Raw genomic sequence first — 56,108 nt, forward strand, 5'->3', positions numbered from 1 at the left:
ATCCTTCATGGCCCAAAGAACCTCTTGATCGACATCTTCAACTTCGACGGCAAAACCGGCACTTATCATCCGCTCGACCCATGCTGTGCAGCAGCCACAGGTTGGCGTCTTGGCGACCTGCATGACGGGTGCTGTCTGCGCGATTGCGGGACCCGCGATGAGCAGGCCTGCCGCGCTTGCAATGAAATGCCGTCTGTTCATGGTGTCATCCTCTGTTCATTTGGACATAGGTAGTTTTTGCAGCACAGGAAGTCGAGCGGCGAGCAACCAGCGATCTTGTTACATTTGGCTACAAACATGGGACGGGCATTTCTGTTCCAAAATGGTTATATGAAAGCCATGAGCAATATGCCCCACATCCTTGTGGTTGATGACCACTTAGAAATTCGAAAGTCTGTTTCCCGCTATCTTGAGCGCAACGGAATGCGCACCTCTGTGGCCGAAGATACAGCGAAGATGGATTTAAAGCTAGCCGAGTCGAAATTCGATCTCATCGTCTTGGATGTCATGATGCCTGGAGAGGACGGGTTAAGTGCCTGCAAGCGGCTTCACCAAACGTCGAAAACCCCTATCCTGATGCTGACGGCGATGGGGGATGATGATCATCGCATTGCTGGGCTGGATGGTGGCGCTGATGATTATCTGGCAAAACCCTTCAACCCCAAAGAATTGCTCGCCCGTATCAATGCCATATTGCGACGCACGCAACAGATCCCAGAAATAGAGACCTTTTCAGGAAAGATGCTTCGCTTTGCCCATCTGAAGTTAGACTATGATGGTCGCACCCTTTTTAATCAAGAAGGCAACAGGACCATGCTAACGGCGAGTGAGCTCAAATTGCTCACGATACTTTTGGAAAGACCGCGTGCCGTGTTCAGTCGCGACCAACTTCTTGAACTTAGCGCGGGCAGGGTGGCGGGCCCTCTGGATCGAACAATTGACAATCAGGTCAGTCGCTTGCGGCGGAAAATCGAACAGGATGTCTTGCGTCCCCGCGTCATCGCAACAGTCAGAAACCGCGGCTACAGCCTCACAGCTGATGTTGAGGTCATCGCGTGATGCGCCCGGCTTGGCGGCTACGCACACAAATTGCGTTGTTGGTCTTGGGTGTGCTGTTTGTTGCCCAAGCGCTCAGTCTTTGGTTCTTTGTGGATGAGCGATCACTGGCCGTGCAGGCCGCGATTGGTGCGGAGGCGGCCGGCCGCGCTGCCAATGTTGCGCAGCTGGTCGAAGGCGCACCTGATGATCTGCATGCGCAGATCATTCAGGCCGCGACATCACCATTAGTACGGTTTGATCTATCGGATGCACCCTCCGTCGCGCATGGCAATCACGACGACGGTGGCGCGGTTGAGGCTCGGGTACGCGCTCTCTTGGGAGACAGCTACAGCCGCGATATTCGGGTTGAGGTTCATGAAATTGAACAAGGATTGTTGCCGCTACCGAACCTGTCGCCAGAGATGGCGGAAATGCACGCAGAGATGATGCAGGGCAGTTTAGCTGCGATAGAAATGGAGCTATCCATCGCTCTGGCAGGTGGTGATTGGCTGAATGTCGGGACACGGTTTGAGCGACCGCCATTGCAGTGGTCAACGGCGTCCAATGTGTCATTTGTGTTGACAGCGACGCTTTTGCTGCTTGCCAGCTTCTGGTTCCTGCTCACGCGGTTGACCGGCCCGCTGAATACCTTGGCTGACGCCTCAGAGCGGTTGGGGCGTGGGGCCAGTGAAGGACCGCTGCCCGTCGTCGGCCCGAAAGAAGTCGAAGATCTGACCCGGGCTTTCAATACGATGCAGGATCGGCTGACCCGATTTGTGTCAGACCGCACGCAAATGCTGGCTGCACTCGCCCATGATCTGCGATCGCCGCTCACGGCCCTGAGAGTGCGCGCTGAGATGGTGGATGACGATGAAACGCGGGCGTCTCTTGTGGCATCCGGTGAAGAGATGCAGCAAATGGTGGATGCCACGTTGGATTTCGCAAAGGGCGTTGGACAGCATGAGGAGGTCTGCCCAACAGATATTCTCGAGTTGTTGTCTGGTTTGGAAACAGATGGCCTATCGCTCCTTTCCGGCCAGCCGTTGATCGTACCTGCCAAGCCAGGCACGATGCGCCGCGCCCTGCGGAACCTGATCGAGAATGCGATCCGGTATGGGAAGGAAGCACAGGTCTCATGGCAAGCCATCGATGGGCATGCCGAAATCCACATCGACGATCAAGGTCCAGGCATCCCGGAGCGCGACTTGGAAGCGGTGTTTGGTCCATATGTCAGGCTCGAGACATCGCGATCACGTGACACCGGCGGTCATGGGCTGGGATTGTCGATCGCAAGAAGCATCATCCTTGAACATGGGGGGGGTGTTAGGCTCTCGAACCTCCCCGAAGGTGGGCTCCGTGCCACGGTGCGACTTCCGTTTGAACGCAACGCAAAGCCTGCTGAGGCGTCAGATGACATTCTTGTTGAAACCAAGCCAAACAAGACCAAAAGGCGCCACTTTGGTATGCCTGCCCAGTAGCTCAAGAGCAAAGCTGTTGCCGATGTCCCGGGCAATCCCTGCGCCAATGTCCGACCGACGTTACATATCAATACAAAAAACCAACGCGCCGACTATTCATGAAACACGGCTGGGCCGTTAGAACTTGCGGAAAGCAATTAAATGAGAGGCAAGTTAGATGACCAAGAAAATGCAATTTCTATCGCGCCGGACCTTTGTTTCAGGTCTTGGCGTAACAGCCTTGGCGGCCCCTACGGTGTTGACTGCACAGGCGCTGGAAAGTGTCTCGCGCAATGTCGCAGCGTTTAAACCGCACGACTGGCAGGATCACTTTGACGCTATCGGTCAAGGCATCCTTCTGGCTGATACTGGGTCGCGCTTTTTGCAGCATTGGACGGCCGATGGCGAGATGCGAATCTATCCGACATCTGTCCCGCTCTCAGAGGATCTGACGCGTACAGGATATACGGAAGTTATTGATAAGAAAGTCGCGCCAGGTTGGGGGCCGACGCCAGCTATGCGCGAACGGAACCCAGAATGGCCCGCCTATATCCAGGGTGGTGATCCACGCAATCCATTGGGGTCACATGCCCTCTATCTGTCCTGGCAGTATTACCGAATTCATGGCACGCAGGATACGCGCAAGATCGGAAGAAGATCGTCGAACGGTTGCATCGGTCTCTACAATGAACAGATCGAAGAGGTGTTCGGTCGCACACCTATCGGAACACAGGTGAAGCTTCTTTAATGGATAAATCTGCTCTATTCATCGTTGGCTTCTTCGTGATCGGTGGTGCGGGATTTGTCTGGCAGCAGATGCAGCCAGCACAGCCCGTCAATGGCCATTCCATGACGCCAGCAAATCTGTCCGGCCTTGAGGTTGGTGATCCGATTGTTGAAGTGGTGGTGCCGTCTGAATTGTCAGCCAATGCGCAATTCGGCGAACAGGTGTTTAACGTTGCTTGCGCCGAATGCCACGGGACGAATGCGGCAGGTCAAAACGGGATCGCGCCACCATTGGTTCATATCACCTATGAACCGGGGCATCATGGTGATGGGGCTTTCCTGAGTGCAGCGCGGAACGGCGTGACGGCGCACCATTGGAGATTTGGCAATATGCCAGCCGTCGAAGGCTTGACAGACGGTGATGTGAAAATGGTTGTGGCCTACATTCGTGAGCTCCAGAGAGCCAACGGAATATTTTGAAAAGGGATCCAAAGATGCGGAAGAGACTGGTTATCTTAACGACAGCAGGCCTGATTGCCGGTGCTGCAGCCTTGGCACACTCCGGGGCCACTGGCGTCGTCAAAGAGCGCATGGACGGGATGGTTGCCTTAGGCAATGTCGTCAAGGAACTAACACCGATGATGCGGGGTCAGACGCCTTACGACGCTGACAGCGTACGTGCAGGTGCAGACGTGATGATTGAGCATGCCGGTGAACAAATGACCCGTCTTTTCCCCGAAGGATCAGATGGTATGCCATCACAGGCGCTCCCGACAGTCTGGGAAGATTGGGAAGAGTTTACTGCGCTCGCTGAGCAGTTGGCATTGCGCGCGGAGGGGCTGAAACTGAGTGCGGATGTAGGCCTTGCTGCCAGTCAGCAGAATGACGGCGCATCCATGATGGGCGGTGGTGGTATGATGGGTTCGACCGCAGCGCCGTCAATGGGTGGCGGTATGATGGAAACCAGTGACATCATGACAGTTGATATGTTCGCGACCATGCCAACGGATATGGCTTTTGCTGCCGTTGCGCAGTCATGTTCTGCTTGTCACCAAAAATTCCGCGCCGAGGACGAATAGGGCGTGGGTTTGTTTCGGTGGATTGTTGGAACGGGCTTAATGGCTGGCATAGGGACTGCGGCAGCGACATTTGTTTGGCCAATCGGCACAGAAGTTGAAGAGATAACTCTTGAAGGTGATGTTAACCGGGGGGCCTATCTGGCCCGCGCCAGCGGGTGCATCGCATGTCACACGAACGCTGAAGAGGGTAGTGCACCTTTGGCCGGAGGCGCGCCTCTCAAGACAGATTTTGGTACCTTCTACCCGCCTAATCTTACCACTGACCCAGAATATGGTATGGGCAGCTGGACGGTTGAAGACTTTGCCCGCGCAGTCCGTCAAGGGATTTCGCCAGATGGCAAACCTTACTATCCTACTTTCACCTATCCCTTCTATGCGAACTTCTCAGATCAGGACATCGCTGATCTTTGGGCGGCTTTTCAGACGGTGCCGCCAGTTGACGAAGCTGCCCCGGAGCACGATGTTTCGTTCCCGTTTGATCAGCGATGGGGTCTGAAGCTCTGGCGCGCTGCTTTTCTGAACATTCCGAACACCGACCCTGAACCGGGAAGGAACGATGCATGGAACCGTGGCAAAGAGCTTGTCAACGGGGCGACGCATTGCTCCGCCTGTCACACGCCAAGAAATGTCGTGGGCGCGCGGATCATCGCAGAGCGGTTTTCTGGCAATGCGGATTTGCCGGTTGGTGGCAAAGCGCCTTCGATCTTGTCAGCCGACCTTCTGGCAGAAGGGTGGACTGCCGATGATCTGGCCTATGCGCTGCGGTCGGGCATTACCCCGTCAGGAGATGTATTCGGCGGGTCAATGGCTGAAGTCGTTCAATTTGGAACGCGGTTTTTGACCGATGATGATTTAAACGCGATGGCGACCTACATCATGGATAGCGACACCTAGGAAGGTTTTTACCTATGCGCAGCCTTAACCGCCGCCAATTCATTGCGTCAGCAACTGCACTCGCAACCCTCCCCAGTTCACGTGTTTTTGCCGATGCAGACGCTGACCTCTTGTCTGCACAAGAGGTCAGCGTACAACTCCTGCCAGCCGACTATGGTCCCACAACGCTGTGGGGGTTTAACGGAAACGCCCCCGGCGCGGAAATAAGGGTGCCGCAAGGTGCCCGGATCAAACGCACCTTGCGCAATGCGCTGACACAGCCAACATCTGTCCACTGGCACGGTATTCGAGTCGACAATGCCATGGATGGCGTCTCTGGCCTGACCCAAAGTGCCGTTCAGCCCGGCGCGGAATTCGACTACGACTTTGTCGCGCCAGACGCTGGGACTTTTTGGTATCACGCCCATAACATGTCCACCCAACAGGTTGCTCGGGGTCTATATGGCCCGCTGATCGTTGAAGAGGCGGATAAGCCCGACATCGACCGCGAAGAGGTATTGGTTTTGGATGATTGGTTGGTCAACCCTGATACCGCGCAGCTAGACAATGATTTCGAGGCAGCGCACGCACTTAGCCACGCAGGACGGATTGGGAACTTCATCACAACCAACGCGGCTTACAACCTGTCGCTTAAGACGCGTAAGAATGAGCGTATGCGCTTGCGCTTGATCAATGCGTCGAACGCCCGGATTTTCCCGCTACAACTCCAAGGTCTCGATGGCTGGATAGTTGCCTTGGATGGTATGCCATTGGCAGTTCCACAAAAAGTGACGGAAGCGATTGTTCTAGGGCCTGCACAGCGTGTAGACCTAATCGTCGATGTAACAGCGGATGCGGGCGAAACTGCGCATCTTGTCCATCTCGGACAACAAGAGGCATTCAGTCAGGTTGCATTTCCAGTCGGCAGCGGCGGGGCAACCACCAGACGGGCTGACCCTGCGGCACTGCCGCCAAATCGCGCCACACCTGTGGACCTTGGGCAGGCAACCGCACTGACATTGAATATGGAAGGTGGTGCGATGGGAGGATTGCGGACTGCCTCCTTGGGCGGTGAAGAAAAAACCATGCGTGAGATCGTCGATGCCGGTCGGTTCTGGGCGTTCAATGGCGCCGCTGACGGTATGGATGGTCCGCCTCTCGCGCGGGTCGGTCTTGGCGAGCATGTGCGTGTGGCCATTCGCAATGACACTGCGTTTCCCCATGCAATGCACCTGCACGGGATGCATTTCCATGAAATCGCCGAAGACGGGTCACTTGGGCCCCTTCGCGATACGACGCTTCTTGAGAGAAATACATCTCGCGAGATTGGCTTTGTCGCGGATAATCCCGGAGAGTGGCTCTTGCATTGCCATATGCTGTCACATGCTGCGTCCGGGATGATGACGCGGATTGTCGTGGCATGACGCGTCGCATCCTGCTTTTGGGGCTTGGTCTTCTGACCATCGCAGCCGGAACGGCTGTCGTTCTGGCGCAGGCAGATGAAACAGGAGGCCCGACGACAACTGACTTTCCTGTCGATATCGTCGCCGGAGCAGAGCTTTACGGGCAATATTGCGCATCCTGCCATGGTGCAAATCTGGAAGGTCAGGAAAACTGGCGCAGTCCCGGTGCGGACGGTCGCTTGCCAGCGCCCCCGCATGATGAAACGGGTCACACTTGGCATCATGCCGATAGCCTTCTGTTTACCTATACAAAACTTGGCGGCCAAGCGACTTTGGCCGCACAAGGTATGGACTTTGACAGTGGAATGCCCGGGTTTGGCGAACAACTCAGCGACGCAGAGATCTGGAACACCCTTTCCTACATCAAATCCACATGGCCGGAGCGTATGCGCGAAACGCAGGCCGAGCGCACAGCTGCAGACCTAGCGGCACAAGGAGAATAGCAATGAAGAATATACTGATCAGTACAGCCATGTTGATCATACCATTCACGGCTGCGGCCGATGAATTGACCGAAGACAGGATCAAAGAGCTTGTTTTGGAAGCCATTCGCGAGAATCCTGGCATTGTCTTTGAGGCCGCGCAGCTCTTCGAAGAGCAGCAACAGGCCAACCAAGCACTGGCCGCCGCTCAGGTTCTGGCCTCTGAGAGAGATGCGCTGGAACGCGATCCAAATGCACCTGTTCTTGGGAACCCTGACGGTGATGTCACGGTTGTCGAGTTCTTTGACTACAATTGCCCATACTGTCGGCGGGTAAAGCCGCATATGGAAGCCTTACTTGCTGCAGATCCGAACGTGCGTGTGGTCTATCGTGAGTGGCCAATTTTGGGCGAGGGGTCGGTATTTGCGGCTCGGGCCGCTTTGGCATCGCGCAATCAGGGCAAATATGATGAATTTCACTGGGCGATGATGGGGTTGAATGGTCGCGCGGAAGAAGCAACTGTCATCAGCGCCGCTGAAAAAATTGGTCTCAATATTGCGCAGCTGCGCCGGGATATGAATGCGCCAGAGATAGACGAGCATATTCAGACATCAATGCGTTTGAGCCGTGCAATTGGATTTAGTGGAACACCCTCTTTCGTGATTGGCGATAGCTTGGCGCCGGGTCTCATTGATGCCGAACAGATGATCAGCCTTGTCAATCAGGCCCGCGCGAACAACTAAGCGGCAGAGGCTGCATAGCCAGTATCGGCAATGGCTTGTTGAATGTCGGTTTGCGCAAGGTCGCTTTGAACAGTGACCAGGCGCAGATCAAGGTCGGTGGTAACAATTGCCGATGGATCTTTGGCTTTGATGCCTTTCTCAATGGCAGAGGTGCAGTGGCTGCAGCTCATCGTTGGTACGCTGAATATCATGTCGCTCTCCGTTCATGTGTTTGGCCTAAGTTGCGGCTTCCAGCGGGTGGAGGGTCAACCCGAAAATTGCCAAATTATAAAAAGTTCAACTTAGGTCTTGAGCTTCCAGTTGCTGGAAGCCCTATCTCTATTCCAAGAGATCATTGGAGCTGCGTGATGACCGAACCAAAAACCGTCAATTTGTCTGTCGAAGGCATGAGTTGTGCATCCTGTGTCGGGAGGGTCGAGCAAGGTTTAAACGATGTGGATGGCGTGACCAACGCAACCGTCAATCTTGCGGCGGAGTCGGCGAGGTTCACAATCTCCGGGCCTGCTGGCCTGAAGGCGGCCGTCGATGTTCTGACCGATCTTGGATATCCTGCCCGGACGTCGCGCGTTACATTGAACATCGTGTCAATGACCTGTGCGTCTTGTGTCGGTCGTGTGGAGAAAGCGCTTCTTGGAACATCAGGCGTGGTTGAGGCCTCGGTCAATCTCGCTGCGGAAAATGCGACGATCGTCTACGTCACGGGAGCCACAACTGCCGAACAGCTTGTCGCTGTCAGCACAGGTGCGGGCTATCCAGCTGAAATCGCATTGGCGGACGCACAGGTTTCGCGTTCAGAACGCAAGGCCGATGAAGCTAAGGCACTGCTGAACCGCGTTGTCTTTGCAGCCGTTCTAACCGTGCCGGTATTCATTCTGGAAATGGGTGCGCATACAATCCCCGGTTTTCATGATCTTGTCGCACGCACGATCGGCATGCAGACGTCGTGGCTCATTCAATTTGTTCTTGCCACGATTGTTCTTTTTGGCCCGGGGTGGGGGTTCTTCGCCAAGGGTATTCCTGCCTTGTTGCGGCGTGCGCCTGATATGAACAGTCTGGTCGCCTTGGGAACAGGCGCGGCATGGACCTATTCGGTTGTCGCAACCTTTCTGCCCCAACTTGTGCCAGATGACGTACGGGCGGTCTATTTTGAAGCCGCAGCCGTAATTGTCGTGCTTATCCTGCTCGGGCGTTGGCTTGAGGCGCGCGCCAAGGGGAGAACTGGCGCCGCGATTCAAGCGCTATTGGGTTTGCAGCCTAAGACGGCACGCGTTTTGCGCGACGGCCAGACTGTTGAAGTTGACATCGACGCGCTTCGGACTGGCGATCTTGTTCTTGTGCGTCCAGGCGAACGGATCCCTGTTGATGGGGCCGTCACCGATGGCGCAAGTAACGTCGATGAAAGCATGATTACGGGTGAGCCGCTTCCCGTACCAAAAACCGCTGATGATCTTGTCACCGGCGGCACCGTGAATGGCACTGGCAGCCTGACCTTCGCGGCAACACGGGTTGGCGCAGACACGACGCTTGCGCAGATCATTCGCATGGTCGAAGAAGCGCAAGGGGCAAAGCTGCCAATTCAGGGTTTGGTTGATCGTGTCACCATGTGGTTTGTGCCTGCCGTACTGGCGCTTGCGATACTGACCGTTCTTGTCTGGCTTCTGGTTGGACCGGAACCCGCCTTGACCTTTGCCTTGGTTGCGGGCGTTTCAGTCCTGATTATCGCATGTCCTTGCGCCATGGGTTTGGCGACACCTACCTCAATCATGGTCGGCACTGGTCGCGCTGCCGAAATGGGTGTCCTATTCCGCAAAGGCGATGCACTGCAGCACCTGAACGAAGTTGAGGTCATCGCGCTCGACAAGACAGGAACGGTGACAGAGGGTCGGCCAACACTCACAGATCTGATCACGGCAGAAGGGTTTGAGCGCTCCAAAACGCTCGCTCTTATCGCCGCCGTTGAAGCACAGTCGGAACATCCGGTAGCAGAGGCGATTGTGCGCTCAGCCCTTGAGGAAGGCGTGAAATTGCTGGATGCGACTGAGTTCAGGTCTGTCACTGGCTACGGCGTGGAAGCCGTTGTTGCCGGTCAAAAGGTGCTTGTCGGTGCAGACCGTTTCATGACGCTGAACAACATCGACACCTCTGCACTCGAAGAGAAAGAACGCATATTGGCAGAGCAAGGCCGTACCGCGCTCTACGCGACCATTGATGGGGTGCTTGCTGCGGTGATTGCTGTCGCAGATCCAGTGAAGGCATCCAGTGCAAGTGTCATCGCGGCGCTCCATGACCGCGGGCTGAAGGTCGCCATGATCACTGGTGATAAGCAAGCGACGGCGGAAGCCATCGGGCGTGAAGTGGGCATAGATGAGGTGATTGCCGGCGTATTGCCTGATGGAAAGGTCGCAGCACTTGATGCGTTGCGGCACGGCGGACGTAAGGTCGCCTTTGTTGGTGATGGCATTAACGATGCACCGGCACTTGCACATGCCGACGTCGGGATTGCCATAGGCACTGGAACTGACGTCGCCATCGAAAGCGCTGACGTCGTGTTGATGTCTGGCGACCTGCGGGGTGTGATCAATGCAGCCGAGGTCTCTCAGGCAACAATGCGGAACATCTATCAGAACCTCGTTTGGGCATTTGGATATAATGTCGCCTTGATACCAGTCGCTGCGGGCGTGCTGTACCCGGCTTTTGGATTGCTCCTTTCGCCGGTCTTCGCTGCGGGCGCTATGGCACTTTCCTCTGTCTCGGTTTTGACCAACGCGCTTCGCTTGCGCCGCATCGAAGCCAAGATGCCCGAGGTAGGGCCACCTCCGGCGACCTCACACCAATTGATAACGCAACCTGCAGAATAGGAGTTCACAATGAACATCGGAGAAGTATCTGAACGCTCGGGATTGCCACCAAAGACAATCCGTTATTACGAGGATATCAAGCTTGTCCGCCCAATGCGGAGCGACAACGGATACCGCAGTTTCCGCGAAAGCGACATTCACAAACTCGCATTCCTGGGGCGCGCGCGGGCGTTGGGGTTTTCAATCGAAGACTGCCGTACGCTGATGGACCTTTACGAAGATGAGACCCGAGAGAGCGCTCAAGTGAAAGCTGTCGCCAAGGAGCATTTGTCTCAAATCGACAACAAAATTGCACAATTAAAATCAATGCGGGAGACCTTGTCGCATCTTGTCGAGGCCTGCCAAGGTGATCATCGCCCAGATTGCCCAATCTTAAGAGATCTGTCGAAAGGCATCTGACACTAGGTCGCTGTCTTATGCATTGCATCGCTCAAATTATTCTTTGGGAACCCTCCAGCGCGGGAAAGTTGTTTTGTGTCAAGTTACGCTTGATGGAGACAACACATGAACGACTTCTTGAACCAAGACTCATCCGCCACGTCTCAAGGTGGCACTCACGCCGGCAGACAACAGAACACCGATCATTCGGACACCCATTCAGGAACTTCCTATGGTCGGTTCTTTGCGATGGTTGGGACCTCGACTGCGTTGATGTTCGGCCTGATGTACATCAACTCGTACTCACTTGAGCATCTCTACTGGAGCGAAACGCGCTTCTATATGACCTTCATTATGGGTGCGACGATGGCCGTCGTCATGCTTCTGTTCATGCTGAACATGTACAAAAGCAAAACGGTGAATATCGCCATTGTTGGCGGCTCAGCACTTATTTTTGCAGGTGCTCTTTGGCTGGCACGGAGCCAAGAGACCATTCAAGATCGAAGCTGGATGAGTGCGATGATCCCTCATCACTCAATTGCCATCATGACAAGTGAAAGGGCCGAAACAACCGACCCCCGTGTGAGAAAACTGGCAACCGACATCGTGACGGCTCAGAACCGTGAAATATCTGAAATGCGTTATCTTATTGACGATATTGAACGCAATGGTGAAGCAGGACCCGAGTGGCCCTTGGGTGAGGCTGAGGGCCCAGCTCAGTTGGAAAACCTGCAAGACGCGATTGCAACTCCAGTCGTCGCAGGGATCCGTCCGGCTCCACTTGCGAACGATGAGATCAATACTGCGCTTGGAGCGGCCAGCGACTGCACGTTTATTCGCGCGGTGAATGCAAATCCGATCTTGGCGACAGACGGTGCGGGTAACGCCGTAGCGAAAATCTCGGGATCACTCGTCACCTTTGTTGCTACTAGCCCGGTTACGACCGGCGGCGTGCTCGCCACTGATGGGGGTCAAATGACCATCACACCTGGTAATGCGAACGGTGAGGATGCAACGCTGCTGTTTGAACTCACAGGTGAACAACCTCTGGCGGTTGGATTCACCGGCTACTGGAATTGCGGGAACTAAGAGGAGAGCGATATGCCTAAAGATGTAAACACAACAGGCAAACAGGCCGTACTTTACCGGATGGTGATGGAAGGTCATATTTGTCCTTATGGATTGAAATCCAAAGACCTTCTTGAGCGACGAGGGTTCCGCGTGGACGACCAGCATCTAACATCACGTGAGGAAACCGATGCGTTCAAGAAGGAACATGACGTTGAAACGACGCCTCAGACCTTTATCGATGGAAATCGCATTGGTGGATACGACGCCCTAAGAGAGCTTTTTGGCGACGATGTTCCCGATGAAGACGCGACCAGCTATCAGCCAGTCATTGCGATTTTTTCTGTGGCGTTTCTCATGGCGCTTGGCCTGAGCTGGAGCGCTTACGGCTCCGGCTTTACACTCAGAGCCTTTGAGTGGTTCATCGCGATATCTATGTGTTTTCTCGCTGTTCAGAAACTGCAGGACATCGAAAGTTTTTCGACCATGTTTCTCAACTATGACCTGCTCGCGCAGAAGTGGGTCAGATACGGCTATGTCTATCCATTCGGTGAAGCTACAGCGGGCATTTTAATGGTTGCCGGGGCGCTTGTCTGGATCAGCGCACCCATTGCGCTTGTGATCGGTACGATCGGAGCGCTTTCAGTCTTCAAAGCGGTCTACATCGACAGGCGCGAATTAAAGTGTGCGTGCGTGGGTGGCAGTTCGAACGTCCCGCTCGGGTTTGTATCATTAACCGAGAACTTAATGATGATCTTTATGGGGCTGTGGATGCCTGCGCGTGCCTTGGGGCTTTTTTAGCTCCAAAGTACATGTTGGATTGTCTCTAATTAGCGAAGGCCGGCTTCCTTCAGCGCAGTCATGACAGCGCCGGTTGATAACACCTCAGACAGAATGAGCCCGTCTGGCGCATTTGGTCCATACACAATGTTGAATGGGATCCCAAAGCGGTCGTAAGACTCCAGATAACGCGAAATGGCAGGGTCTGACCGTGTCCAATCAGCTTGCATGGGAGTGACATCGTCGCCTTGAAGCCGATCTGCAACCGGCGCGCGATCTAGAACCAATGCCTTGTTTGCTTTGCAGGTCAAACACCAGTCGGCTGTCACATCGACGAAAACCGTCTTCCCTTGAGACACGAGGCGAGGAATTTCGCCACGGTCAAAGACGACCCAATTCGGATCGACCTGTCTCGCCTCTGCCGGCGACGTGAAACTACCGGTCATGGCAATGCTGAAAATCGCGATGGCGGAGAGTGAGACTGTACGGGTCACGCTGCCAATCTTTGGAAAAGCTGCAACTACCGCAAAGAGGATCGCCATGACAAGCACAAAAGCTGCCACGGGCGCCCCTGCCACGCCGCTGAGAACCCACAATAGCCAAGCTGCCGTTCCCGCCAGAAGTGCGCCTAGAACCCACTTGATGACGATCATCCAGCCTCCCGGCTTTGGCATCATCCTGATCAAGCCGGGTTTCCATGCGAAAAGAAGGTAAGGCAGGGCAAGCCCAAGACCCAACGCAGTAAAGACGACCATCACGTCAACAGGACGTCCGGTCAGGGCAAAGGCGACAGCCGTGCCAAGGAACGGAGCAGAGCAGGGTGTGGCCAATACGGCGGCGAAAGCACCGGTTGCAAAATCGCCGCCATACCCTGCGCGCGCGCCAGATCGCGCTAATCGCGTTTGTAATCCCGATGGCAATGATATTTCGAACAAGCAGAACAGATTTGCCGCAAAAACCGCAAGGACCAGAAACATGACCGCCAGGAAGGCCGGGCTTTGGAACTGTACGCCCCACCCCACGGTAATCCCGACAGACTGTAGGATCAGAATGACGGCCGCTAACCCCCACATGAAAACCAGGACGCCGAGGGCTGACATCAGGAAGCTGTAGCGGAAGTGTTGGACGGGTCTGTCACCCTGGTTCAGGAGTGACGTCAGTTTGATCGAAAGGACAGGCAGCACACAGGGCATGACATTCAGGATCAATCCGCCGAGCAATGCAAAGATGGCGATTGCCATGATCTGAGAGAGGTCGGGCCGGCTTTTCACCAGCGTGAAAGGTGGTTGTGGTATCTCTTGCGACCAACTTGGGGTGGCGGTGACGGCCCGCGGACCGTCTGTGAGCGTTATCTGCACCTGGGGCACAACGTCATTGCGGGCGTAAAGGGGCAGCTTTGCCCATACCTGCGTTCCAGTACTGTTGGTCCTAATGTCTGGCTTGCCGAAGGTGAAGCTTGGCCCCATTTCAGGAAACACATCCGGCATGGCAAAGCTCTTATCAGAACTGGCAACGACATAGAGCGCATCATCGGTGAGGACGGCTGTATCGATCGCAATGCCGCTCGCTGCGGGATCTAGAGGAACTTTGTTTGCGAATTCAGTGATTAAATCTCCGGCGTTTAGGTCAATCCCGATGCCGGCAGGCAGGTCGAGGCTCAAGTCGAAATCATGTGGGACACAAATTTCTGAACATGTCAGCAGTGTCACCTGCGCCTCTAGCCGCGCCGGCCGGCCACCATCTTCCAAAAGGGCCTGAACGGGTAGGACAACGCGGTCGTGGTAACCGAAGTTTTCAATGCCGAACGCAGTGAACCGTTCGGGGGCGGGCCACAGAATTTCCGCACTGGCAAGGTTCTGCGATCCTTCCCAAGAGATTTGCGGTGGCAGTCCAACCTCGCCCGGTGAACGCCAATATGCCTTCCAACCGTCCTCCAGCTTGAGATCCAATCCAAGGGAAAGTGTGGTCGCGTTTGGTGGAACCGCGTTCTCTACCGAAATCAATCGGGCCGTTACGGCAGGGCTGGTGTAGGGTTCCGAGACCTCAGCCATCAGATTAGAAGCCCACAGAATACACAGAAGGAATAACAAGAATTGTCGGCCGGCAGACAGCATAAACGCGCTCGCTCAGGTCAGGGAGTTACACTGTGACATATACCTTTGGACCCTCGATGAAGAGTTCGGAAATGTATCAAAATGTCTGATCCGTTATGTCTTTTGAAATTGGTCTTCGTGTGTTCTCTATGCAGCAATTGAATCTTAAACCAGGTGACAGATGATCATGAATCGTCGGCAGATGCTGATTGGCTTGAGCGCAGCTGCGCTGCCCCAGCCAATACGGGCGGAAGGCAGCCGCGTTATCTTGCGTCCGACCAAAGTCGATATGGTCGTCGAAGGCCGTTTGATCGAGATGATTGGCTTCAATAACTCCGTCCCTGGTCCAGAAATCAGGGTTGGCCGGAATGAAACACTGTCAGCCCGACTTGAGAACACACTTGAGGAAGGTACCATGATCCATTGGCATGGCATCCGGCTGCCTAATGCAATGGATGGTGTGAACGTGCTCACGCAAGACGCGGTCATACCTGGCGGCAGTTTTGACTATCGTTTCGCTGTGCCAGATGCGGGAACATTCTGGTATCACTCGCACTATCTCTCCCTCGATCAAGTCAGCCGCGGTATGTTCGGTCCCTTGATCGTGGAGGAGCTTGACCCGCCCGAAGTCGATCAAGACATCACGATCCAGCTTTTTGATATTCTCACTGACGCAGAAGGCAATTTCGACCGTACCTTTCACACATCGCACTACACCACGGAAGGGCGGCTTGGAGATGTCATGATGGCCTTCTCATCGTCTTATCAGACGCGGGTTGGTGAACGATTGCGCCTGCGGGTCATCAATCCATCCGTTGATCGTGTGTTCAAGATCACACTCCAGGGGATGTCCGGTGTCGTCGTTGCGCTTGATGGGATGCCGCTGGTCGCACCGCAGCTATTGGGCGACATGGTTCTAGCACCTGGACAACGAGTCGACGTGATTGGAGATGTTGACGCGGACGTCCTTGTACTTGAGAGCTCATCAGTCGAACCCTTGCTGTTGGCCAAAATCAGCGCAACTGGCTCCCGCGATAAAAGAAACGCAGCGATCACGCCGTTGCCACCCAACGGGCTGCCGCAACCCGGCCGCATCACCCAAAGTGTTGGTCTCGTCATGCAGGGTGGGGCAGGTGGAAAACCGCATGGTGGCTTTGGCAGCTGGGCGTTCAACGATGTAAGTGGTCTACCTCGGGCACCGTTACTCTCGGCGCAGCGTGGTGAAACTATCCTCATGCAGCTCCGCAATGACACTGCTTTTCCGCATGGGATCCATCTACATGGGCACCATTTTTGGGAAACTGACGAACGCCGAGCGCCAACTGTCTTACGCGACACAACACTTGTTGAAGCAGGCGAAACCAAAGAGATACTCTGTGTCTTCGACAATCCCGGTGCATGGCTGATCCATTGTCATATGTTGAGCCATCAAGAGGACGGAATGGCCACTTGGCTACAGGTCGCTTAACCTTACGCTAAAGCGATTCTAGCCTTTCTCAGCAATTGACGTTTGCCTGATCTTGCTGATGAGTTGAGCAGACACTGGCAGTTCGAGCATCGCAGAAAACTCGTGGCCAGCTAGAGCATTAGCCTCAGACAACTGATCAAGTTCTGCCCGGAGTTGAGCGTCATTCAGCAAGGCCTTTCGCAGTTCTCTGCTTTCGGCATCCGTCAACTCACCGTCGAGGAAGGCGCTTAATTTCTTGCTGTTTCGCATCAATTCAATCCTCCCTAGCCTGGTGGTCCCATGTGAGAACTCGTCGGTGATCTTAAAGTCTGGTCATGCATAATTGCACTGCTCAGCCCAGCCCTCTTCACGCTCCAACTCAATGATCGACTTGATCGCTCCGTCGCTGACTTGACCCTGAACTACCGTGCGTCCGATCACGAGAGCCGGCGTTCCAACAAACGCCAGCACACGCGACAATGCGGCGCTGTCTTCCAACTCTTGCGAAACCTCGGCACTGTCGATGTCGATGAACAACTGTTCTTCATCGATCTCTAGCTCCTCAGACAAACGTACTAGGTACTCAGGGCTTGCGACAAATGGGGTTTTCATCAGCCTTTCATGAAACGCAACGTAAGCACCCTGTCGCTTTGCCGCCAATGCAGCCCTTGCTGCAAGGTTTGAGTCTTCGCCAAGCAACGGGAGTTCATGCCATGCGATTGAAAACTCATTCCCGTTGGACACTACGAGATCTGCTAGACGCTTTGTCTGGACCCTGCAGAATGGGCAATAGTAATCTGAAAATGAAGCAACGGGGACTTGCCTAGGTGTGAGGTTCAACTCACCATATAAAGCACGACAGACATTTTCACCAACCCGGGCGTCTGCCCGCAGCTTTGCTTCTTTGACGGAGTCAGAACCAGTATTACTCATCCCCGCAAAAGGGTCGAAGGAACCAGAACTCGTCTCACCAGCAACAAACTTTCGAAATCCATTCGGCCGATCCATATCAACGAACTGAATTTCTTGCGGTATCAGGTTGGGTCCGTACCTGAGCGCAGCATAACCCGCCACAACGGCTGCTATCGTGATCAGAGTGCTGCGTTTTTTCTCGTCCACAATGCCTCTTCCAACTGACCTAAGCGCTTATTTATAGGCATTGGGAGGTCATGTGATCAACTTTACATATCGATACAAAACAGTCGGCTCGGCTGGGTTACGCCGGTTTTCTTTGGCTTCTAGGATAGAGCCTCTAAGCAATCAAAACTCAAAGCGAGTGGCGCAACATGGATCATGATCATTCAAGCAGTCCAACAAATGCTGATCGCATAACCCTGAGTAGCGCGGTCGCGATGGGCACTGGCGTCATGATTGGGGCGGGCATCTTTGCACTGACGGGCCAAATCGCGCAACTTGCCGGGCCAATCTTCCCTTTGGCTTTCGTTGTCGGCGCGATTGTGACCAGTTTCAGTGCCTACAGCTACGTCAAGATGTCAAACGCGTGGCCTTCGTCTGGTGGCATCGCGATGATATTGCAAAAGGCCTATGGACCGGCAGCAATAGCCGCGGCTGCGGCACTGTTGATGGCGATATCCATGGTGATCGCGGAGAGCCTTGTTGCACGTACATTCGCAACTTACGTCTTACGGCCATTTGAAATCTCTGATGGACCTCTGATCCCGGTGCTCGCAGTCGGCGTCATCGCCTTTGCCTTCATTGTTAACAAGTTTGGAAGCCGGTCGGTTGGTGCGCTTTCACTGGTGATGGCATTTTTGAAGATTGGTGGTATCGCCTTGTTCGGCATTGCGGCGCTGTGGGCGGGCGGCTTCACTTTCACATCTGAAACCGAAACGTCATTCGATGGCGACGCAGTTGGATTTGTTGCGTCCGTGGCGCTCGCTATTCTAGCCTTCAAGGGTTTTACCACGATAACCAACAGTGGTGGGGAGATCGTGGACCCGCACCGCAATGTCGGCCGGACCATCATGATCTCCATTGCTATTTGCGTCGTCGTGTACTTGCTCGTCGCGTTTGCAGTCGGTTCGAGCCTGACCATTGACGAAATCATTGCTGCAAAGGACTACTCGCTTGCCGAGGCGGCGGCACCTGTTTTGGGACAGACAGGTTTCTATTTCACTGTGGTTTTGGCTGCGGTCGCAACTGCCTCTGGCGTCCTGGCGAGCGTTTTTGCCGTGTCTCGCATGCTTACCATGCTCACTGACATGGAAATGATCCCGCATCGCCATTTTGGAATGTCGGGCCCGGTCCAAAGCCATATGTTGGTGTATACCGTCGTCCTAGCATCTATCCTGGCGGTTTTCTTTGACTTGTCCCGCATCGCTTCGCTGGGCGCATTCTTCTATCTTGTAATGGACATGATCGTGCATTGGGGTGTTTGGCGGTTCATGCGCCACGAGATCAAGGCGAATGGATTGGTCGTTCTCACGGCATTGGTCCTGGATGCTGTTGTGCTCGCAGCGTTTACGACAATGAAGCTTAGGTCTGATCCAGCCATCGTGGCAATCGCTGTGATGTCAATCATCACGGTATTTGTACTTCAAAGGATTTACTTATCTCGCTGGACCGCACCAGCGCACGAAGATGCGCATGCATGATTACAAATCGTTACAAAACTCTTTGTGGTCAGGGGGTTCGAGGCATGGACGATGTCACCCTTGTAAGCCATTTTCCACGCTGATCGCATTCACTTGAGAAATTCTTCATGACAAACACACCGCACAACATTGCACTTCTGGCAGCGACAGGCTCGTTACTCTTGCTCTCAGGCGCATGGATCTTTCAGGCATTGGGCTATGCTCCTTGTGCGATGTGTATTTGGCAGCGTTATCCCCATGGGTTCGCCATTCTATTGGGATTGATTGTCCTGTTTGGCCTACGGCACATAGTTATCTATCTCATTGGCGCGGCTGCTGCGGCAACTACTGCCGGTTTGGGCCTTTACCACACGGGCGTTGAGCGCGACTGGTGGGAGGGCCCTAGCACCTGTACTGGGTCGGGTTCAGACATGTTAAATATGACCGGGAACCAACTGTTGTCGACGACTGAACCAGTGAACCTAGTGTTATGCGACGAAGTGGTCTGGGAGTTTCTTACCCTTTCAATGGCAAGTTGGAATGCGATCTTCAGTGTTCTGATCGCGGTCCTCTGGATTGCTGCAGCGTTGGCACACCGATCGCGAGCATTGGTCTGAGGAACAGTCCCGCGGTGCAGAGCCCACTCACAGACGGATACGACCTATGCAGCAAGTAGCTCTTCGAAACACATTCTGGTTGGGATTCTTTGCCATCGTACTGTGGGCATGGTGGGTCATGTTCAACATGACGATCGCTCCAATGTCGATGATGCCTAGCAAGTATCTTGGTCTATTTTCGATGTGGGCGATCATGATGGCGGCAATGATGGGCCCAACTTTTGTGCCCACCATGCGCGCATATGAAGACCTGATCACCTCGGCGGATGGGAGCAGATCAGGCTCCCTCGGGGTGGTCTTGGGTTTCTTTGTTGTATGGGTCGGTTTTGCCGGTTTGATTGCGTTCGCGCAGTATTGGTTGATCGAAGTTGGCGTACTGACCGCCATGGGACGGTCCGTCTCAAATTATTTCTCGGCGGCGCTTTTGCTTTCGGCCGGTGTTTATCAGTTCACCGCGCTCAAGAACCGATGCTTAGATCACTGCCGATCGCCAACATTTCAATTCCTCGCCCACTGGCGGACAGGATTTTCCGGTGGAGTCTATATGGGACTGCACCATGGCGCGTACTGCGTCGCTTGCTGCTGGGGCCTCATGGTCATTGGCTTTGTTGGTGGCGTCATGGATTTGCTTTGGATGGGTGGAGCGACGCTTCTGATGACTTTGGAGAAACTCCCACAGGTGGGACGGTACCTGACGCGGCCACTTGGCATCGGCCTTATCTTGTGGGGCGTCTTCACCCTCGTTCAATAAAGAGCGGCCACCGTCCGACAAGTGTTTTGGTACGCGCCGTATCCTTGAAAAAACGAAAGACCAATGATGATCGGTTATCTTCCTTTTCCCGATATCGGGACCGAAATATTTGCGATTGAGTTGGGTGGATTCCGACTTGCGCTGCGCTGGTATGCGCTTGCTTACATCGTTGGTCTCTTTGTTGGTTGGCGCATTTGTGCGAGATCTATCAGCCGCGCAGATTTCTGGTCAAAGATCGGACCGCCGTTCTCAAAGCGCCAATTGGAAGACTTGTTCACCTGGATCGTCGCAGGCGTAATTATCGGTGGGCGGCTAGGGTTTGTGCTGTTTTACCAGCCAGAGTATTACCTCCAAAATCCCTTGGAAATCCTCATGGTCTGGCAAGGAGGCATGTCATTTCACGGCGGTTTTCTTGGCGTCGCTGTCTCAACGCTCATTTTCTGCCACCGGCAAGGTGTTGCGGTCTTGCCAACAGCGGATCTTTTGGCAATCGCTACACCACCCGGTCTTTTCTTAGGCCGCGTGGCGAATTTCACCAACAACGAATTGTGGGGGCGCCCAACAGATGTGCCATGGGGGGTGGCATTCCCTGGTGAGTTGGCGCAAGCCTGTCCCGGTGTTGTTGGTGTTTGTGCGCGGCATCCGTCTCAGCTTTACGAAGCTATTCTAGAGGGTTTGATACTCGGGGCATTGCTGCTGTTTTTGGCTTGGCGGCGCGGTTGGTTGCGTTTTCCCGGTCGGCTCACTGGCGTGTTTTTGGTAGGCTACGGCAGCTCGCGCGTGTTCGTAGAGTTTTTTCGGCAACCCGACCTACAATTTGTCACGTCAGATAATCCAATCGGTCACGCGCTGCATTTTGGAAACTGGGGCATTACGATGGGACAAAACCTCTCCCTACCCATGATATTGGTCGGTCTAGTGTTGATCCTGTGGCCTGCGTCAAGACCAACGAAAGAAGCTTCACCGAAAAGGCCATGACTCACCTCGGTGCAATGTCTACAAAGGGCTTCTTTTTCGAAGCGTAAACTGTCAGGTCCGGTCACTTTGCCTACCCTCCGTCATGGTTCGGCCATGCACCCGTTTTTGTTGCTCCAAAATCTGCGGTCTTTGGCTCTCGGGATATGCTTCAAGCGGTGGCCGACCGCCGTATAGGGCTTGTAGCATAATATCCCGCGCGATTGGAGCGGCTGCACGTGATCCGCTCCCACCGTGTTCAACGACCACGGCGATACTGTACTTGGGGTTCTCGATAGGCGCGAAACCAACGAACAACGCATGATCTCGCCGCTCCCAGGGAAGGTCTTCATTCCGGATAATTCCAAGTGCCCGTTCCTCGGTCGTGATCCGACGGACTTGGCTCGTGCCAGTCTTTCCGGCCAAGTCGTAACCTGCTGACAGAACGCGTGAACGGTATGCCGTCCCTCGGTTATGATTGACGACATCCGCCATGGCAGCACGACAGCGCCTCAGGGCGTTTTCGTTGATACCCAATTCTGCCGTGACCGACCTTGCGTTAGTCCCGTGCCGCGGTTTTATCAATTGCGGTGTGACTTCCCGCCCCGACGCAAGACGTGCCGTCATCGTCGCAAGTTGCAACGGAGAGGTCAGAACATATCCTTGGCCAATTGCAGTATTTACCGTGTCACCTATCCGCCAGGCTTCATCGCGCACGCTCCGTTTCCATTCGCGCGTGGGGTTGAGGCCCTGTGCAACCGCCGACAGCGGTAAATCATATCGCTCGCCAAGGCCAAATCTGGCAGCCATCTGAGAAATCGCATCAATTCCTACACGCTGACTGACTTCATAGTAATAACTATCACAGGACTGTTTCAGGCTTTCATGCAGGTTCATGTTCCCATGTCCGCCACGCTTCCAGCAATGGAAACGGGTTTCACCAACATCCACAAACCCGGGGCAGTAAACCGTCTCCTCTGGCGCAATAACACCCGCCTCAAGTGCTGCAAGGGCAACGATCATCTTGTAAGTCGACCCGGGCGGGTAGGTGCCTTGAAAGGCCTTCGCGGCCAAGGGGCGGTACGGATCCTCGTTCAAAGAGGTCCAGTCTTGTACCGAAATTCCCCGCACAAACTTATTTGGGTCAAAGGTTGGAGCAGATGCAATGCAACGCAGTTCTCCGGTCTCAATATCCATGACGACGGCACTCGCGCTTTCGCCAGCAAGCCGCGCCTGCGCGTAGCCCTGAAGGGATATGTCGATCGTGAGTTGGACGTCTGTGCCAACTGCGCTGTCGACTTTGCCGAGCTCACGAATGATGCGTCCACTCGCATTGACCTCAACCTGCCGGGTTCCAGCAACGCCTCTCAGTGATCGCTCAAGCTTGTTCTCGACGCCGGTCTTGCCAATCTGATATCTTGGTATCCGCAATAGTGGATCAGGATCATTTATGCGGTCTAGATCGTAGTCACTCACCGGACCCACGTAACCAACGATATGTGCTAGATCAGCGCCAAACGGGTAGTACCGAGAGAGTCCCACCTCCGAACGTACGCCAGGCAATGCCGGCGCGTTGATGTTGATGAAAGAGACTTCATCCCATGACAAGCGTTCCTTGAGTGTGACCGGAATGAACGGCGCCTTCTGTTCCATTTCAGAAAGCGCGCGCGCGATGGCGTCCGGATCAAGTTCAATTGCATTCGCCAGCCTGGCTATAGCTTCGACCGGGTCACCGGTCTCTTCGCGTGTCATGACCAAACGATAGTTCTGTTCATTCTCGGCTAGCACGACGCCGTTGCGATCAAATATCAGGCCACGCGATGGCGGGATGAGCTGAATGTTGATACGGTTTTCCTCAGCCAGAAGCCGATATTGATCTGCATTCTCGATCTGGAGTGACCGCATCCGCCATCCGATCGCACCCAAAACGCCGATTTGACCGAGCCCGAGAATTAGAGCACGCCGCGAGACACCTCTGAATTGCCGAACTTGATCTTTATTGCTTCGGACCATGGAACCTTACCAAGCATGTGGCTGCTAGAGCTTAACCCGGCGCAAACGCAAAGCGTTCGCGATCACGGATACCGATGACAGGCTCATTGCTGCCGCCGCGATCATGGGAGACAACAGCAATCCAAAGAACGGGTAGAGAACACCCGCAGCAACAGGGACACCCGCGGTGTTATAGGCAAACGCAAAAAACAGGTTCTGTTTGATATTGCGCACGGTTGCTTTCGCGAGTTTTCGCGCACGCACAAGACCCACCAAATCGCCACCAAGAAGCGTAATGCCGGCACTTTCGACGGCAACATCCGCTCCTGTTCCCATGGCGATGCCAACATCGGCGGCGGCAAGGGCAGGGGCGTCGTTCACACCATCGCCGGCCATCGCAATTTTTGCACCACTTGCCCGTAATTGATCGACGAGAGCTTTTTTGTCTTCCGGTAAAACGCCAGCGTGAACTTCATCAATACCCAGTTTTTGCGCAACCGCTTCGGCTGTCTTTTGGTTATCCCCCGTGGCCATGATAACCCGGAGGCCAAGGCGATGTAGATCTTCAATCGCGCCAGCGGTGGTTTCCTTAATCGGATCGGCCACTGCGACGATCCCCGCGAATTTTGCATCGACCGCAACGAACATCGCCGTCTTGCCAGCCGCCCGGAGATCATCCGCAGTGTTCTCGGCAAGTGCATAATCCACACCGATTTCGCGCATCATCGCTGGGTTTCCCAACGCAACGTCATGACCTTGGACCTGACCTCGGACCCCTTTGCCGGTAATGGCTTCAAATCCATTCGCGTTCTCCAAAGACAGGCCGCGCGTCAGAGCCCCCTCGACAATAGCTTCAGCCAAGGGGTGTTCAGATCCTCTTTCAAGTGCCGCTGCAAGAGCGAGAACTTCGGTTTCTGATTGATCCCCGGTTACGACCACATCCGTAAGCTTCGGACGTCCCTGAGTCAGTGTGCCAGTCTTGTCGACGATGACGGTGTCAACCTTGGCCATCCGTTCTAGCGCCTCTGCGTCCTTGATAAGAACACCGGCTTGTGCCCCCCGCCCAGCCGCAGTGGTGATTGAGATCGGCGTGGCCAAACCCAAAGCGCAAGGACAAGCGATGATCAGTACAGAAACAGCCGCTGTCACGGCAAATGCCAGTGCCGGATCAGGCCCGAATGAGAGCCAGACAAAAAATGAAACAATGGCAATGAGTACGACGGTTGGAACGAAAACTGATGACACGCGGTCGGCAAGTCCCTGAATAGGTGCCCGTGATCGTTTGGCCCCCGCAACCATATCCACAATCTGCGAAAGAACCGTGTCTGCGCCAACTTGCGTCGCTCTTATTGCCAACGTGCCGTTCTTATTCAATGTCCCGCCTGTGACACGATCACCTTCACCTTTTTCAACCGGCAAAGGTTCGCCCGTAATCATGCTTTCGTCGATTGAAGAGCGCCCTTCGATCACTTCGGCGTCGACGGGAATGCTGTCACCGGGCCGAACGCGCAACATATCGCCCGCAATGATGTGCTCCAATGGTGCATCATACTCTGTGCCGTCAGGCAAGATACGACGCGCCGTCTTGGGAGCAAGGTCAAGTAAGGCGCGAATGGCATCACCGGTCCGTTCTCGCGCACGAAGTTCAAGCACTTGGCCCACAAAAATCAACGTAACGATAACGACAGCAGCCTCGTAATAGGTGCCCACATTATCACCTGAGCGATAAGCCTCTGGAAAAACTCCAGGCAGGAAAGTCGCAGCCAGCGAATAGATATATGCCGCACCAACGCCAAGCGCGATCAACGTCCACATGTTTGGTGATACGTTCTTGATAGACTCGACGCCCCGTTCAAAGAAGGGAAGGGCGGCCCAGAGTATGATCGGCGTTGCCAGCAGAAATTCGACGTAGATTGCCGTCTGATGGCCGATCCAATCGCGTACCGGAAGGCCGAAAAGTTCGCCCATCGTCATTATGACTAGCGGTACGGCCGCAATCGCGCTGATCCACATGCGTCTGGTAAAGTCTGTCAGCTCTTCGGATGGTTCGTCTGAAGGCACCGTTGGCTCTAGCGCCATACCACAAATGGGGCAGGAGCCTGGCGCATCCTTCAGGATTTCCGGGTGCATAGGACACGTCCATTGCGTGCCTGCCTGATCGACCATCTGTGTATTCTGGGCGTTTCCAGACGCATAGTAGTAGGGATCTGCTTCAAATTTGGTTTCGCAGTTTTCAGAACAGAAATGGAATCGCTTTCCGTCATATTGGGCATGACGGGTGCTTTCATTCACTTCAACGGTCATGCCGCAGACCGGATCGGTATCAGTATTCGCCCCTTGAGGCATTTGGGCATGGACATGTTCGTGCGGGTGGTCGTCGGCCATAGTCTTCGTTCCTCGCGTGCTTGACACTTACGAAGCTACTCATTCCAGCAACGGGAAGGTCAAGACGACCGCCCTTCCGCAATTGTATCATTTCGTAACGGCGAGACCGCCAATCGCGATCTTGCGAATGCCCAGGGTCAACCCAAAGTCAGAACCAGTCCATCTGAAACTGACATAACAGGGATATGCAGGTTCTCCGGTGCGGGTCCTTTTCGAATGCGCCCCGCAGTATCGTAATGTGAACCGTGGCAGGGGCAGAACCAGCCGCCAAAGTCTCCTGCCCCGTTGCCAAGCGGCACGCAGCCAAGATGCGTACACACCCCGATCATCACAAGAAACGCGTCATGTCCGGGCACAACTCTGTTTTCGTCGGCAGCAGTATCCTCCCCGACAAGATTGGGGTTTCTGGCGCTGGTATCGGGCAAGTCGCTCAATTCTTCGGACCGGGCCTGATTGATTTCCTCTTCGGTGCGATGACGAATGAATACAGGTTTTCCAGACAGCATGATTGTGAGTTGAGTGCCAGGTTCGACGCCGGAAACATCGACCCTGATGCTCGATAACGCCAGCACATCGGCCGACGGATTCATCTGATTAATGAGCGGCCAAATTGCGGCGCCTACGGCAACTGTTCCTGCACCTGCAGTTGCGTAATAAAGGAAGTCACGTCGGGCAGGGTTGATAGATACATCATTTTCCATGATTCGACGGTAAATGGTTCCCACACAGGAAGGTCAATGCTGGTACTGGCAATGGGTTTGACAATACGGCCGACGATATATCAAGCGGGTCACAGCGCCTTTGCTCGACCACGACGGTGCCAAAGAGCACCCAGTATGAGCGGTGCAGCTGTCATGAGACCTAACCCCAGGACGATCCATTCAGACGTGCCAAATTCGCCCGTCATTGCTTCGGCGCCGAAGTGTGCGAGAAGAAAGCTGGCCGGCAGAATTCCCGCCAGTGTTGCCACGAGGAAACGCCATAGATGTAACCGACTGAGCCCGGCGGCATAGCTCATTGCGTCAAAAGATATGAACGGCAACAGGCGGGAGCCAAAGACCGTAAGCATCAACATATTTTGAGATCCAAGAAGGCCATAGGTCGCTTTGTCACCAAGCCAGCGCTCGACTTGATCGCGCGCAAAATAGCGTGCGATCAAGAATGCAATCAAAGCCCCCAGTTCTGACCCGATGGCAACATAGATGGCACCAGCAACGTGGCCATATGCTGCGCCGCTCACCAATGCGATTGGTGCGCTCGGGATTGGACTTGCGACAACAGCTGCCATCATCAAGACAATAATCAGCATTGGCCCCCAAGGCCCGGCGATAGCGATCCAGCTTTCAATGGTCTCGCGGTCAATTTGGGGCATGTATCCCATGATCCACGCGCCGATAGTGGCGACAACCGCCAAGACCAATAGCCAGAAACCCAGGCGGCGCAGTTTTTCAGGTTTAGAAGGCATAGAGCATCACCAGAAAGAGGGCCGCTGAGAGGTCGAAGACCACGCAGAGTGGAATGTACCAGTGCGGGACCCGCGCACCGACAATTGGGCGATGATGCAGCAAATCCCAAATGGCATGCGAAGCCAAACCAAGCGGGATTGCGATCCAATGCCACAACAGACCCGCCAGCGCAGCTGCGCCAAAAAGCACAGCCACTACAAGTTCCAGCGCCAACGTCTTGCCATCGTTTGCCTGCGCGCCAAAACCTATATAAGCGCCCCCAATCAAGCTCAGCGTGATTGCAGAAATGGCAATCGAGACGTTTTGCGCAACGACCAAGTGGAATGGCGCCGCGACAATGAACAGCAAACCGCCAAGAATAGTGGGGCGGCGAACGTGAAATCCAGATTCCATTGTAAACTTTCAGTAGACCCTGGCTTCTTCTTTGAGGGTTCCAGTAAGGGGAGGGTCAAGAACGAAATGCCTAGCTGACGCTAAATTGGCCCATCATGCCGCCGTCTTCATGCTCGAGAATGTGACAGTGGTACATATACGGCGCCGATCGTGAGGCTTGCTTTTCAAACCTGACAACCAATTCTGACTGACCATTAACCAATACGGTGTCTTTCCAGCCACGGTTCTCTGGCCGCGGCTGTTGTCCGTTTTCAGAAAGCACCTGAAAGCGAACGCCATGAATGTGGAATGGATGCATCATCAGGTCTCCTTGAACGACCCAGCGTTCAAGACTGTTGAGTGCTACAGAAAAGTTGAGTGCTGTTTCATCAAAAGCAACATCATTGATTGAAAACTGCCGATTGGCTCGCGCCATCATCATCCCCATACCCATCGACATATCGAGCGAAAAACGTCTGACGGGTGCGCCGGCAAAATCGAGGTTTGGCAAGACGCCATCAAGAATTTCAGGTAAGCCGCTTATCCGCGCGGGCAGGGTGCTATCGACTGCAAATGGCAGAACGATAAATTGACCGCCAGAACGACCACCCATCGCTGAATTTGCGATGTTGTCGGAGACAAGTGAGCAATCAATGCCATCAAGGAAGTCGATGAGGACTTCCGCGCGCTCGCCCGGCGCAAGAGTAAGGTCATTGAGTGCGACCGGACGATCAAGATAGCCACCATCCGTCGCGATCAGATGCATGGGCCGGTTGTCCGAAAGTGAAAGCCTATAAATCCGCGCGTTGGATCCATTGACAAGACGGCACCGGACAATCCCCTTTGGCACCACGGCAGTGGCACCTACTTGTCCATTCACCAGCATCGCATCGCCGAGAAAGCCATTGATGGCGTCATGCATGCCGCTGTTATATGTCATACGCCCGCGCCGGTTGAACTGGCGATCCTGCAAAACAAGGGTCAGATCGTCGATCCCGTAAGCAGATGGCAGTCCGCGTCTGTCGTCCTGTCCGTCGGTGACATGTAACACACCGGCAAGTCCGAACATCACCTGTTCCGCTGTCGTCCCATGGACGTGACTATGATACCATGCCGTGGCTGGTGGCTGATCCAAGGATAAGACAGGATGCCAACTCTGTCCGGGCGCGATCGCTTGATGTGGCCCGCCGTCAACGTCGCCCGGAACAAGCAAGCCATGCCAGTGAGCTGACACGGGTGTGCGCAGCTGATTTTCGACCTCGGCTTGCGTGTCTGCGCCAGTCATCAGCCGCAGAGTTGGCCCTAGATAATCTTGATTGTAACCAAGAGTGTCAGTGGTCACACCGCCGTTGAAACGTGTTTTTCCAGCTTGCGCCCGCAATCGAAACCGCTGTGATCTGGTCGCATCCAACAGTGGTGGATAAGTGAGGTGTTTAACCGTTTCAGCGAAAATCTGCGCCGGAAATGCCGCCACAGCACCGAAACTGGCGCTACAAAGCAAAGCTTGTCTTCGGTTCAGCATCACCTGTTCACACAAGGCCGGCTGGCAACGCTGCCAGTGCCGTTTCAACATCAACGATGGGAAGACCAGCCGCGATCCAACCTGGTCCCAATGATGACCCCAGCATGCCTTCGGAAACATCAATGAAGCCGGTATATCCGGCCTGTCTCAGACCGCGCATCACGCTGCCTGATCGCCCGCCAGTCGCGCAAGTCAGGGCAACGGGTCGCCCATCTGCCAGTTCTCGCGCGGCAAAGAGGCGTTCCGGAAACCGGTCTTCGTGCAAACTAATCGTCCATGCGCCTTCTGCCACACCAGTCTCGTCCCATTCCGCGCGCGAACGCACGTCAATCAATCGAATCTGGTCTGCAATCAAGGCCTCATACGCCTGTCCCACAGACCAAATATCAGATGATTGCGCTGACAGGATTGATGGCATGGCAGCAGTACCGACCAACGCCGTCACCACCTGGCGGCGCGTGAGAAAAAGTTCCATTGCAGGTCTCCTGTCTTAATTGTCATCACCATGATGATCTGTGACGCCGCCATCGGCCATGCTGTCCATGGCGCCGATCCGCGCACCAGCCGCTTGCATCTCTTCCTGCGTAACCTCACCGTTAGCGTCTGCATCAAGATGTTGAAAGCGATCAATCATGCGGTCGCGTACTGCATTGGTGTGCAGTGCTTCAAATTCCTGAAGCGTTAGGGCACCATCCGAGTCTGCGTCAAACTCCTGCATTTTGACGTCCATATGTGGGGCCATGTTCTCTGGGTCACCGCCGGGCATCATCATTCCCATCATGTCACGGTCCATCATTCCCATCCGTTCGCCACCATTCATCATGGCCATCTGTCCGTTGCCGCCCATCATAGTTTGGTGCATTTGCATCATCATCTTCATCATGGGCATCATGTCACCGGTCATCATTCCCATTTGTGACATGTCGCCACTAGTTTCCATGCTGCCACCGCTGTCTGCGTCAGACATCATATCCATCTGTGTTTCTGAACTCTCGCCCGGATCTTCATCCGCAAGAGCTGCCTGCGACATTCCACCTGTGAACAGCGCCGCAAGTACTATAACGCGTTTAATCGACATCTTCTTTCCTTTCTATTTGCTGAACAAATATCGGGACCATCAGCAGTTTAATAAAGGTCGGTAGCGCGAGTGTTTTGTAATGATATGTCTCAGATTTTGGTTACAAATGGTGACAAACCTACCCCTAACAGCCTGCAGCGTCACTTGATACCTTCCGCGTAACCTGCGTTCGCGCGGACATTTAGCCAAGGGCATTTTCACATGACACCAGAGATCGGTCATTTCGCATTGGCGCTCGCGCTTGCTATGGCGATTGTTCAGAGTGTGCTGCCAATACTGGGTGCGGCACGCGGTAATATTCTATGGATGCAGTCTGCAAAGTGGTCATCACTGGGCCAGGTTTTTTTCACATCTATCGCGTTCTTCGCCCTGCTTCAGGCATTCGTCACGAGCGACTTCACCGTCAAAAATGTCGTTGAAAACTCGCATTCGCTCAAACCTATGCTGTTCAAGATCGCAGGCACTTGGGGCAGTCACGAAGGGTCACTTTTGCTTTGGGTGTTGATCCTTACAGTTTTTGGTGCCGCTGTTTCGGTATTCGGCGCCAACATTCCTGATAGCTTGAAAGCGCGGACCCTCTCGGTGCAGGCGTGGATCAGCGTTGGTTTCATCACGTTTATGCTGTTCACGTCAAACCCTTTTGACCGCATCTTTCCGCCCCCGATAGATGGTCAAGATCTGAACCCATTGCTACAGGACGTCGGTTTGGCAATGCACCCGCCACTTCTTTACATTGGGTATGTTGGGTTTTCGATTGTATTTTCCTTTGCCGTCGCGGCCTTGATCGAAGGGCGTGTAGATGCGGCCTGGGCCAGATGGGTCCGCCCCTGGACACTCGCCGCTTGGCTAAGCCTGACCGCTGGCATCGCATTGGGCTCTTGGTGGGCATATTACGAACTGGGCTGGGGCGGCTGGTGGTTCTGGGACCCAGTCGAGAACGTCAGCTTCATGCCTTGGCTTATGGGCACAGCCCTTCTTCATTCTGCAATCGTTACAGAAAAACGGGATGCCTTCAAAAGCTGGACAATCCTCCTGGCGATCCTGACATTTTCGCTTTCGCTGTTGGGAACATTTATCGTCCGGTCGGGACTTTTGACCTCCGTTCATGCTTTCGCGGTCGATCCTGAGCGTGGCTTGTACATCCTGGGTCTCTTGGCGGTAGCGATCGGCGGCTCTTTGGCACTCTTTGCGTGGCGCGCACCGGTCATGGAGCCGGGCGGCATCTTCAAACCGATCAGCCGCGAGGCCGGCTTACTCATCAACAACCTGATACTTGCAACGGCCACGGGCATCGTTTTGTTAGGCACACTTTACCCGCTGTTCTACGAAGCATTGACCGGCGGCCAAAAACTTTCAGTCGGCCCGCCATTCTTTAACGCAGCCTTCATTCCGATTATGCTGCCACTCGTTTTCGTGATGGGCATAGGGCCGTTCTTGTCCTGGAAGCGTGCAGACCTGCCGGGCGCCCTTCAAAGGCTGCGGTTTGTTGCGGTGCTGTCCGTTCTAGCGACGCTTGCGATCTGGTACATTGTGCGCGGCGGCCCGGTCCTCGGTTACCTGTCCATCCTTCTTGCCATTTGGCTTTTCGTGGCGACCCTCAAGGAATGGACGGTGCGGATCAAACTGTTTGATGTGCCATTTGCTGAATCGCGCAGGCGTGCTGCAAACCTCCCCAGATCCACTTATGGGATGACCTTGGCGCATACCGGTCTTGCCGTCGCCATGTTTGGCTTTATTGGCTCAAGTGTTTGGAAGACCGAGGAGATCGTATTTGTAGAGCCGGGCCGCCAGATAGAGATCGCCGGATTTGATGTTACATTCGAAGGCCTCGAACGCGTTCGGGGACCGAATTACGTCGCCGATCGGGGCAGGCTGACTGTCATGCTGGATGGGGAGTTTATAACGGAGCTCTTTCCAGAAAGCCGTTATTACCCGGTGGCGGAAAGCAACACCACAGAAAGTGCCATTCGCTCGACGATGGCAGGTGATCTCTATGCCTCTATCGCCAGACCAGCATCAGAGGAAGCCGGGGCAGGGGGCGCATTGACGTTGCGCATTCTTTACGAGCCCTTAGTCAATTTCATCTGGATCGGGTCAGCCATGCTTGTTCTGGGCGGTGGTCTTTCGCTATCCGACCGGCGCTTGCGCGTTGGCGCACCACGTCGTGGTTCGGAGAAAAAAATATCAAATGCGTCCAAGGTCCCGGCGGAATAACGATGACGCGTGCGCTGGCTCTTATTCCGCTTTTGATCGCGCTCGTCTTTGGGGGTTTTTTCTTGTGGGGGCTGGATCCAGATCGGGACCCAAATGATATCCCTTCGGTCTTGATCTCCCAACCCGCGCCAGAATTCACTCTCTTGGATGTCGAGGGGCTGGCGACGCCCAGTTTCTCGCGGGATGATCTTGTGGGCAATCCTGGTCCTGTGATCTTGAATGTCTTTGCTTCGTGGTGTGTGCCATGCCGTGCCGAACATGCCGTGCTGACACAGCTCGTCGAAAGTGAAGGTCAGCGGCTTTTCGGGATCAACTACAAAGACAAGCCTGAGGATGCGGTCCGCTGGTTGGCCGAACTTGGGAACCCATACGAAATGATTGGCGCCGACAGCACGGGCAGAGCTGGGATTGAATGGGGCATTTCCGGTGTGCCTGAAACATTCATCGTCGGGTCAGACGGCACTGTTCTGTACCGTTATGTTGGCCCGGTCGTGGGCGATGACGCAGTGAAAAAGTTTAAAGAAGCGCTGGTTCAGGCCGGTGCGGTGGAAATCGAGGCAGGCGGATGAAGCATCTGGTACTACTAGTCTTAATCATTCTACCCATGGCCCTCCTTGCGGTTGAGCCTGATGAGATATTGCAGGATCCCGTACTGGAGGAGCGCGCACGAGAGATATCAAAGGAACTGCGCTGTGTTGTCTGTCAAAACCAAGACATCGACAGCTCAAATGCTGGCGTTGCGCGTGATCTGCGCATTCTGGTCAGAGAACGACTGGTCGCTGGAGACAGCGACGAGGAAGTGATCAACTATGTCCATGCACGCTATGGTGACTACGTTTTGATGCGGCCGCCGTTCAATCTTTCGACAGCAGCACTGTGGCTTGCGCCCTTTACTCTTGCGCTGGCCGCACTCCTGATTGGGTGGAGCGTGTTATCGGCGAGCCGACGACGAAAGACGGTGGCGGGCCTTTCTGCTGCAGAAGAAGATGAAGTCGCGCGCTTTATTGAGCAGAATAAAGCGAGCGAAGAAACATGATCTGGCTGTTTTTCGTACTTCTTTCCTTGCTGGCTTTGTCGCTCATGGTGCTGCCGCTTCGCACCAAATTGCCACCCTCCGCCGTTCCTGAAGACACGACGCCAGCAGTGCTTTTGGATCAGTTGAAGGAGGTGAAACGCGATCTGGAACGTAACATTATCTCTGAAGTAGAAGCGCAAGCCGCCGAACAGGAGATCAAACGCCGGATCTTGATGCAGGCACGTAAGGCAGGATCAGGCAACAAAACACTCAACACCGGCGGTCGTGTTGGTGTGATCTTGAGTGCTGTCTTTGTGCCTCTCTTTGCGGTTGGCTATTACATGACGATGGGATCGCCCGAAATCGAGGGTCTGGCATTTGCTGACCGGGTATCGGAACGGCAGGAGGCGGCCCAGGTCGCTGATTTATCCTCCCAACTCTATGACCGGCTTGTGAGTGATCCCGATGGTGGACCAAGTGAAGGCTGGATGCTCTTGGGGCAGACCTATTCAAGAATGGGCCGGTTTGAGGATGCCGCTGAAGCATTCAAAGTCGTATCCGAGCGGCCAGAAGCAGATTCCGCCGTGTTTTCAATGTTGGCAGAAGCGTTGATCTATGCACAGCAGGGGGTGGTGACACCACCTGCCGAAGCAGCAATTGATCGCGCAATATCAATGAACCCAGACAATCCCGCCAGCATTTACTACAAGGCTTTGGCACTGTCGCAAAAGGGGGAGTCATTGCGTGGGTATGAGTTGCTTATCGCACGCCTTGATGCAGCGGACGGATTTTATCCCTGGATGGAAAGCCTTGTTGCAGAAGCAAATCGTATCGGTGCCGAAATCGGAAAGCCACCCCTCTCACTGGCAGACTTCGCGCCAATGGTGAATCAACCCGGCCCCACCGCCGAAGACGTCGCGAATGCGCAAGAGATGTCCGATGATGACAGGCAGGCGTTTATTCTTTCGATGGTGGCGCGTCTGGCGAACCGTCTTGAACAGGAACCGGGTAATCTTGATGGTTGGATGCGATTGGGGAATGCCTATTCAGTTCTCGGGCAAACAGAGGCTGCAATTGCCGCGTATGAACGGGCGGAGGCGCTTACTTTGAATGCCAGGGCAGGTGATCCAAAAACACAAGCTATCGGCGACGCTCTTTCGAGGCTGCGACCGTGATGCAGACTGGGCAATACGATGAAACTGCCGAGGGCGTCAAATATTTGGTATCATGCGGATCGAAGTCCAGACTGTCTTTCCTAGCGATCCGCAAATGCGTCGGTGGCGTGTTTGGGTAGGCGGCCAGCGATGCTGCCTCTCCTTGTATTTGTTGATAGAGGTGTCAACTTTGTTCGAAAATGACCCAACTTTGACTACTGGAACGCCCGTTAAGCTCAAGGAAATGTGACGAGAAAACCAAGGTAGGGTATTGAACCTAAAGTTGCTTGAGGTTGTAAGGACTGGATTCATTTCATGCGGGCAAAAAACTAGCATGTTCAAAGTAATAGCCGGAGTACGATTCATGTTGACAAGACGTCATTTCATTTCAATGAGCGCAGCCATGTTTTCGGCTCCATTGGCCAGCCCTGCATTTGCAAAGAGCTGGCCCACTGCGGCGGAGAAAGCTTTATGGGATACGCAGGTGACCCCTGTGGGTTATGATCCAGATATATCCAATCCATGGGGGCTGGAATCCCGGTTTCTACCCCAACGCGTGGCGCGGAATGAAGGTTTGATACCTGGTGATATCCATGTCGATGCGGTTGCGCGTTATCTCTATCACATCGAAGAGGGCGGAACGGCGATGCGTTACGGCGTGGCGATCGGACGGGGCGATCTGTACGAGCCGGGCATCTACACAATAAAGCGAAAGGTCGAGTGGCCGCACTGGACCCCGACCCAAAACATGATTGAACGTGAGCCTGAAACCTATGCACAATTCGAGGGCGGTGTGGAGCCTGGGCCTCAAAACGCGCTGGGTTCAAGAGCGCTCTATCTTTACGTGGGTGAACGGGACACTTATCTGCGGATACACGGGACACCACAGCCCAGAAGTATCGGAAGCCGCGCCAGTTCCGGTTGTGTGCGTATGGTCATGCCCCATATAAATGATCTCTATTCGCTCGTTGAAATAGGATCGACCGCGCATCTTTATTCTGCAGAAGACAGCGTTGCAACCCCCAGTGTCGGAGAGCTCTGGTGAGGTCCAGGATCTTAGAGAAGCGTCCTAGGTTTGCGCGGGGAGACAGATGCGCCGACCATCTCGTGTCATAACGGGCAGAAGCGTGGTTTCGACCCGTCCGCGATGTTCATACCAGTAGCACCCGTCTTCCGGTAATATCCGTGCCGTTGAGATATCTTGGTTTTGCGCTGCCAAGTTTACCAGGTCGGGTGGGATGACTGCGTCGGTATTGGCACGAGTGTCCTCAACCGGAGTACCCGCGCAAGCGGATAGCGTAACGGCTCCAACGACGGCAAGTGTCATTATTTTTCTCATTCAGTTGCCACCTTGTAAATTCTCAGTTGCGCAGAATTTCATTTATCAACCGTGTCTGCTTTTTACTATTTCGTCAGCCGCAGATTTTCCAGCGAAAAAAACCTCTTGAACCTAAAGCTACTGTAGACATTACACATGATCTATACGATGATTCAGGAGAGATCGAATGGTGCGTTCCAATACGGCGCAAGACGAAGACCACAATGCCCACGACCATTCAGATCACCTATCTGTTGGATCTGCGTGCTGTGACGCAGAAAAGGTGCCCGGCATTCCGTCAGCCCCTCCTCCTGAACACGGGCGTAGCTTTCAGGTCAGCGGCTTAGACTGCGCTGAAGAGGTTTCAATCCTCTCCAAAGTCGTTGGCCCGAAACTCGGTGGGGCTGAACATCTTGCGTTTGATGTGATCAATGGGCGCATGACGGTCTTGGACAGCGCCGAACAGATTTCAGATAGTCAAATCACAGAATTGGTTGCCAGCACAGGCATGACGGCCCGTCCATGGAACGCTGACAACGCCAGCGCCGATCAGGCAGCGCATCTTGCCAAGCAAAAATGGTTTACTTTTCTGAGTGGTGGGTTTTGGGCCGTGGCTTTTGGATACCATATCGTGGAGACCGGACTGAGTGGCGCACTTGGTCTGTTCTCCGGGCATGGCGAGGCCGCGATGCCAATCCCAGAGGTCGCATTATTTGGTTTCGCAATCCTTTTTGGGGTATGGCTGGTCGCACCAAAGGCGTGGTCGTCTGCACGCCGCCTGTCTCCCGATATGAACCTTCTCATGGTCGTTGCTGTGGTGGGTGCAATTGGGCTTGGCGAATACTTCGAGGCGGCGACCGTTGCGTTCTTCTTCTCGCTGTCGCTCTATCTGGAAAGCTGGAGTGTGGGGCGCGCCCGGAACGCTGTTTCAGCGCTTCTTGATTTGGCACCGCCGACGGCGCGTGTTCTAAATGATGATGGATCAGACGCCGATATACCAGCAGCCGAAGTTGCGGTTGGGACACAGTTCATTGTCCGAGGCGGCGACCGGATCCCGCTTGACGGTGAGGTGACAGATGGAACTGGTGCCGTCGATCAGGCCCCCATCACGGGTGAAAGCGCGCTTGTCCCAAAGGAAAAGGGGGACGATGTTTACGCAGGGACCATCAACGGTGAGGGTACGCTTACGGTCCGCGCAACAAAAGCGGCCAGTGATACGGTTCTATCGAAAATCATCCGCATGGTTGGCGACGCGCATTCCAAACGCGCCGAGGTCGAGCAATGGGTCGCAAAATTCGCCCGGATTTATACGCCTATCGTTATGGCACTCGCGATTGCGATTGCAGTCTTACCGCCTCTCTTTTTGGGCGGAGAATGGAATTACTGGTTCTATAACGCGCTGGTCCTGCTTGTCATCGCTTGCCCCTGCGCGCTGGTTATTTCGACCCCGGTATCTATCGTTGCTGCCCTTGCGGCATCTGCCAGGGCCGGTGTGCTGATCAAAGGTGGTGCTTATGTCGAAGCCCCCGGTCGCACCACGGCTCTTGCCATGGACAAAACGGGCACAATCACCATGGGAGAACCGGAAGTGGCGGCTGTCTATCCTCTCGGTGACGCCTCCGAAGTTGACCTTTTGACCCTTGCGGGTGCTTTAGAGGCGCGGTCATCGCATCCGCTTGCGCGCGCCATTCTCGGTAAGGCCGAACGTGACGGGGTCGCCGTCAAAGCGGCTGATGATACCCGGACCGTGCCGGGGCGCGGGCTTGAAGGCCGCGTTGGCGGACGAACTGTCTGGCTGGGATCTGATCGTTTCGCGGAGGAAAAGGGGTTTGGCAGCACTCTCCCCTCGGATCTTCGAGACCGAATAGAAGAGGCAGGCAACACACTGGTCGCAGTTGGTGATGAAAATGGCGTGACCGGTCTTCTTGAACTGCGCGACCGTATTCGCCCCGACGCCAAAGGTGTTATCGCACAGTTGCACGCGCAGGGCGTCAAAAAGATCATTATGCTGACCGGTGACAACGAACGGACTGCCCTCGCTGTGGCGGCCGAAGTGGGCATTGACGAGGTTCGTGCCGAACTTTTACCCGAAGACAAGGTAGTGGCCATCGAAGAGTTGGTATCACAGTACGACATGGTCGCGATGATCGGTGATGGGGTAAATGATGCGCCTGCCATGGCGCGCGCACATTACGGCATTGCCATGGGGGCTGTTGGTTCAGATGCGGCCATTGAAACGGCAGATATTGCATTGATGACCGACGATATCAGTAAAGTGCCTTGGCTGATCGGTCACTCGCGCAGGACGATGTCGATCATCCGGCAGAACATCGGAATCTCGCTGGCCACCAAAGCCGTCTTCGTGGGCCTGACAGCCTTTGGAATGGCAACGATGTGGGGGGCGATTGCCGCCGATGTAGGTGTGTCACTGTTGGTTGTCGCCAATGCCCTGCGTCTTCTCCAAGCAAGAGATGCCCGGATCGATCTATCCGGCGGAGATGGTGTGGGTGAGCAGTTGGCAAAAGGCGCTTTGCTAAAGGGGCATTGATCGGGTCAGACCAAGTCGGTAGTCTGAAAAAAAGTGGCACTAAACAGGGTGCAAGAGCAGTGAAATCACTTTCGACTACGCGACGCAACGCAATGCTCGGTGGACTAAGTGCCGCCGTTCTGTCTGGGTGTGCGAACAAACCCCAAACTTACAACGGACCAGAAGCTACTCGTTTGCGCTTGTACAAATCGCAACGCATGCTGGTCCTTGATGGTGTGTCGGAACCCTTGCGCACTTATCCAGTTGGTCTTGGCTTTGCGCCAACTGGCCACAAACAATTTGAGGGCGACGGAAGAACGCCGGAGGGGTCATATCTGATAGATCGCCGAAACCCGGAAAGCCTCTTCCATCTCTCGATTGGGATCTCATATCCAAACGAAGCAGACAAGACCTTTGCGGCTGCTCAAGGGAAGTCGCCCGGTAGCGATATCTTCATTCACGGGGGTCCAAGACCGGGTATTGATCCGACGAATGTGCGGGACAGGACAGCTGGATGCATTGCAGTGACTGATAGCCAGATTGAAGAAATCTACGCTATGGTGCGGGACGGAACGCCCATCGACATCTATGCGTAGACTTTCCGGCCAAGGAGAGGGGCAGCAAGCAGCAAAGCGACCCCGCATACTACAAATACATCTGCCATATTGAATGCAGGCCAGTGCATGGACCCGATGTAGAAGTCTAGAAAGTCCGTAACTGCGCGAAACCGTAGCCGATCAATGACATTGCCCATCGCGCCGCCAATGATTGCCCCCAAAGCAAGCGCCTCAATGCGGCTGTGAGTGCGAATAAGTAGTATTGTCAACCAAGCGCAAATTGCAATTGCCAGTGCCGAAAGGCTCCACCAAGGTACACCTCCCAACAATCCGAACGACACGCCGTCGTTCCGGCCAAAGACGAGGTTAAATCCTGGGAAAACCGGAAGCCCGGAACTGAGCACGTCTGCATTTGCAACAACCCACGCCTTTGTAGATTGATCAACAAAGGATACGAGAACTATCGCAATTGAGCCGATGGTCAAAGGTCTTTTGGGTGATTTCATGCTCTCATCCTAGCCAGACGTCGAGAAACAGCATGATCACAAGGCCAATCGCCAGTCCCAGCGTTGCCTTGTTCTGGTGACCGCTGCGGTGCGTTTCGGGAATGATCTCGTGGCTAATGACGTAAAGCATCGCGCCAGCCGCAAAGGCCAAGCCCCAAGGCAAAAGCGGCTCAGACAGCGTAATGATACCAGCACCCAACAGACCCCCGACGGGTTCCACCAAACCGGTCAGGGCCGCGATGCCCCATGCGCGGAATTTCGAATACCCTTCACCAAGAAGTGCTACCGCAACGGCAAGCCCCTCAGGGGCATTCTGAAGTCCAATCCCAATGGCAAGCGGCATCCCACCCTCAACACCGCCAGATCCAAAGCCCACACCGACGGCCAAACCCTCGGGGAAATTATGGATTGTGATTGCGATGATGAAAAGCCAGACGCGGCGCAGTGATGCTGATTCAGGGCCTTCTCGTCCTGTCTTGAAGTGTTCATGTGGCAGCTTCTCGTTCATCAGCGCCACAGCACCCATTCCCAACAAGATAGCAACGCAGACAACAGCGGCGGGGGCCGCTTCGTTCGCGAACATTGGTTCGGCTGCATCGAGGGCGGGGATGATCAGCGAGAAGAACGACGCCGCAAGCATTACGCCAGCAGCGAACCCCAACGAAAGGTCGCGGGTCGCTTGCGACGGGACACGACCGAAAAGGATCGGAAAGGCACCAAAAGCGGTCATCAGGCCAGCGGCCAGGCTGCCAAAAAAACCAAGCGCGATGGGAGAAAGAGATTCCAAAATATGTCCTGTCTATTTTTTGGTATAGGACGAAAAGACCACGGTCGATCCATCATCATTGATCAGAAACACATCATATGCCTCGCGGTCGTCTTCCGGCCCCATGCCCGGCGAGCCATATGGCATTCCGGGCACCGCCAGACCAATTGCATCAGGGCGCTCATCAAGGAGACGGCGAATGTCAGCAGCCGGAACATGGCCTTCGATCACGTAGCCGTCGACGAAAGCAGTATGGCAGGAAGTCATGCGTTGCGGCACACCACTCTCTAGCTTGAGGCGGACAAGCCATCCTCCATTCAAGTCCTCACCGGTCGGGGCAAAGCCGTTCTCTTCCAGATGGTTCATCCAGCTAAGACAGCATCCACATCCACTAGTTTTCTTGACGTCGATTGCGGTCGCCTCAGCAAACGCCGGAGCTGCGGAAAGTGCGCTGAACAAAAATGTGATAGCGAAAAGGTGGGATTTCATGGATCAAAGCCTTTCGTTTTGGTCGGTTGCAAGCATTGTCGCCAAATGCGCTTCAAAGCGCATCCGGGCCTCTTCCAATCGGGCAGCCGCCAATGCCTCTTGTGAGTTATCGGCGGTCGCGGCAGCCAGCCGGTCATCAGAAAGAGGGTCGGTTGGACGACCATCAACGAGCACTTCATAATGTAGGTTAGGGCCGGTCGCGGTACCTGTTGCACCGACATTGCCGATGATGTCTCCAGCCATCACGCGTTGGCCCACAGACATCCCATCGGTGACTGCGCTCAGATGGGCGTATCGTGTTTTTGTGTCCGTGCCATGCGCAATCTCGACAACCCGTCCGTACCCGCCGCGCCAACCGACAAAGGTTATTCTGCCGGGGGCTGTTGCATTGACGGGCGTCCCCTTCGCCGCTGCGAAGTCCACGCCCGTATGCATTCTGACATTCCCATAAACCGGATGACGGCGTTGACCGAATACGGAACTGAGCCGTGCTCCATCGACGGGTTGTGCGAAGACACGTAGCACTTCACCATCAATGTAAATGGTTGCGCGACCCGTTCCATCTTCCGGCCAAACAACCTCGTAAAGCGCATCTCCGATATTGAGGGCTGCGAAAGTTATTTCGGGCTGTCCAATCCGTTCGTCACCAACGCGCGCTTCACGCCACAAGACCTGGAGCGTCTCGCCGCCTTTTAATTCCCTGCGAAAATCGACTGTCCCGCCCAGCATCTGCGCCAGATCGACAGCAAAGCGCGCCGGGATAGCAGCGTCATCCAAGGCGGTAAAGAGTGAGCTGTCTATGGCAGTTTCCCCCGCGAGCATAAGTGTCTCAGGATTGGGGTTAAGGGTGCGGGTCACCGTACGATCCCCAAAGATCGCTTCAACGGTCACACCGTTATCAACGCTAAGCACTACGCTTTGCAGTGTATCGCCCAGCGACTTCACAACGGTCAAATCATGACCCGGACGCAATCGCCGCAGGTCGTATTCGGCACCGAGAGCGAGAGCCACTTCTGCTCGGACAGACGCATCCAGCCCAGCCTCCCTGAGAAGAGTATCCAAGGTTTCACCGGATGCGATCTTGCGCGACCACGTCGTCATCGGCGGATCAACTTCTGGCGAAACGTCGTCTGCTGACGCCAGATCAAGGGCCAACGGTTGCAGAACGACTGGCGATGCCCAGCTGTGGGATGATGCCATAGTATGTAAACGCTCTACAGGTACCGCCGGTTCTTGCAGATCACGTGGTGCCCATTCGCCGACTTTCGCCAGCGCCTCCGGCACGGGGGTCACATCCCAAGCGTCTGATAATGCGACGGCCAGGCCCGAAACGCTGCTTGCCAAGACAAATCCCATTGCCCAGTTTCTTAATTTCATGTCTTTCCCTCAGCATCTTCCTGCAACGCGCGCCGGATTTTCGGCACCGCGAATTCTCTGGGTTCGTGATAGTCGATCATGGTGACGAACCGCCCAGAGGCTGCGAACAAGAAGACGCTCGCGGTGTGGTTCATCGTGTAATCGCCGTCATCGGTCGGCACTTTTGTGTAAGTGGCGCGAAATCTCTCTGCCGCGCGTGTAATCTCATCTTCGGTACCCGTCCACCCGCGCACGGCAGGGTGAAAATAGCTGACATAGTCTGCCATCGCCGCAACCGTGTCGCGCTCTGGATCAACGGTGATAAACACTACGTTCATATCAGCGGCTTCCTCGCCCATATCGTCGAGCCAACCCGAGATATCCGAAAGGGTCGTCAGGCAAACATCCGGGCAATATGTAAAACCGAAGAACACCATGCTGGGACGCCCAATGAGGGTCTCAGGACCCACTGCATCGCCCTTGTGGTTGGTCAGCTGAAATTCCATCTGCGAAAGCGGCAGAGGGCGTTGCCCCATGGCCTCGGTCGCACCTGGCCCGTCTACCTGCCACCAACCAGCAAACAGTGTGCCGGCAGCGAGCGCCACGCCCGCTGTACTTAAGCCTAGAAGTCTGCGCCGTTGCATCAGCTCTCGGGCCCACGCGCGGCAACACCGAGAATTGGCACGTCGACGGTGAATTCATCGCCATCGGCAAACGTGAGCGTCAGCGCGAACGCTTCCCCTTCCACCATTGGTCGCGATAGCCGCATCAGCATGGCATGCAGCCCGCCGGGCTCAAGTGCTGCTGCTTCGCCGGGAGCGATTTCGATATCACCGGCGGGTGTCATAGAACTCACACCCTGATCATTGGTGGATGCGAGGTGGATTTCTGGCATCTTCGCAAGGTCAGTGCGCAGACCAGTCAAGATTGCTGTATCTTCGCCAATATTGCGGACCGTCATATAGACTGCACCGGGCCGGTTCACGCCAACTGACGCACGGGACCAAGCATCTTCAACGACCACGGTTTGCTCCTCGGCCATGGCGGCCGCCACAAACCCTAGGATTGACAAGGCGGTCGCAGCCAGAATTTTCAATACTACATTCATAGCGTTTTGCTCTTTCTTTGTTAGCTTTGCGTGGCTGCAACCTCGGCAGCCACGAGGCGCCGCAACTCTGCTTCTCCGAATGGATCAATGGGTTTTCCGTTCACAAAGAACGTCGGCGTTTGGCGTACACCCATCGTTTCAACGTCTGCGCGGTCTTGATTGAGTATCCCGATGGTTTGCGGGGCCATCATCTGGATACGCGCGGCTTCTTCATCAAGTCCGGCACTGGCCGCAATCTCAAGGATCAGTTCGGGGCGCATACCGCCGTGAGATGCCCAACGCGGCTGCTCTTCTAAAATCGCTTCAAAAACTGGAAAATAAACATCTTGCATCCGAGCGGCTTCCAGCACCCTTATCGCCGTTTCTGACCCTTCCCCATGAAACGGCGTATACCGGATGATTACCCGGACTGCGTCGCCGTATTCGGCCATGATGTCTTTCACGATCGGGTGAAACGCGCGGCAGGCTTCGCAGGCCGGATCGAAAAACTCGACAATCGTTACGGGCGCATTCTCCGGTCCGAGGATCGGCGAGTGGGGCCGCATCAACGCGTCCGCCAATTCGGGTGCAACGGGTACGGACTCCGCGAGTGGGTCAGGGCGGGTTGCGTACCACGCCGCACCGCCAAACCCAGCAGTGCCAAGCGCGAGAACGGATAGGATCAGACCGCGTCTGTTCATTCTTGTGTCTCATTCAAGGAAAGGGCCGACAGCGCGGCGATAAGTGTGAAGGCGGCGAGCGCCAAAAGCGGGATCGGAATGCCGAAGATCAATTGATTGTCATCTGTGCAGGATGGGCCTGTCGCGGTGCAGGGTTGAATCCGCTCAGGGATTACGCCGACATAAAGACCCATGTGCCAGAGGGCGACCGCCGCGCCACCAAGGGCTAGGGCGATGCCGTAGCGACTAACTTTGCGGTCTTGCCACCACAGACCAAGGCCCAGTATTATTGCAAGAGGGAACATGAAAGCGCGCTGAAACCAGCAAAGCACACAGGGTGTCTGCCCCAACACCTCTCCGATAAACAAAACGCCGAGCGATGCGAAGAGCGCAATGAACCACGCCAGGCCAAGCGCCGTTTCTCCAGAAATTCGGGTCATCGTTGTCAGATCCTCGCTTTCAGATCGGCAAGGATTTCTTCTGCTGGAGTCCCATAAGGCCAAGAATCCGCAAAACCTGCTTCAGGGTCAAAAAGGAAAAGATGCGACGTGTGCCCCATCGTGTAGCCACCCGGCGCAGACGCTTCTTCGATACGTTCAAAGAAGATTGGGAAAGATTCGGATGTCTCCGCGATTTGTTGCGAAGTGCCGGTAAGGCCAATGATCCCCGCGTCGAAGAGTGGCACGTATTCTGCAAGGACGCTGGGCGTGTCGCGTTCGGGATCAATCGTAATGAAAATAGGTTGGACCTTACCCGCCTCGTTCCCGAGACCATCCATCACAGCCGCTACCTCAGACAGCGTAGTTGGGCAAATGTCAGGACAATTTGTGAAGCCGAAAAAGACAAGCATCCAGCGCCCCGAGAAATCATCTTCTGTTTGGATCATGCCTTGATGGTCTGTCAGTTCAAAAGTTGCTTGGAAAGCTGATGCATCATCACCAGATTGATCTGTCCTATAGTCTGACCAAAATAGCAGCCAAGCAAAAGCCAGCGTTGCAATGCCCGTCAGACCCCATAGTACTTTCTGAAATGCTGTCAGTTTCAATGCGATCTGCCCGCCCGTGATTCCTTCATTTCGTGTGCGTCTACATCCTCCAGCAACTAGAGGTTCAATCCTCTTTTTCCTTGTATGTCGCTGAATCACGCGCTTGTGAGTAAGGGCTGCTCCTTGCAAGTCCCACCCAGCAAACCTACAGTCGCTTCACATTCAAGAGGCTTGTATATGCTCACGATCGGAACACTCGGAAAAAAGACTGGTACAAAGGTGCAGACCATTCGTTATTACGAGGAAATTGGTCTGATGCCTGAGCCCGGAAGAACCGCTGGCGGCCAGCGACGTTATGACGAAGCACAACTCGACCGCTTATCATTTGTCCGGCATGCCCGCCAGCTTGGCTTCTCACTGGATGCCATTCGCGAGCTTTTGGATCTTTCCGATGATCCGAACCGGCCATGTCACGAGGCAGATGCCATCGCGCGTCGTCAACTCATTCAGGTTGAACAAAGGATGGCCCGACTAGAAGCGCTTCAAAAAGAACTCAAGCGGATGGTGCATGAGTGCAGCGGTGGAAAATCCTCCGATTGCCGTGTTTTGGAAGTTTTGCGAGACCATTCCGAATGCTTGACCGATCACGACGAGATCGGCGCATAAACCGAGTCTAGAAATGTAAAGAATTTAAAACAATGACTTGAAGCTACAGTGACTGTAGCAATTAGGTTTCTTCCAAGACGATTCGAGGAGCCATACCGTTGCAGAAAACTGACCCCCAACTTGAACCAACCAAGCTATTGGATTTTGATGCTGAGCCTATTGCGCGACTGATTGATAATCGCGGATGGCGCGACTTGTCCGAATTCGATCGGATCGGAGCCGTCTATGATTTCGTTCGAAATGAAATCGCGTTCGGATACAATCGTGCTGACGACATCCCCGCAACAGAGGTGCTTTCCGGCGGCTACGGGCAGTGCAATACCAAAGGCACGCTCTTGATGGCATTGCTACGTGGTGTTGGCATTCGCTGCCGGTTGCATGGTTTCACAATCCACAAAGGCTTGCAGCGCGGTGTTGTTCCAGAGCTGGTTTATCCAATTGCTCCACAGGAAATTCTACACTCATGGGTTGAGATCAAATTTCAAGGCGCTTGGATCAACCTCGAAGGCTTCATCCTGGATGACGCTTTCCTCAAAGTCCTGCAAAGATCGTTCTCGGACACCGACAGTCTCTGCGGTTATGGCGCGGGCACGGATTGCCTTAGCACGCCTCCCGTCGCGTGGAACGGAGAAGATACTTACATTCAGAAAACCGGCATCGTGCAGGACTTCGGCGTGTTTGATACGCCGGATGCCTTCTATTTGTCCCATGAGCAATCCTTTGGATGGCTGCGTGGTGCCCTGTACCGGCATTTCATACGCCACTGGATGAATGTGCGCGTACGTGGTTTTCGCAGCGGGCGCCTGAAGGCCAGTACTAACGCGACTCATAGGCATAAGGAGCCTGCCAATGCCGCATGATCACGGACACGCTCATATCGATCCGAATTCTGGCGATCGGCGGGTTGCGATCGCGATCTGGGCGAATGGGCTTCTTACCGTTGCGCAAATCGTCGGCGGCATATTGTCGGGCAGTCTGGCACTCATCGCCGATGCGCTGCACAATTTTTCCGATATGGCCTCGCTTGTCATTGCCTTCGCCGCGCGTAAAATCGCGCGCCGACCCGCCGACGAACGCATGACGTTCGGCTATGGCCGGGTCGAAATCGTGGCCGCCCTGATCAACTACACCACCCTGATCGTGATCGGCTTCTACCTGATCTACGAAGGTGGGATGCGCCTGATTGACCCACCTGAAGTCATGGGTTGGACCGTTGTCATTCTTGGTGGAATTGCGCTTGTGGTTGACACGCTGACCGCAATGCTGACTTATTCCATGCAGAAGGGGAGCGTGAACATTCGCGCCCTATTTCTCCATAATCTGTCGGATGCGCTTGCTTCAGTAGCCGTGATTGTCGCTGGAACGCTGATCATTCTTTACGACATGCGCTGGGTGGACCCAGCCATCACCATCGGGATCGCACTCTATATCCTGTATCTGTCTTTCACCGAGATCGGAGGTCCAATCCGAACCCTGATGCTTGGAAGCCCTCCCGACATTGATGGAACAGACGTGGTTGCTGCTATCCAGAACGTTGATGGCGTAGTTGACGTGCATCATGTCCACTTGTGGCAAATGCAGGAGCACGCTGCAGCATTGGACTGCCATATTGTTGTCGAACGCGAACAGATGGGTGAGGCCGACATAATCAAGGAAGAGATCAGAGCAGCGCTGCGCGAACGTTTCTCGATCGAGCATTCTACGCTTGAATTCGAAGCGAGCGATACAGCGCATCAGGGCGCGCAGCTGTTCGGTCACGGATCATGACAGCGGCTCAGGGCATTTTGCTTGTCGTTGGCTTGCTGTCCGGTATGACCTTGATTGGAGCGCTCGTTTGGTCGATCTTCCTCCCGTCCAGGCGGCTTTGGCCTCCGAACAACGAAACGTCCCCGATCCCAACCGTGGCATGGGGCCTGACACTGGCCGTGTTTGGGACGGCGATCGGTTTGGGCATCTTGGACTGGGGAACTGTTTCCACGCCCGACCCAGTGCGTTGGGCACTGGGGCCAGTCTTGATTGTGGCCGGCAATCTGATCGTCTGGTGGGGTGCGTTCAGTATCGGGCTGAAAGCTACTAGCGGCGGAAGGGACGAACTCATCACCACCGGTCTCTACCGTCACTCCCGCAATCCACAGTACCTCGCCGATATGGCTATCCTTATTGGTTTTGGTCTCTGGCTTTCGTCATTTTGGGTTTGGCCCATCTTGGCCGTCGGCGTTGTAGCATTGGCTATGGCCCCATTTGCCGAGGAGCCATGGCTGAGTGCGCAATATGGTGCCAAGTTTGACGACTATTGCGCTGTGACGGGCAGGTTTTTGTAGGATCACCGCTTCACGCAACTGTTACCAAATTTCTATTGAAGCTCTAGCAGCTAGAGGTCGTATCAACTCATAAAATCAAAAGAGGATGCATCGTTGACAGATACAAGAAAAACTCGACGCCAATTCATGTCGACAGCAGCAATTGGATTGCTCGCGACGCCTAGCTTGCTCAGCGCACAATAGCAGGACCTATCGCCCGTCAGTCGGAATATAGCTTCATTCAAGGCAGACCCATGGCAAGAGCATTTTGAAAACCTTCGGCACGGCGCTATTCTTTGCGACATCAATACACGGGCAGTGCAATACTGGTCGGAGGACGAGAGTATCTATAAACTCTACCCGTCCAGTGTCCCTCTATCAGAAGATCTGACTCGGCGCGGCTACACTGAGGTCGTAAGAAAGGTGGAGGGACCCAGTTGGAGCCCAACACCAGCTATGAAGCAACGCAACCCGGAATGGCCCGACTATTGGCCTCCTGGGCCCGACAATCCACTGGGAACTCATGCGCTTTATTTGTCCTGGCAGTACTACCGCGTTCACAGAACCGGCGATACGCGCAAGATCGGCAGACAATCTTCAAACGGTTGCATTGGCCTCTACAACGAGCACATCGCCGAACTTTTTGCGCTGGCAGAAGTGGGAACTCAGGTCAGGATATTCTGAGCGTTTAGGATTACCTAACGCCGGTGACGACCTTATTTGTTCTTCGCGCAAACGACCACTTCTGGTAGTCAAGTTGCACTGTCAATTGAACGGCTCTGCACATGCGAGATTATCGTGCGTGGGCAGTAGTTGCATCTGCACATGTCCGGTTTGTCCGCATCTTTCCAGTTCGTGCACGACGGAGCGAAGGATCGCTATCCCACAAACCTGAATGAGAAAATCCTTAGCGCCCTATTCTGCACTCAGCCGGAATCGACCCCCACTTGGCTCAAGACTTCGATCCGATTCAGCTCGCGCTCGCTCATGACCACCAGTCCCATGCCCGATCTCTCTGCCTGTTATCGTTACGGGCGAGAGTGACATTCCTGAATTGCAGATGGGTGACATTTTAGCTTTGCGGTTGTGAGCGCCGTTCTGGCAGAGGGTCTGAAACTCGGGTTGAGCAAAATGGCCGCGTCCAGCAGCACACATAGTTTTGCCCAATTGGCGCGACTTTCGAACTGGCATGTAGAAAGCGAGGCCATCAATCGGGCATTGGCCACCGTGCTCGAAGCGCAAGCACTGTTACCAATGGCAAAATACTGAGGTGCCGGTGAAACTGCTTCCAGTGACGGGCAATTCTTTCCGACCACGCGGCAGGGCGAGGCGATGAACCTGATCAATGCGAAATACGGCAATGAACCCGGCCTGAAAGCCTACACTCACGTGTCAGCCCTTCGCTACCCAGGTCATTCCCGCCACGGTGAATGAGGCCCCATATATACTGGATGGATTGCTAATGAACCCGACAGGAAAGTGAATCAAGGAACAGTATGCCGATACCGGGGGCTTCACTATAATCGGCCAAGGAACAGGTTGACCGATTTCTCGGTAAACCAAATTTTCCAGTATCTGCTTCGGCTATTTGAGATGCGGCCCCTCATCTCCACACAGGCATGAACCGCTGCGATAGTTGAGGTCTACGCGATTCATGCCTGTGCTGCCGTCGCATCAAGGAACCATATCGCCAGCGCAACCGACAAACGTCGACTGTCAAACAGCCAAAGTCCAAGTGTTTGTCATGATCAGTTCCTTGAACCTAAGTGATCACTCTTAGTGAACGGAAGCGCTCAACTTGTTGACCGTAGTCAGGGATTGACCTAGACCGCTCGACCATGGCTGATTGGGTTGGCCGCTCAACGGCGCTGCTGGAGCCGCTTGCCGATGAGATTGGACAGATCGCCCGGCGGGGCAAAGCGCTCTTTGCCGATGACACGCCGGTCAAGATGAAAACACCGGGACACAAGAAGACAAAAACGGCCCGCGTCTGGACATACGTGCGCGATGAGCGGCCATGGTCAGGGTCATCACTCCGGTAAACCCGGGGCGGTTCACCTTGTTCAAAGCAACGCCCTCTAGAGGCGGTAAAGAATTCGAATTATGAATATTGCCGAAAAAATGCGCAAACATCCTGAATTACTTTCTGACTGATGTTTGGTCGATCATACAGGAGATCGTGTTTAGCATCACCAACGATGGTGAACGCACCATCTCGCCAGCTAGACATTCGATCTTCTATTGCTTTTCGACCAACGGTTACATCATCTTTGCCGGCAAAAGCCGAGCAGGGAACTTCAGGAGACCGGAGATTAGAAAGTCTGTCACACTCAGTTAACCCTTCATAAAGCCACCTCATGCTTGGCGCCCCTATATGAGCCTCGGGGAACAGGGTCGCCTGCCTGATAAAATATTCGTACATAGGTCGATCATTCGTGATTGAGTTGCTCTCAAATGACCTATGGAGGGCGTAGCTGTGTCCTTTTTGAGCCTTAGTATACATTTCACCTAGCCCGACCATGACGGCCAAACGTGACAACGGCTTGGCTACGGGCTCCAAAAAGGAAGGAACAGCAATACTCCACATTGGAGCGGTGAACGCACTTGCAACGACTGGAACACCGTCAATCAATGAACGCAAACCGATGTTGCCACCCATCGAATGTCCAAACAAATACCACGGTTTGGGGAGACTCAGTGATCTCGCCGCTTCTATCATTGCGACAACATCTTTCTGATAATCCAAAAAGTGATGAACATGACCGAGATGAGCGTCCGAAGCAACTCTGTCAGACAGTCCCTGGCCTCGCCAATCTATCGAAAATATGGCAAATCCTTGTTCCAGAAAACCAGGTACGATTCGTCCATATTTCTCGATAAACTCAGCGCGTCCAGTAAACAACAGGATCGTTCCGTTAACCGCCCGTTCGTCACACCACACACCGACGCGAAGGCGAACCTTGTCTTCAGTTTTGATCCAATAGGCAGCCCCAACCTCGTCGGACTCCGCCACTTCATTGTTTAGCGGGGCGATTTCCATGATGCCTCTGATCTATGTCGAAGTTTCTACCGCGATGGGTCAACACGCAGTAAGCCGTCACAACTATCGAAAGCAACAGCAACAGTGAAAAACCCCTCACTTGACCAACGCTCAAATAGTTAACTAGCAGGAGAACCACAACAATCAGCCACTTGCTCCATGGGGCATATGTCTTGGGGTAACGTTCAGAAAAGCCGTCTCCATCGTGCAGAAGTGCTTTGGCGCTAAAATAGATATACAAAAAAACACCAACGATTACCGAGGTGAATATGATGGTTGAAAACTGGCTCAACGAATACCCCACGATGATATTTTTGTGCTGTTCAGAATTCTCAAATACCTGAATAAGATCAGTGTAAAGCCACGTTAGAATATCCTTGCTGCTTACAGAAAGGTACATCGCATAGAGTTTTATGCTTGTGCTAATCCAAAGGGCAAGAATCGTTCCTAAGAATATGTTCTCGACCAGCCTGACCCCTACAAATCGCATCTTCGCAGCGTCATCTGCCCTGATCATGCTGCTGTTCCTCTTGAAAAGATCAGAAAAATCCGACCAAACGGCATACAGAAACACAAATCCGGCGTTCAGAAAAAAGAACACGAGCGCAGCAAAAAGAATGTAAGTTCCTGATAAGGCCAATGCGGCTCCCACAGACATAATTTCCGGCCGCGCCAAGATGATTATGGGCCAGCTTACCGCTGTGTTCCCTAGTTCATTGCGCAAAATTGGTATCAGGTAGCCACCCACCCATTGTAGAAGGAAAACAAAGAATACGCTGATAGCTATGGCAAGCCAAAGAAGTATCGACAGCGAACTAACCTTCTCTAACCAGCCCTCATGAGGGCTTCGTCGCCCGTCGTTCAAAAATGCCTTGCGGGCATCAGTCTTCCAGAAGTTAATTGTCCGTGACACGGTCATTAAAAAAAAGGGCAGTAGAACTAAATCATGGATTACCCAGCTTGGACTCCAAATGTATCCGACCTGCTTATTTGTCCCATCCGGGGTCATGTAAGTTACACTTAGAACACCTAATACAGATGCAAGAAAAAGGATACCCGTCAGCCAAAACCAAACCACCGCCGATGGGGTCACTGGGTCAGCGAAAAGTGCCTCTAGGTGTGCTGATATTTGCAGTTTTCGACGTAACTTCGGTGGCTGGATGCTGGTATCGCGTACTTCGTCACGTTCATTGCGAACATGAGCGGATTGATAGCCGCCAAGTCCGTTGCTGTCCGAGTGCAGAACATCGGATTTTTCTGAGAAACCCCGAACCGGGGTTTCTGTCCTAGACCTAATTTCTTTGGTTGCGTCTGCTGTTTCGACTCGCGGTCTTTGCTTTCCCTCAAAGAATGTACGTCCATCTTCACGGTTACGTTCCAACTCTACTTCCACACCATTGGCGCTGCCCGGCAGAGAGGTTTGCCTGCGCTTCTTCTCACGCCTTTCTTTCGCTAGTCTCTCTTTCGCAGCTTTAAGTTCAGCCTGCCATGCGCTCGCAGCTTCAGGATCGCTGCAACCGAATACCCGAGCAAGCCAGCGGATATTTGCATCACTGATTCCATTGTCGTTGTCCTGAAACCAAACTTGAACGGACCGCAATTCGACGCCTTCGCGATTACCATCAATGGCGGAAATTGCTTCGGCCAAAGACTCAGGTGTCCACGGCCCGTCAGCGTAGCCCTCGCTATCTACTGGGCGACCAACGCCTGCTGCCGCTAAACGAGCAAAAAGTTGCTTAAAGTTCTCGTCCGTTTTCTGCGGCGCGGTAAAAAATCTACCATTTTTAATCAATGACTTGCGCGCCTTTTTCGCGTTCTTTTACGCCCCTTCGCGTAGTTTATCGTGCATTGCAAGGCTTTGTAAGCACAACTGAGGGGCGAAGCGGTTCACTGCTGATACCCGCCGACATACTAAAGATAATCTTTTGGGCAGAACCCATAATCCTGGGGGCAACACTATGGCTATAGACTTGCAAGAAACCACACGATGCGTCGGCGCGACGGTAATTCTCAGAGTTCCTAGTGGGGTACGGGAGGCTCGGCCTGTCAGTAATCAGCCCAAAAGACTTCATGCACACGCAGTTAAGCGAATCCTCGACCGGCAGTCGGGCGAGCTGGTCGGATGGCTCTATGAATGGAACACTGGAGAACTCGTTCCGCGTTGGAAAACGAAAATACAGAAAGATGTCGTTTACGATTGATCTGCTATAGAATTTTGGCGATTTTAGGTCAGTATTACTGATTGATTTAACATAACCATGATTATGCGGCAAGAATTCTGCCGCATCATTCCGCCGATATCTGAAGAAACCTCCCATATTCTTCACTAACCTCGTGCGCCTCTTCGAAGGCGCGCGCTCGTTCTGCTTCAAGGCATCTAAAGTAGCTCTGGATGTCAGCGATGTATGTTTCAAAGTCGCGACCAATAAGATCGCGGTACTCCTGAACATCATCTGGATCAGTCGGAACAAAGGGTCGCTGTGGCGCATAACACGTTTGAGCTGCTGCAGTTCCGGAAAGACAGATCAACAAAAATACAGAAGTATGAAAAGCGGCTGACTTACATGCCTTCATGGCTTTGTGCCTTCAATGCTTGAGAAATTCGCGCTTGCGTGCGAATTAATGTCGTCGGGTTTTAGGGTATATGCAAGACAAAACCGTATCTTGCACACAAAACCGTATTATTGTAACTAAGGCTCATCGAAGCGAATGCCTCGGTGCGCCCAACTAATGGAAGAGCGCGCTATGGCGATGGATTTAGCAAAAGAAGCGCCGAATGTGGTTACAGAAGCAGGATTCAAAGACCTTATTGAATCCGGATATCACGTCGAAGTTGTATGCAAGGTGGATGCCTACCGGAAAAATTCGGTGTGGCATGGCGTCTGGGTTCTTCGTGCTGTCAACGACGAGGGTGTCGAAAAACAACTCGTCACCGCTCGCGCCAGAACCGCCGGGGATCATATCCAAATCAGGACCTTCAAGACAGTCACCGGTTTGGTCTCGTTCCTTATCGACCTTGGCTTCTCTGTCGTCGCATTCCCGGTCTACGAAGGTCAGCGCTGGACTTTCACACTGTCTCAGTCGGAAGACATCTCTACGGAAGACTAGCCTCTTAGCCTTCCTTTTCGCAGCCAATGCTGCATCCGCACAAATGGTCTTCACGATGGAAAGCGATGGCTCGCTCTCAGCCTCGCAATCCCAAGAGAGATTTGCGCGAAATTACAACGACGGTATCGGCCAAGGAAATTCGGACGCCCCAGTTGCCATTTTTGGGTCCGATGCCACATCCGGCACCAACGCAACTGAAGAACCAAGCGACAGGTCATTCCGGGTCACTGCTGTTGCGCCACGCGTTGCCGTTCCCCGCCCTGACATTCTTGCCGGGATAGATGAAACCGCCTTGCGATATGCGAGCCACCAAGGTTTGCGCGCAGCCGGTCTCACGGTAACAGAATGGCGGCTGCTGTTCCGTTCCAACATTGAAATCGAAAGTGCCTACAACCCGAATGCACGCTCGCATGTTGGTGCGATTGGCCTTGGTCAACTCATGCCGGGAACTGCCGATGACCTTGGCGTCGACCCTTATGATTGGCGGGCAAATCTTGACGGCTCTGCACGTTATCTGGCCGCTCAATTGGCGACCTTTGGCGACGCGCGATTTGCATTGGCTGCTTACAACGCTGGCCCCGATGCCGTCAGGCAGTACGGGGGCATCCCGCCCTACCGTGAAACGCAAAACCACGTCCAGCGAGTGCTGGCCGTGTTCAACAGGCTCGAAGGAGAAAACTCATGAGGCCAATTCAACTATTCATTTCTGTACTGACGGTCTTCGTCGTTTTAGCCGAGCCAGCAATGGCTCAGTCGGTAGACCTCTCACCCTTTGTGAGCTTCTTTCAAGGGATCGTAGATGCGATGACCGGCCCATTGGGGGTTGTCCTTGGAACACTCGCTTTGATGGGGGTGTTCGCAAGCTGGTGGTTCAACATCATTGATCTTCGGCAAGCTATCTGGGTGTTGGCCGGACTAATGGGCATTGCCGCAGCACCCACAATCGTTGCGACGGTTTTCGGGGCATAAGGGCGCAGACGTGGCTGAGAAATCAACTCTGTTCCAAGGTCTAGTTCGACCATCAACGCTGTTTGGGCTGCCAATCATGTACGCGGTAGTCTGGATGTTCGGCACGGCCCTATTGTTTATCTGGGTACAGAGCTTTGCGGTGCTTGGCATCGGCGCAGCTCTGTATCCGGTTCTGTGGAAAGCAGCCGACTGGGATCCCCGTTTCATAGATGTCCTAATGACGGTCCTGCAAGAAACACCTGGCACGCGAAACAGAAAAATCCATGGCGGAGACAGTTATGCCCCGTGATGATTTGGATGAGCGGACACTGATGCCAAAGTGGTTCCAGCACGAAAAGCAACTGGCTCACATGTTGCCGTACGTGAGCTTGGTTGACGACCATACGGTGCGCACGCGTGTCAACGAGCTGTTCCAATGCATCCGCATTACAGGCGTGAACAGCTACACAACCGACGACGACTATCTCGACAACACACGCGCCCTTTTTGCACGCCTGATTGCACAGCTAGGCCAAGAGTTCAGCTACTACGTTCACAAGGTTTCCAAGGCGATCAAGGTGGACCTTGAACCCATCGAAGGACACACATTTGCATCGCAGGTTGACGCCCTCTGGCAGACTAAGATGGAAAACAGCGGGTTGCGTGACAAGACTCTTACGCTGACAGTAATCCACCGCCCTCCGCCAAAGACGTTTATGCGGTACATGCGAAAGCCGTCCCCTGAAACGTTGCGCGAGGAGACTGCAAAGCGGGTCAGCCGCCTCAACCAAGCGGTCGGGATCTTTATGTCCGGGCTAGCAGAACTGAAACCAACACTGCTTTCCGCTGAAAAGGGTGAGTTGGTGGGGTTTCTCGGTGCACTGAACACCGGACAAGAACTGCCACTCTACCACACGTCAAAATTCGGTTTCATGTCGTCTTCTGTTGCAAATACGCGGGCAACCTTCTTCGGCGACTACTTTGAACTTTCTGAGGGCGTTGCTGGCAAACGCTACGGCAAAAGCTACAGTGTTAAAGACTATCCACAGAACACCTCCTGCACGATGTTCGATGGCTTGAACCTGCCCGTCGATATGATTGTCACGCACTCATTCACGCCAGTGAACACAAACCTGACGATTGCGAGGATCAAACGCGAGGCAAAGCGACGACAGGCCACTGATGACGCAGAAATCTCAGCGCGAGAACAACTACCGTTTCTTGCCGATGATTTGG

At 54.2% G+C, this 56,108-nt stretch carries 60 protein-coding genes and 2 pseudogenes (1 of these 62 running past the window's edge); 37 read left to right on the forward strand and 25 right to left on the reverse strand.

Translation table 11 applies throughout. The annotated features are described in order from the left end of the window. Positions 1-201: DUF411 domain-containing protein (locus ACJ5NV_RS14640; protein WP_459167125.1), on the reverse strand; the 201-nt coding region annotated here is incomplete at its 3' end. Positions 202-339: 138 nt separating this feature from the next. Between ACJ5NV_RS14640 and ACJ5NV_RS14645 the strand changes: the two genes are divergently transcribed. The 9 genes from ACJ5NV_RS14645 to ACJ5NV_RS14685 all read left to right on the forward strand — a co-directional run bounded on the left by ACJ5NV_RS14645 (position 340) and on the right by ACJ5NV_RS14685 (position 7,801). Then, positions 340-1,059 (forward strand): response regulator, encoded by a 720-nt coding sequence (locus ACJ5NV_RS14645; protein WP_411645040.1) that lies wholly within the window; start codon positions 340-342, stop codon positions 1,057-1,059. Continuing rightward, a complete protein-coding gene (locus tag ACJ5NV_RS14650) occupies positions 1,059-2,516 on the forward strand; it encodes an ATP-binding protein (protein WP_411644868.1) in 1,458 nt (485 codons plus the stop codon). Before ACJ5NV_RS14645 ends, ACJ5NV_RS14650 begins: the two co-directional genes overlap by 1 nt. A gap of 157 nt (positions 2,517-2,673) precedes the next feature. Next, positions 2,674-3,243 (forward strand): L,D-transpeptidase, encoded by a 570-nt coding sequence (locus ACJ5NV_RS14655; RefSeq protein WP_411644870.1) that lies wholly within the window; start codon positions 2,674-2,676, stop codon positions 3,241-3,243. Next, entirely contained in the window at positions 3,243-3,701 is a 459-nt protein-coding gene (locus ACJ5NV_RS14660; protein WP_411644872.1) for a c-type cytochrome, read from the forward strand. Before ACJ5NV_RS14655 ends, ACJ5NV_RS14660 begins: the two co-directional genes overlap by 1 nt. A gap of 14 nt (positions 3,702-3,715) precedes the next feature. Beyond that, positions 3,716-4,300, forward strand: a complete 585-nt coding sequence (locus ACJ5NV_RS14665) for a c-type cytochrome (protein WP_411644876.1) — start codon at positions 3,716-3,718, stop codon at positions 4,298-4,300. Between the two features lie 39 nt (positions 4,301-4,339). Further along, the gene (locus tag ACJ5NV_RS14670) at positions 4,340-5,194 is read left to right on the forward strand and encodes a c-type cytochrome (RefSeq protein ID WP_459167126.1); all 855 of its coding nucleotides are present in this window, start codon (positions 4,340-4,342) and stop codon (positions 5,192-5,194) included. 14 nt (positions 5,195-5,208) lie between these two features. Further along, positions 5,209-6,597, forward strand: coding sequence for a multicopper oxidase family protein (locus tag ACJ5NV_RS14675; RefSeq protein WP_411644880.1), 1,389 nt, complete (start codon positions 5,209-5,211; stop codon positions 6,595-6,597). Then, positions 6,594-7,079 (forward strand): c-type cytochrome, encoded by a 486-nt coding sequence (locus ACJ5NV_RS14680; protein WP_411644882.1) that lies wholly within the window; start codon positions 6,594-6,596, stop codon positions 7,077-7,079. The genes ACJ5NV_RS14675 and ACJ5NV_RS14680 overlap by 4 nt, the downstream gene beginning before the upstream one ends. Before the next feature lie 2 nt (positions 7,080-7,081). Next, positions 7,082-7,801, forward strand: a complete 720-nt coding sequence (locus ACJ5NV_RS14685; RefSeq protein WP_411644884.1) for a DsbA family protein — start codon at positions 7,082-7,084, stop codon at positions 7,799-7,801. On the opposite strand, the gene ACJ5NV_RS14690 is transcribed toward ACJ5NV_RS14685, so the two are convergent. Further along, entirely contained in the window at positions 7,798-7,992 is a 195-nt protein-coding gene (locus ACJ5NV_RS14690; protein WP_411644885.1) for a heavy-metal-associated domain-containing protein, read from the reverse strand. The two genes, ACJ5NV_RS14685 and ACJ5NV_RS14690, sit on opposite strands and share 4 nt — an antisense overlap. Positions 7,993-8,148: 156 nt before the next feature. On the opposite strand from ACJ5NV_RS14690, the gene ACJ5NV_RS14695 reads away from it, so the two are divergent. The 4 genes from ACJ5NV_RS14695 (at position 8,149) to ACJ5NV_RS14710 (ending at position 12,906) form a co-directional block, all read left to right on the forward strand. Next, positions 8,149-10,659 carry a heavy metal translocating P-type ATPase gene (locus ACJ5NV_RS14695; protein WP_411644887.1) on the forward strand — a complete coding sequence of 837 codons (2,511 nt, stop codon included), beginning with the start codon at positions 8,149-8,151 and terminating at the stop codon, positions 10,657-10,659. A gap of 9 nt (positions 10,660-10,668) precedes the next feature. Beyond that, complete coding sequence (gene cueR / locus ACJ5NV_RS14700) at positions 10,669-11,058, forward strand: Cu(I)-responsive transcriptional regulator (RefSeq protein ID WP_411644888.1); 390 nt, start codon at positions 10,669-10,671, stop codon at positions 11,056-11,058. A 105-nt stretch (positions 11,059-11,163) separates the two neighbouring features. Beyond that, complete coding sequence (locus tag ACJ5NV_RS14705; protein WP_411644890.1) at positions 11,164-12,126, forward strand: DUF305 domain-containing protein; 963 nt, start codon at positions 11,164-11,166, stop codon at positions 12,124-12,126. Between the two features lie 12 nt (positions 12,127-12,138). Beyond that, entirely contained in the window at positions 12,139-12,906 is a 768-nt protein-coding gene (locus ACJ5NV_RS14710) for a MauE/DoxX family redox-associated membrane protein (RefSeq protein WP_411644892.1), read from the forward strand. A 29-nt stretch (positions 12,907-12,935) separates the two neighbouring features. Here ACJ5NV_RS14710 and ACJ5NV_RS14715 read toward each other — a convergent pair whose 3' ends face one another. After that, positions 12,936-14,936: a protein-disulfide reductase DsbD family protein gene (locus tag ACJ5NV_RS14715; RefSeq protein WP_411644894.1), complete on the reverse strand. Its 2,001-nt coding sequence runs from the start codon at positions 14,934-14,936 to the stop codon at positions 12,936-12,938. A 223-nt stretch (positions 14,937-15,159) separates the two neighbouring features. Between ACJ5NV_RS14715 and ACJ5NV_RS14720 the strand changes: the two genes are divergently transcribed. Next, positions 15,160-16,446 (forward strand): multicopper oxidase family protein, encoded by a 1,287-nt coding sequence (locus ACJ5NV_RS14720; RefSeq protein WP_411644895.1) that lies wholly within the window; start codon positions 15,160-15,162, stop codon positions 16,444-16,446. Positions 16,447-16,464: 18 nt separating this feature from the next. Here ACJ5NV_RS14720 and ACJ5NV_RS14725 read toward each other — a convergent pair whose 3' ends face one another. After that, complete coding sequence (locus tag ACJ5NV_RS14725) at positions 16,465-16,695, reverse strand: anti-sigma factor family protein (RefSeq protein ID WP_411644897.1); 231 nt, start codon at positions 16,693-16,695, stop codon at positions 16,465-16,467. A gap of 63 nt (positions 16,696-16,758) precedes the next feature. Further along, entirely contained in the window at positions 16,759-17,544 is a 786-nt protein-coding gene (locus tag ACJ5NV_RS14730) for a DsbA family protein (protein WP_411644898.1), read from the reverse strand. A gap of 167 nt (positions 17,545-17,711) precedes the next feature. Here ACJ5NV_RS14730 and ACJ5NV_RS14735 point away from each other — a divergent pair, with 167 nt between their 5' ends. The 4 genes from ACJ5NV_RS14735 to lgt all read left to right on the forward strand — a co-directional run bounded on the left by ACJ5NV_RS14735 (position 17,712) and on the right by lgt (position 21,365). Next, positions 17,712-19,040, forward strand: a complete 1,329-nt coding sequence (locus ACJ5NV_RS14735) for an APC family permease (protein WP_411644899.1) — start codon at positions 17,712-17,714, stop codon at positions 19,038-19,040. A gap of 107 nt (positions 19,041-19,147) precedes the next feature. Continuing rightward, positions 19,148-19,636, forward strand: a complete 489-nt coding sequence (locus ACJ5NV_RS14740) for a disulfide bond formation protein B (protein ID WP_411644901.1) — start codon at positions 19,148-19,150, stop codon at positions 19,634-19,636. A gap of 46 nt (positions 19,637-19,682) precedes the next feature. Next, positions 19,683-20,387, forward strand: coding sequence for a DUF2182 domain-containing protein (locus ACJ5NV_RS14745; RefSeq protein WP_411644902.1), 705 nt, complete (start codon positions 19,683-19,685; stop codon positions 20,385-20,387). A 63-nt stretch (positions 20,388-20,450) separates the two neighbouring features. Next, positions 20,451-21,365 carry a prolipoprotein diacylglyceryl transferase gene (gene lgt, locus ACJ5NV_RS14750; protein WP_411644904.1) on the forward strand — a complete coding sequence of 305 codons (915 nt, stop codon included), beginning with the start codon at positions 20,451-20,453 and terminating at the stop codon, positions 21,363-21,365. A 51-nt stretch (positions 21,366-21,416) separates the two neighbouring features. Here the strand turns inward: lgt and mrdA are convergent, their stop codons facing one another. The 8 genes from mrdA to ACJ5NV_RS14790 form a co-directional block, all read right to left on the reverse strand. Further along, on the reverse strand, positions 21,417-23,354 hold the full coding sequence (mrdA, locus tag ACJ5NV_RS14755) for a penicillin-binding protein 2 (RefSeq protein ID WP_411644906.1): 1,938 nt from the start codon (positions 23,352-23,354) through the stop codon (positions 21,417-21,419). A gap of 24 nt (positions 23,355-23,378) precedes the next feature. Continuing rightward, entirely contained in the window at positions 23,379-25,718 is a 2,340-nt protein-coding gene (locus ACJ5NV_RS14760; RefSeq protein ID WP_411644907.1) for a heavy metal translocating P-type ATPase, read from the reverse strand. Between the two features lie 137 nt (positions 25,719-25,855). Next, the gene (petA, locus tag ACJ5NV_RS14765) at positions 25,856-26,419 is read right to left on the reverse strand and encodes a ubiquinol-cytochrome c reductase iron-sulfur subunit (protein ID WP_411644908.1); all 564 of its coding nucleotides are present in this window, start codon (positions 26,417-26,419) and stop codon (positions 25,856-25,858) included. Between the two features lie 89 nt (positions 26,420-26,508). Continuing rightward, complete coding sequence (locus ACJ5NV_RS14770; protein ID WP_411644909.1) at positions 26,509-27,183, reverse strand: TVP38/TMEM64 family protein; 675 nt, start codon at positions 27,181-27,183, stop codon at positions 26,509-26,511. Further along, on the reverse strand, positions 27,173-27,577 hold the full coding sequence (locus tag ACJ5NV_RS14775; RefSeq protein WP_411644910.1) for a DUF6010 family protein: 405 nt from the start codon (positions 27,575-27,577) through the stop codon (positions 27,173-27,175). Before ACJ5NV_RS14775 ends, ACJ5NV_RS14770 begins: the two co-directional genes overlap by 11 nt. 70 nt (positions 27,578-27,647) lie before the next feature. Continuing rightward, on the reverse strand, positions 27,648-29,078 hold the full coding sequence (locus ACJ5NV_RS14780) for a multicopper oxidase domain-containing protein (RefSeq protein ID WP_411644911.1): 1,431 nt from the start codon (positions 29,076-29,078) through the stop codon (positions 27,648-27,650). Between the two features lie 7 nt (positions 29,079-29,085). Next, positions 29,086-29,553, reverse strand: a complete 468-nt coding sequence (locus ACJ5NV_RS14785; RefSeq protein ID WP_411644912.1) for a rhodanese-like domain-containing protein — start codon at positions 29,551-29,553, stop codon at positions 29,086-29,088. Positions 29,554-29,568: 15 nt separating this feature from the next. After that, a complete protein-coding gene (locus tag ACJ5NV_RS14790; RefSeq protein ID WP_411644914.1) occupies positions 29,569-30,156 on the reverse strand; it encodes an EF-hand domain-containing protein in 588 nt (195 codons plus the stop codon). 201 nt (positions 30,157-30,357) lie between these two features. Here ACJ5NV_RS14790 and ACJ5NV_RS14795 point away from each other — a divergent pair, with 201 nt between their 5' ends. The 7 genes from ACJ5NV_RS14795 (at position 30,358) to ACJ5NV_RS14825 (ending at position 38,980) form a co-directional block, all read left to right on the forward strand. Then, complete coding sequence (locus tag ACJ5NV_RS14795; protein ID WP_411644916.1) at positions 30,358-32,370, forward strand: heme lyase CcmF/NrfE family subunit; 2,013 nt, start codon at positions 30,358-30,360, stop codon at positions 32,368-32,370. Positions 32,371-32,372: 2 nt separating this feature from the next. Then, positions 32,373-32,939 carry a DsbE family thiol:disulfide interchange protein gene (locus ACJ5NV_RS14800; RefSeq protein ID WP_411644918.1) on the forward strand — a complete coding sequence of 189 codons (567 nt, stop codon included), beginning with the start codon at positions 32,373-32,375 and terminating at the stop codon, positions 32,937-32,939. Beyond that, on the forward strand, positions 32,936-33,406 hold the full coding sequence (locus tag ACJ5NV_RS14805; RefSeq protein ID WP_411644920.1) for a cytochrome c-type biogenesis protein: 471 nt from the start codon (positions 32,936-32,938) through the stop codon (positions 33,404-33,406). Before ACJ5NV_RS14800 ends, ACJ5NV_RS14805 begins: the two co-directional genes overlap by 4 nt. Next, positions 33,403-34,560 (forward strand): c-type cytochrome biogenesis protein CcmI, encoded by a 1,158-nt coding sequence (gene ccmI, locus ACJ5NV_RS14810; protein WP_411644922.1) that lies wholly within the window; start codon positions 33,403-33,405, stop codon positions 34,558-34,560. Before ACJ5NV_RS14805 ends, ccmI begins: the two co-directional genes overlap by 4 nt. Before the next feature lie 343 nt (positions 34,561-34,903). After that, a complete protein-coding gene (locus tag ACJ5NV_RS14815) occupies positions 34,904-35,584 on the forward strand; it encodes a L,D-transpeptidase (RefSeq protein WP_411644923.1) in 681 nt (226 codons plus the stop codon). Between the two features lie 460 nt (positions 35,585-36,044). Then, complete coding sequence (locus ACJ5NV_RS14820; protein WP_411644925.1) at positions 36,045-38,405, forward strand: heavy metal translocating P-type ATPase; 2,361 nt, start codon at positions 36,045-36,047, stop codon at positions 38,403-38,405. A 92-nt stretch (positions 38,406-38,497) separates the two neighbouring features. Continuing rightward, the gene (locus tag ACJ5NV_RS14825) at positions 38,498-38,980 is read left to right on the forward strand and encodes a L,D-transpeptidase family protein (RefSeq protein WP_411645042.1); all 483 of its coding nucleotides are present in this window, start codon (positions 38,498-38,500) and stop codon (positions 38,978-38,980) included. Here the strand turns inward: ACJ5NV_RS14825 and lspA are convergent. Genes lspA through ACJ5NV_RS14870 form a run of 9 tightly spaced genes read right to left on the reverse strand, consistent with a single transcriptional unit; the run spans position 38,971 to position 44,870 of the window. After that, positions 38,971-39,447, reverse strand: coding sequence for a signal peptidase II (gene lspA / locus ACJ5NV_RS14830; RefSeq protein WP_411644927.1), 477 nt, complete (start codon positions 39,445-39,447; stop codon positions 38,971-38,973). The two genes, ACJ5NV_RS14825 and lspA, sit on opposite strands and share 10 nt — an antisense overlap. Positions 39,448-39,451: 4 nt before the next feature. After that, a complete protein-coding gene (locus ACJ5NV_RS14835; RefSeq protein ID WP_411644929.1) occupies positions 39,452-40,234 on the reverse strand; it encodes a ZIP family metal transporter in 783 nt (260 codons plus the stop codon). Positions 40,235-40,246: 12 nt separating this feature from the next. Beyond that, positions 40,247-40,702: a DUF411 domain-containing protein gene (locus tag ACJ5NV_RS14840; protein WP_411644930.1), complete on the reverse strand. Its 456-nt coding sequence runs from the start codon at positions 40,700-40,702 to the stop codon at positions 40,247-40,249. Between the two features lie 3 nt (positions 40,703-40,705). Continuing rightward, entirely contained in the window at positions 40,706-42,079 is a 1,374-nt protein-coding gene (locus ACJ5NV_RS14845) for a M23 family metallopeptidase (protein WP_411644932.1), read from the reverse strand. Then, entirely contained in the window at positions 42,076-42,702 is a 627-nt protein-coding gene (locus ACJ5NV_RS14850; RefSeq protein ID WP_411644933.1) for an SCO family protein, read from the reverse strand. Before ACJ5NV_RS14850 ends, ACJ5NV_RS14845 begins: the two co-directional genes overlap by 4 nt. Next, positions 42,702-43,166: a copper chaperone PCu(A)C gene (locus ACJ5NV_RS14855; RefSeq protein ID WP_411644935.1), complete on the reverse strand. Its 465-nt coding sequence runs from the start codon at positions 43,164-43,166 to the stop codon at positions 42,702-42,704. The genes ACJ5NV_RS14850 and ACJ5NV_RS14855 overlap by 1 nt, the downstream gene beginning before the upstream one ends. A 20-nt stretch (positions 43,167-43,186) precedes the next feature. Continuing rightward, positions 43,187-43,846, reverse strand: a complete 660-nt coding sequence (locus ACJ5NV_RS14860; RefSeq protein ID WP_411644937.1) for a DsbA family protein — start codon at positions 43,844-43,846, stop codon at positions 43,187-43,189. Beyond that, positions 43,843-44,265, reverse strand: coding sequence for a disulfide bond formation protein B (locus tag ACJ5NV_RS14865; protein ID WP_411644939.1), 423 nt, complete (start codon positions 44,263-44,265; stop codon positions 43,843-43,845). Before ACJ5NV_RS14865 ends, ACJ5NV_RS14860 begins: the two co-directional genes overlap by 4 nt. Positions 44,266-44,270: 5 nt before the next feature. After that, entirely contained in the window at positions 44,271-44,870 is a 600-nt protein-coding gene (locus ACJ5NV_RS14870; protein ID WP_411644940.1) for an SCO family protein, read from the reverse strand. A gap of 177 nt (positions 44,871-45,047) precedes the next feature. On the opposite strand from ACJ5NV_RS14870, the gene ACJ5NV_RS14875 reads away from it, so the two are divergent. The 7 genes and pseudogenes from ACJ5NV_RS14875 to ACJ5NV_RS14905 all read left to right on the forward strand — a co-directional run. Continuing rightward, on the forward strand, positions 45,048-45,476 hold the full coding sequence (locus tag ACJ5NV_RS14875) for a MerR family transcriptional regulator (RefSeq protein ID WP_411644941.1): 429 nt from the start codon (positions 45,048-45,050) through the stop codon (positions 45,474-45,476). Between the two features lie 98 nt (positions 45,477-45,574). Further along, the gene (locus ACJ5NV_RS14880) at positions 45,575-46,336 is read left to right on the forward strand and encodes a transglutaminase-like domain-containing protein (RefSeq protein ID WP_411644943.1); all 762 of its coding nucleotides are present in this window, start codon (positions 45,575-45,577) and stop codon (positions 46,334-46,336) included. Continuing rightward, positions 46,326-47,243 (forward strand): cation diffusion facilitator family transporter, encoded by a 918-nt coding sequence (locus tag ACJ5NV_RS14885; protein WP_411644945.1) that lies wholly within the window; start codon positions 46,326-46,328, stop codon positions 47,241-47,243. The genes ACJ5NV_RS14880 and ACJ5NV_RS14885 overlap by 11 nt, the downstream gene beginning before the upstream one ends. Then, on the forward strand, positions 47,240-47,797 hold the full coding sequence (locus ACJ5NV_RS14890) for a methyltransferase family protein (protein ID WP_411644947.1): 558 nt from the start codon (positions 47,240-47,242) through the stop codon (positions 47,795-47,797). Before ACJ5NV_RS14885 ends, ACJ5NV_RS14890 begins: the two co-directional genes overlap by 4 nt. 210 nt (positions 47,798-48,007) lie before the next feature. Next, positions 48,008-48,460 carry a L,D-transpeptidase gene (locus ACJ5NV_RS14895; RefSeq protein WP_411645044.1) on the forward strand — a complete coding sequence of 151 codons (453 nt, stop codon included), beginning with the start codon at positions 48,008-48,010 and terminating at the stop codon, positions 48,458-48,460. Positions 48,461-48,871: 411 nt separating this feature from the next. Next, a pseudogene (locus ACJ5NV_RS14900) lies at positions 48,872-49,256 on the forward strand (Tn3 family transposase); the annotation flags it as partial. A gap of 334 nt (positions 49,257-49,590) precedes the next feature. Then, positions 49,591-49,809, forward strand: a pseudogene (locus tag ACJ5NV_RS14905) (IS66 family transposase); the annotation flags it as partial. Positions 49,810-49,877: 68 nt separating this feature from the next. Here ACJ5NV_RS14905 and ACJ5NV_RS14910 read toward each other — a convergent pair. The 3 genes from ACJ5NV_RS14910 to ACJ5NV_RS14920 all read right to left on the reverse strand — a co-directional run bounded on the left by ACJ5NV_RS14910 (position 49,878) and on the right by ACJ5NV_RS14920 (position 53,390). Then, positions 49,878-50,816 carry an alpha/beta hydrolase gene (locus ACJ5NV_RS14910; protein WP_411644949.1) on the reverse strand — a complete coding sequence of 313 codons (939 nt, stop codon included), beginning with the start codon at positions 50,814-50,816 and terminating at the stop codon, positions 49,878-49,880. Next, entirely contained in the window at positions 50,791-52,608 is a 1,818-nt protein-coding gene (locus ACJ5NV_RS14915) for a hypothetical protein (RefSeq protein ID WP_411644951.1), read from the reverse strand. Before ACJ5NV_RS14915 ends, ACJ5NV_RS14910 begins: the two co-directional genes overlap by 26 nt. A gap of 494 nt (positions 52,609-53,102) precedes the next feature. Then, a complete protein-coding gene (locus ACJ5NV_RS14920) occupies positions 53,103-53,390 on the reverse strand; it encodes a hypothetical protein (protein ID WP_411644953.1) in 288 nt (95 codons plus the stop codon). A 171-nt stretch (positions 53,391-53,561) separates the two neighbouring features. Here ACJ5NV_RS14920 and ACJ5NV_RS14925 point away from each other — a divergent pair, with 171 nt between their 5' ends. The 5 genes in view from ACJ5NV_RS14925 to ACJ5NV_RS14945 are tightly spaced (at most 43 nt apart) and all read left to right on the forward strand, a layout consistent with a single transcriptional unit that may run on beyond the window. Further along, entirely contained in the window at positions 53,562-53,924 is a 363-nt protein-coding gene (locus ACJ5NV_RS14925; RefSeq protein ID WP_411644954.1) for a hypothetical protein, read from the forward strand. 43 nt (positions 53,925-53,967) lie between these two features. Continuing rightward, entirely contained in the window at positions 53,968-54,609 is a 642-nt protein-coding gene (locus tag ACJ5NV_RS14930; protein ID WP_411644955.1) for a lytic transglycosylase domain-containing protein, read from the forward strand. Continuing rightward, complete coding sequence (locus ACJ5NV_RS14935) at positions 54,606-54,893, forward strand: TrbC/VirB2 family protein (RefSeq protein WP_411644956.1); 288 nt, start codon at positions 54,606-54,608, stop codon at positions 54,891-54,893. The genes ACJ5NV_RS14930 and ACJ5NV_RS14935 overlap by 4 nt, the downstream gene beginning before the upstream one ends. A 10-nt stretch (positions 54,894-54,903) precedes the next feature. Then, positions 54,904-55,182, forward strand: a complete 279-nt coding sequence (locus ACJ5NV_RS14940; protein ID WP_411644958.1) for a VirB3 family type IV secretion system protein — start codon at positions 54,904-54,906, stop codon at positions 55,180-55,182. After that, on the forward strand, positions 55,172-56,108 hold the start of the coding sequence (locus ACJ5NV_RS14945; RefSeq protein WP_411644959.1) for a VirB4 family type IV secretion/conjugal transfer ATPase. Its footprint extends 1,427 nt past the window's final position; 937 of the gene's 2,364 nt are visible here — the first part of the coding sequence; the start codon lies at positions 55,172-55,174; its stop codon lies beyond the right edge, outside the window. Before ACJ5NV_RS14940 ends, ACJ5NV_RS14945 begins: the two co-directional genes overlap by 11 nt.

It is taken from the genome of Loktanella agnita (assembly GCF_046640325.1).
GTDB lineage: Bacteria > Pseudomonadota > Alphaproteobacteria > Rhodobacterales > Rhodobacteraceae > Yoonia > Yoonia agnita.

Bases quoted from the DNA above. Each gene is read 5' to 3' on its own strand.
- ACJ5NV_RS14645 (WP_411645040.1), top strand. From the start codon at position 340: ATGAGCAATATGCCCCACATCCTTGTGGTTGATGACCACTTAGAAATT.
- ACJ5NV_RS14650 (WP_411644868.1), top strand. From the start codon at position 1,059: ATGCGCCCGGCTTGGCGGCTACGCACACAAATTGCGTTGTTGGTCTTG.
- ACJ5NV_RS14655 (WP_411644870.1), top strand. From the start codon at position 2,674: ATGACCAAGAAAATGCAATTTCTATCGCGCCGGACCTTTGTTTCAGGT.
- ACJ5NV_RS14660 (WP_411644872.1), top strand. From the start codon at position 3,243: ATGGATAAATCTGCTCTATTCATCGTTGGCTTCTTCGTGATCGGTGGT.
- ACJ5NV_RS14665 (WP_411644876.1), top strand. From the start codon at position 3,716: ATGCGGAAGAGACTGGTTATCTTAACGACAGCAGGCCTGATTGCCGGT.
- ACJ5NV_RS14670 (WP_459167126.1), top strand. From the start codon at position 4,340: ATGGCTGGCATAGGGACTGCGGCAGCGACATTTGTTTGGCCAATCGGC.
- ACJ5NV_RS14675 (WP_411644880.1), top strand. From the start codon at position 5,209: ATGCGCAGCCTTAACCGCCGCCAATTCATTGCGTCAGCAACTGCACTC.
- ACJ5NV_RS14680 (WP_411644882.1), top strand. From the start codon at position 6,594: ATGACGCGTCGCATCCTGCTTTTGGGGCTTGGTCTTCTGACCATCGCA.
- ACJ5NV_RS14685 (WP_411644884.1), top strand. From the start codon at position 7,082: ATGAAGAATATACTGATCAGTACAGCCATGTTGATCATACCATTCACG.
- ACJ5NV_RS14690 (WP_411644885.1), bottom strand. From the start codon at position 7,992: ATGATATTCAGCGTACCAACGATGAGCTGCAGCCACTGCACCTCTGCC.
- ACJ5NV_RS14695 (WP_411644887.1), top strand. From the start codon at position 8,149: ATGACCGAACCAAAAACCGTCAATTTGTCTGTCGAAGGCATGAGTTGT.
- cueR (WP_411644888.1), top strand. From the start codon at position 10,669: ATGAACATCGGAGAAGTATCTGAACGCTCGGGATTGCCACCAAAGACA.
- ACJ5NV_RS14705 (WP_411644890.1), top strand. From the start codon at position 11,164: ATGAACGACTTCTTGAACCAAGACTCATCCGCCACGTCTCAAGGTGGC.
- ACJ5NV_RS14710 (WP_411644892.1), top strand. From the start codon at position 12,139: ATGCCTAAAGATGTAAACACAACAGGCAAACAGGCCGTACTTTACCGG.
- ACJ5NV_RS14715 (WP_411644894.1), bottom strand. From the start codon at position 14,936: ATGGCTGAGGTCTCGGAACCCTACACCAGCCCTGCCGTAACGGCCCGA.
- ACJ5NV_RS14720 (WP_411644895.1), top strand. From the start codon at position 15,160: ATGATCATGAATCGTCGGCAGATGCTGATTGGCTTGAGCGCAGCTGCG.
- ACJ5NV_RS14725 (WP_411644897.1), bottom strand. From the start codon at position 16,695: ATGCGAAACAGCAAGAAATTAAGCGCCTTCCTCGACGGTGAGTTGACG.
- ACJ5NV_RS14735 (WP_411644899.1), top strand. From the start codon at position 17,712: ATGGATCATGATCATTCAAGCAGTCCAACAAATGCTGATCGCATAACC.
- ACJ5NV_RS14740 (WP_411644901.1), top strand. From the start codon at position 19,148: ATGACAAACACACCGCACAACATTGCACTTCTGGCAGCGACAGGCTCG.
- ACJ5NV_RS14745 (WP_411644902.1), top strand. From the start codon at position 19,683: ATGCAGCAAGTAGCTCTTCGAAACACATTCTGGTTGGGATTCTTTGCC.
- lgt (WP_411644904.1), top strand. From the start codon at position 20,451: ATGATGATCGGTTATCTTCCTTTTCCCGATATCGGGACCGAAATATTT.
- mrdA (WP_411644906.1), bottom strand. From the start codon at position 23,354: ATGGTCCGAAGCAATAAAGATCAAGTTCGGCAATTCAGAGGTGTCTCG.
- ACJ5NV_RS14760 (WP_411644907.1), bottom strand. From the start codon at position 25,718: ATGGCCGACGACCACCCGCACGAACATGTCCATGCCCAAATGCCTCAA.
- petA (WP_411644908.1), bottom strand. From the start codon at position 26,419: ATGGAAAATGATGTATCTATCAACCCTGCCCGACGTGACTTCCTTTAT.
- ACJ5NV_RS14770 (WP_411644909.1), bottom strand. From the start codon at position 27,183: ATGCCTTCTAAACCTGAAAAACTGCGCCGCCTGGGTTTCTGGCTATTG.
- ACJ5NV_RS14775 (WP_411644910.1), bottom strand. From the start codon at position 27,577: ATGGAATCTGGATTTCACGTTCGCCGCCCCACTATTCTTGGCGGTTTG.
- ACJ5NV_RS14780 (WP_411644911.1), bottom strand. From the start codon at position 29,078: ATGCTGAACCGAAGACAAGCTTTGCTTTGTAGCGCCAGTTTCGGTGCT.
- ACJ5NV_RS14785 (WP_411644912.1), bottom strand. From the start codon at position 29,553: ATGGAACTTTTTCTCACGCGCCGCCAGGTGGTGACGGCGTTGGTCGGT.
- ACJ5NV_RS14790 (WP_411644914.1), bottom strand. From the start codon at position 30,156: ATGTCGATTAAACGCGTTATAGTACTTGCGGCGCTGTTCACAGGTGGA.
- ACJ5NV_RS14795 (WP_411644916.1), top strand. From the start codon at position 30,358: ATGACACCAGAGATCGGTCATTTCGCATTGGCGCTCGCGCTTGCTATG.
- ACJ5NV_RS14800 (WP_411644918.1), top strand. From the start codon at position 32,373: ATGACGCGTGCGCTGGCTCTTATTCCGCTTTTGATCGCGCTCGTCTTT.
- ACJ5NV_RS14805 (WP_411644920.1), top strand. From the start codon at position 32,936: ATGAAGCATCTGGTACTACTAGTCTTAATCATTCTACCCATGGCCCTC.
- ccmI (WP_411644922.1), top strand. From the start codon at position 33,403: ATGATCTGGCTGTTTTTCGTACTTCTTTCCTTGCTGGCTTTGTCGCTC.
- ACJ5NV_RS14815 (WP_411644923.1), top strand. From the start codon at position 34,904: ATGTTGACAAGACGTCATTTCATTTCAATGAGCGCAGCCATGTTTTCG.
- ACJ5NV_RS14820 (WP_411644925.1), top strand. From the start codon at position 36,045: ATGGTGCGTTCCAATACGGCGCAAGACGAAGACCACAATGCCCACGAC.
- ACJ5NV_RS14825 (WP_411645042.1), top strand. From the start codon at position 38,498: ATGCTCGGTGGACTAAGTGCCGCCGTTCTGTCTGGGTGTGCGAACAAA.
- lspA (WP_411644927.1), bottom strand. From the start codon at position 39,447: ATGAAATCACCCAAAAGACCTTTGACCATCGGCTCAATTGCGATAGTT.
- ACJ5NV_RS14840 (WP_411644930.1), bottom strand. From the start codon at position 40,702: ATGAAATCCCACCTTTTCGCTATCACATTTTTGTTCAGCGCACTTTCC.
- ACJ5NV_RS14845 (WP_411644932.1), bottom strand. From the start codon at position 42,079: ATGAAATTAAGAAACTGGGCAATGGGATTTGTCTTGGCAAGCAGCGTT.
- ACJ5NV_RS14850 (WP_411644933.1), bottom strand. From the start codon at position 42,702: ATGCAACGGCGCAGACTTCTAGGCTTAAGTACAGCGGGCGTGGCGCTC.
- ACJ5NV_RS14855 (WP_411644935.1), bottom strand. From the start codon at position 43,166: ATGAATGTAGTATTGAAAATTCTGGCTGCGACCGCCTTGTCAATCCTA.
- ACJ5NV_RS14860 (WP_411644937.1), bottom strand. From the start codon at position 43,846: ATGAACAGACGCGGTCTGATCCTATCCGTTCTCGCGCTTGGCACTGCT.
- ACJ5NV_RS14865 (WP_411644939.1), bottom strand. From the start codon at position 44,265: ATGACCCGAATTTCTGGAGAAACGGCGCTTGGCCTGGCGTGGTTCATT.
- ACJ5NV_RS14875 (WP_411644941.1), top strand. From the start codon at position 45,048: ATGCTCACGATCGGAACACTCGGAAAAAAGACTGGTACAAAGGTGCAG.
- ACJ5NV_RS14885 (WP_411644945.1), top strand. From the start codon at position 46,326: ATGCCGCATGATCACGGACACGCTCATATCGATCCGAATTCTGGCGAT.
- ACJ5NV_RS14890 (WP_411644947.1), top strand. From the start codon at position 47,240: ATGACAGCGGCTCAGGGCATTTTGCTTGTCGTTGGCTTGCTGTCCGGT.
- ACJ5NV_RS14910 (WP_411644949.1), bottom strand. From the start codon at position 50,816: ATGGAAATCGCCCCGCTAAACAATGAAGTGGCGGAGTCCGACGAGGTT.
- ACJ5NV_RS14920 (WP_411644953.1), bottom strand. From the start codon at position 53,390: ATGAAGGCATGTAAGTCAGCCGCTTTTCATACTTCTGTATTTTTGTTG.
- ACJ5NV_RS14925 (WP_411644954.1), top strand. From the start codon at position 53,562: ATGGCGATGGATTTAGCAAAAGAAGCGCCGAATGTGGTTACAGAAGCA.
- ACJ5NV_RS14930 (WP_411644955.1), top strand. From the start codon at position 53,968: ATGGTCTTCACGATGGAAAGCGATGGCTCGCTCTCAGCCTCGCAATCC.
- ACJ5NV_RS14935 (WP_411644956.1), top strand. From the start codon at position 54,606: ATGAGGCCAATTCAACTATTCATTTCTGTACTGACGGTCTTCGTCGTT.